51 protein-coding genes and 1 other RNA gene (2 of these 52 cut by a window edge) are annotated in these 57,671 nt (G+C 46.8%); 43 read left to right on the top strand and 9 right to left on the bottom strand.

The window, feature by feature from the left end; genetic code table 11:
- From rnr to GUA98_RS22735, 4 genes are all read left to right on the top strand, one after another.
- Nucleotides 1–2,451 carry the 3' portion of a ribonuclease R gene (gene rnr, locus GUA98_RS22750; RefSeq protein ID WP_193724484.1) on the top strand. The gene continues 288 nt to the left of window position 1, outside the view, so 2,451 of the gene's 2,739 nt are visible here — the last part of the coding sequence; the start codon falls outside the window, past its left edge; the stop codon is at nucleotides 2,449–2,451.
- Between the two features lie 177 nt (nucleotides 2,452–2,628).
- Nucleotides 2,629–3,111 carry an SsrA-binding protein SmpB gene (gene smpB / locus GUA98_RS22745; RefSeq protein WP_095293038.1) on the top strand — a complete coding sequence of 161 codons (483 nt, stop codon included), beginning with the start codon at nucleotides 2,629–2,631 and terminating at the stop codon, nucleotides 3,109–3,111.
- Between the two features lie 580 nt (nucleotides 3,112–3,691).
- Nucleotides 3,692–4,055, top strand: a transfer-messenger RNA (tmRNA) gene (gene ssrA / locus GUA98_RS22740).
- Between the two features lie 285 nt (nucleotides 4,056–4,340).
- Nucleotides 4,341–5,009 (top strand): phage integrase SAM-like domain-containing protein, encoded by a 669-nt coding sequence (locus GUA98_RS22735; RefSeq protein WP_227779995.1) that lies wholly within the window; start codon nucleotides 4,341–4,343, stop codon nucleotides 5,007–5,009.
- Between the two features lie 187 nt (nucleotides 5,010–5,196).
- Here GUA98_RS22735 and GUA98_RS22730 read toward each other — a convergent pair whose 3' ends face one another.
- Complete coding sequence (locus tag GUA98_RS22730; protein ID WP_193724483.1) at nucleotides 5,197–5,763, bottom strand: hypothetical protein; 567 nt, start codon at nucleotides 5,761–5,763, stop codon at nucleotides 5,197–5,199.
- 289 nt (nucleotides 5,764–6,052) lie between these two features.
- Here GUA98_RS22730 and GUA98_RS22725 point away from each other — a divergent pair, with 289 nt between their 5' ends.
- The gene (locus tag GUA98_RS22725) at nucleotides 6,053–6,277 is read left to right on the top strand and encodes a hypothetical protein (protein WP_193724482.1); all 225 of its coding nucleotides are present in this window, start codon (nucleotides 6,053–6,055) and stop codon (nucleotides 6,275–6,277) included.
- Between the two features lie 96 nt (nucleotides 6,278–6,373).
- Complete coding sequence (locus GUA98_RS22720) at nucleotides 6,374–6,703, top strand: hypothetical protein (protein WP_193724481.1); 330 nt, start codon at nucleotides 6,374–6,376, stop codon at nucleotides 6,701–6,703.
- Here GUA98_RS22720 and GUA98_RS22715 read toward each other — a convergent pair.
- A complete protein-coding gene (locus tag GUA98_RS22715) occupies nucleotides 6,669–7,064 on the bottom strand; it encodes a DUF6173 family protein (protein ID WP_175393990.1) in 396 nt (131 codons plus the stop codon). The genes GUA98_RS22720 and GUA98_RS22715 overlap by 35 nt on opposite strands.
- A 147-nt stretch (nucleotides 7,065–7,211) precedes the next feature.
- On the opposite strand from GUA98_RS22715, the gene GUA98_RS22710 reads away from it, so the two are divergent.
- The 8 genes from GUA98_RS22710 (at nucleotide 7,212) to GUA98_RS22675 (ending at nucleotide 12,772) form a co-directional block, all read left to right on the top strand.
- A complete protein-coding gene (locus GUA98_RS22710) occupies nucleotides 7,212–7,388 on the top strand; it encodes a hypothetical protein (protein ID WP_193724480.1) in 177 nt (58 codons plus the stop codon).
- Between the two features lie 58 nt (nucleotides 7,389–7,446).
- Complete coding sequence (locus GUA98_RS22705; RefSeq protein WP_193724479.1) at nucleotides 7,447–7,872, top strand: hypothetical protein; 426 nt, start codon at nucleotides 7,447–7,449, stop codon at nucleotides 7,870–7,872.
- A gap of 118 nt (nucleotides 7,873–7,990) precedes the next feature.
- On the top strand, nucleotides 7,991–8,185 hold the full coding sequence (locus GUA98_RS22700) for a hypothetical protein (RefSeq protein ID WP_193724478.1): 195 nt from the start codon (nucleotides 7,991–7,993) through the stop codon (nucleotides 8,183–8,185).
- A 12-nt stretch (nucleotides 8,186–8,197) separates the two neighbouring features.
- The gene (locus GUA98_RS22695) at nucleotides 8,198–8,488 is read left to right on the top strand and encodes a hypothetical protein (RefSeq protein WP_193724477.1); all 291 of its coding nucleotides are present in this window, start codon (nucleotides 8,198–8,200) and stop codon (nucleotides 8,486–8,488) included.
- A gap of 325 nt (nucleotides 8,489–8,813) precedes the next feature.
- Nucleotides 8,814–9,299: a hypothetical protein gene (locus GUA98_RS22690; RefSeq protein ID WP_193724476.1), complete on the top strand. Its 486-nt coding sequence runs from the start codon at nucleotides 8,814–8,816 to the stop codon at nucleotides 9,297–9,299.
- A gap of 67 nt (nucleotides 9,300–9,366) precedes the next feature.
- Nucleotides 9,367–11,862 carry a hypothetical protein gene (locus GUA98_RS22685; RefSeq protein WP_193724475.1) on the top strand — a complete coding sequence of 832 codons (2,496 nt, stop codon included), beginning with the start codon at nucleotides 9,367–9,369 and terminating at the stop codon, nucleotides 11,860–11,862.
- Nucleotides 11,863–12,005: 143 nt separating this feature from the next.
- On the top strand, nucleotides 12,006–12,203 hold the full coding sequence (locus tag GUA98_RS22680) for a hypothetical protein (protein ID WP_193724474.1): 198 nt from the start codon (nucleotides 12,006–12,008) through the stop codon (nucleotides 12,201–12,203).
- A 68-nt stretch (nucleotides 12,204–12,271) separates the two neighbouring features.
- Nucleotides 12,272–12,772, top strand: a complete 501-nt coding sequence (locus GUA98_RS22675) for a hypothetical protein (RefSeq protein WP_227779992.1) — start codon at nucleotides 12,272–12,274, stop codon at nucleotides 12,770–12,772.
- Between the two features lie 112 nt (nucleotides 12,773–12,884).
- Here the strand turns inward: GUA98_RS22675 and GUA98_RS22670 are convergent, their stop codons facing one another.
- On the bottom strand, nucleotides 12,885–13,313 hold the full coding sequence (locus GUA98_RS22670; protein WP_193724473.1) for a stress protein: 429 nt from the start codon (nucleotides 13,311–13,313) through the stop codon (nucleotides 12,885–12,887).
- Nucleotides 13,314–13,531: 218 nt separating this feature from the next.
- Between GUA98_RS22670 and GUA98_RS22665 the strand changes: the two genes are divergently transcribed.
- Together GUA98_RS22665 and GUA98_RS22660 are read left to right on the top strand one after the other, a co-directional pair.
- The gene (locus GUA98_RS22665; RefSeq protein WP_193724472.1) at nucleotides 13,532–14,785 is read left to right on the top strand and encodes a mechanosensitive ion channel family protein; all 1,254 of its coding nucleotides are present in this window, start codon (nucleotides 13,532–13,534) and stop codon (nucleotides 14,783–14,785) included.
- Between the two features lie 165 nt (nucleotides 14,786–14,950).
- Nucleotides 14,951–15,805: an aldo/keto reductase gene (locus GUA98_RS22660; protein ID WP_193724471.1), complete on the top strand. Its 855-nt coding sequence runs from the start codon at nucleotides 14,951–14,953 to the stop codon at nucleotides 15,803–15,805.
- 175 nt (nucleotides 15,806–15,980) lie between these two features.
- Here the strand turns inward: GUA98_RS22660 and GUA98_RS22655 are convergent, their stop codons facing one another.
- Nucleotides 15,981–17,132 (bottom strand): glycosyltransferase family 2 protein, encoded by a 1,152-nt coding sequence (locus tag GUA98_RS22655; RefSeq protein WP_193724470.1) that lies wholly within the window; start codon nucleotides 17,130–17,132, stop codon nucleotides 15,981–15,983.
- 400 nt (nucleotides 17,133–17,532) lie between these two features.
- Between GUA98_RS22655 and GUA98_RS22650 the strand changes: the two genes are divergently transcribed.
- The 5 genes from GUA98_RS22650 (at nucleotide 17,533) to GUA98_RS22630 (ending at nucleotide 24,564) form a co-directional block, all read left to right on the top strand.
- The gene (locus tag GUA98_RS22650; protein WP_193724469.1) at nucleotides 17,533–19,110 is read left to right on the top strand and encodes an extracellular solute-binding protein; all 1,578 of its coding nucleotides are present in this window, start codon (nucleotides 17,533–17,535) and stop codon (nucleotides 19,108–19,110) included.
- A gap of 72 nt (nucleotides 19,111–19,182) precedes the next feature.
- Nucleotides 19,183–20,109 carry an ABC transporter permease gene (locus GUA98_RS22645; RefSeq protein ID WP_227779990.1) on the top strand — a complete coding sequence of 309 codons (927 nt, stop codon included), beginning with the start codon at nucleotides 19,183–19,185 and terminating at the stop codon, nucleotides 20,107–20,109.
- A 30-nt stretch (nucleotides 20,110–20,139) separates the two neighbouring features.
- Entirely contained in the window at nucleotides 20,140–21,024 is an 885-nt protein-coding gene (locus GUA98_RS22640; protein WP_095362018.1) for a carbohydrate ABC transporter permease, read from the top strand.
- Between the two features lie 44 nt (nucleotides 21,025–21,068).
- Nucleotides 21,069–23,396: a helix-turn-helix domain-containing protein gene (locus tag GUA98_RS22635; protein ID WP_193724468.1), complete on the top strand. Its 2,328-nt coding sequence runs from the start codon at nucleotides 21,069–21,071 to the stop codon at nucleotides 23,394–23,396.
- Between the two features lie 37 nt (nucleotides 23,397–23,433).
- Complete coding sequence (locus GUA98_RS22630) at nucleotides 23,434–24,564, top strand: glycoside hydrolase family 88 protein (RefSeq protein ID WP_193724467.1); 1,131 nt, start codon at nucleotides 23,434–23,436, stop codon at nucleotides 24,562–24,564.
- 137 nt (nucleotides 24,565–24,701) lie between these two features.
- On the opposite strand, the gene pdxA is transcribed toward GUA98_RS22630, so the two are convergent.
- The 4 genes from pdxA to GUA98_RS22610 form a co-directional block, all read right to left on the bottom strand.
- Nucleotides 24,702–25,697 carry a 4-hydroxythreonine-4-phosphate dehydrogenase PdxA gene (gene pdxA / locus GUA98_RS22625; protein ID WP_193724466.1) on the bottom strand — a complete coding sequence of 332 codons (996 nt, stop codon included), beginning with the start codon at nucleotides 25,695–25,697 and terminating at the stop codon, nucleotides 24,702–24,704.
- Nucleotides 25,694–26,989, bottom strand: a complete 1,296-nt coding sequence (locus tag GUA98_RS22620) for a four-carbon acid sugar kinase family protein (protein WP_193724465.1) — start codon at nucleotides 26,987–26,989, stop codon at nucleotides 25,694–25,696. The genes pdxA and GUA98_RS22620 overlap by 4 nt, the downstream gene beginning before the upstream one ends.
- A 62-nt stretch (nucleotides 26,990–27,051) precedes the next feature.
- On the bottom strand, nucleotides 27,052–28,038 hold the full coding sequence (locus GUA98_RS22615) for a 2-keto-3-deoxygluconate permease (RefSeq protein WP_193724464.1): 987 nt from the start codon (nucleotides 28,036–28,038) through the stop codon (nucleotides 27,052–27,054).
- A gap of 167 nt (nucleotides 28,039–28,205) precedes the next feature.
- The gene (locus GUA98_RS22610; RefSeq protein WP_193724463.1) at nucleotides 28,206–29,888 is read right to left on the bottom strand and encodes a sigma-54-dependent Fis family transcriptional regulator; all 1,683 of its coding nucleotides are present in this window, start codon (nucleotides 29,886–29,888) and stop codon (nucleotides 28,206–28,208) included.
- A 237-nt stretch (nucleotides 29,889–30,125) separates the two neighbouring features.
- Between GUA98_RS22610 and GUA98_RS22605 the strand changes: the two genes are divergently transcribed.
- The 11 genes from GUA98_RS22605 (at nucleotide 30,126) to GUA98_RS22555 (ending at nucleotide 41,309) form a co-directional block, all read left to right on the top strand.
- On the top strand, nucleotides 30,126–30,338 hold the full coding sequence (locus GUA98_RS22605) for a hypothetical protein (RefSeq protein ID WP_193724462.1): 213 nt from the start codon (nucleotides 30,126–30,128) through the stop codon (nucleotides 30,336–30,338).
- A 172-nt stretch (nucleotides 30,339–30,510) separates the two neighbouring features.
- Nucleotides 30,511–31,215 (top strand): PspA/IM30 family protein, encoded by a 705-nt coding sequence (locus GUA98_RS22600; RefSeq protein ID WP_193724461.1) that lies wholly within the window; start codon nucleotides 30,511–30,513, stop codon nucleotides 31,213–31,215.
- A 40-nt stretch (nucleotides 31,216–31,255) separates the two neighbouring features.
- Nucleotides 31,256–32,287 (top strand): TFIIB-type zinc ribbon-containing protein, encoded by a 1,032-nt coding sequence (locus tag GUA98_RS22595; protein WP_127540562.1) that lies wholly within the window; start codon nucleotides 31,256–31,258, stop codon nucleotides 32,285–32,287.
- 38 nt (nucleotides 32,288–32,325) lie between these two features.
- The gene (locus tag GUA98_RS22590; RefSeq protein WP_415753053.1) at nucleotides 32,326–33,087 is read left to right on the top strand and encodes a TPM domain-containing protein; all 762 of its coding nucleotides are present in this window, start codon (nucleotides 32,326–32,328) and stop codon (nucleotides 33,085–33,087) included.
- A 39-nt stretch (nucleotides 33,088–33,126) separates the two neighbouring features.
- The gene (locus tag GUA98_RS22585) at nucleotides 33,127–34,149 is read left to right on the top strand and encodes an SPFH domain-containing protein (protein ID WP_193724460.1); all 1,023 of its coding nucleotides are present in this window, start codon (nucleotides 33,127–33,129) and stop codon (nucleotides 34,147–34,149) included.
- Between the two features lie 198 nt (nucleotides 34,150–34,347).
- A complete protein-coding gene (locus tag GUA98_RS22580; RefSeq protein ID WP_095293145.1) occupies nucleotides 34,348–34,575 on the top strand; it encodes a DUF896 domain-containing protein in 228 nt (75 codons plus the stop codon).
- 89 nt (nucleotides 34,576–34,664) lie between these two features.
- Complete coding sequence (locus GUA98_RS22575) at nucleotides 34,665–35,621, top strand: ring-cleaving dioxygenase (protein WP_153976520.1); 957 nt, start codon at nucleotides 34,665–34,667, stop codon at nucleotides 35,619–35,621.
- A 102-nt stretch (nucleotides 35,622–35,723) separates the two neighbouring features.
- Nucleotides 35,724–36,812 (top strand): low temperature requirement protein A, encoded by a 1,089-nt coding sequence (locus tag GUA98_RS22570; protein ID WP_193724459.1) that lies wholly within the window; start codon nucleotides 35,724–35,726, stop codon nucleotides 36,810–36,812.
- A gap of 224 nt (nucleotides 36,813–37,036) precedes the next feature.
- A complete protein-coding gene (locus GUA98_RS22565) occupies nucleotides 37,037–39,820 on the top strand; it encodes a glycoside hydrolase family 3 C-terminal domain-containing protein (protein WP_193724458.1) in 2,784 nt (927 codons plus the stop codon).
- A gap of 116 nt (nucleotides 39,821–39,936) precedes the next feature.
- Entirely contained in the window at nucleotides 39,937–40,128 is a 192-nt protein-coding gene (locus GUA98_RS22560) for a hypothetical protein (protein ID WP_095362005.1), read from the top strand.
- A gap of 170 nt (nucleotides 40,129–40,298) precedes the next feature.
- Complete coding sequence (locus GUA98_RS22555) at nucleotides 40,299–41,309, top strand: sialidase family protein (protein WP_193724457.1); 1,011 nt, start codon at nucleotides 40,299–40,301, stop codon at nucleotides 41,307–41,309.
- 47 nt (nucleotides 41,310–41,356) lie between these two features.
- Here the strand turns inward: GUA98_RS22555 and GUA98_RS22550 are convergent, their stop codons facing one another.
- A complete protein-coding gene (locus GUA98_RS22550) occupies nucleotides 41,357–42,289 on the bottom strand; it encodes a helix-turn-helix domain-containing protein (protein WP_193724456.1) in 933 nt (310 codons plus the stop codon).
- Nucleotides 42,290–42,427: 138 nt separating this feature from the next.
- On the opposite strand from GUA98_RS22550, the gene GUA98_RS22545 reads away from it, so the two are divergent.
- The 11 genes from GUA98_RS22545 to GUA98_RS22495 form a co-directional block, all read left to right on the top strand.
- Nucleotides 42,428–43,162 (top strand): copper homeostasis protein CutC, encoded by a 735-nt coding sequence (locus GUA98_RS22545; RefSeq protein WP_193724455.1) that lies wholly within the window; start codon nucleotides 42,428–42,430, stop codon nucleotides 43,160–43,162.
- Nucleotides 43,159–44,619, top strand: coding sequence for an alpha-L-fucosidase (locus GUA98_RS22540; RefSeq protein WP_193724454.1), 1,461 nt, complete (start codon nucleotides 43,159–43,161; stop codon nucleotides 44,617–44,619). The genes GUA98_RS22545 and GUA98_RS22540 overlap by 4 nt, the downstream gene beginning before the upstream one ends.
- Before the next feature lies 1 nt (nucleotide 44,620).
- The gene (locus tag GUA98_RS22535; RefSeq protein WP_193724453.1) at nucleotides 44,621–46,378 is read left to right on the top strand and encodes a glycoside hydrolase family 35 protein; all 1,758 of its coding nucleotides are present in this window, start codon (nucleotides 44,621–44,623) and stop codon (nucleotides 46,376–46,378) included.
- A 106-nt stretch (nucleotides 46,379–46,484) separates the two neighbouring features.
- Nucleotides 46,485–47,351: a sugar phosphate isomerase/epimerase family protein gene (locus GUA98_RS22530; RefSeq protein ID WP_193724452.1), complete on the top strand. Its 867-nt coding sequence runs from the start codon at nucleotides 46,485–46,487 to the stop codon at nucleotides 47,349–47,351.
- 270 nt (nucleotides 47,352–47,621) lie between these two features.
- The gene (locus tag GUA98_RS22525) at nucleotides 47,622–48,680 is read left to right on the top strand and encodes a Gfo/Idh/MocA family protein (protein ID WP_193724451.1); all 1,059 of its coding nucleotides are present in this window, start codon (nucleotides 47,622–47,624) and stop codon (nucleotides 48,678–48,680) included.
- 376 nt (nucleotides 48,681–49,056) lie between these two features.
- On the top strand, nucleotides 49,057–50,469 hold the full coding sequence (locus GUA98_RS22520) for an alpha-L-fucosidase (protein ID WP_193724450.1): 1,413 nt from the start codon (nucleotides 49,057–49,059) through the stop codon (nucleotides 50,467–50,469).
- 313 nt (nucleotides 50,470–50,782) lie between these two features.
- A complete protein-coding gene (locus GUA98_RS22515; RefSeq protein WP_095361997.1) occupies nucleotides 50,783–51,760 on the top strand; it encodes an ABC transporter permease in 978 nt (325 codons plus the stop codon).
- A 15-nt stretch (nucleotides 51,761–51,775) separates the two neighbouring features.
- Complete coding sequence (locus GUA98_RS22510) at nucleotides 51,776–52,684, top strand: carbohydrate ABC transporter permease (protein ID WP_095293099.1); 909 nt, start codon at nucleotides 51,776–51,778, stop codon at nucleotides 52,682–52,684.
- A gap of 126 nt (nucleotides 52,685–52,810) precedes the next feature.
- Nucleotides 52,811–54,448, top strand: coding sequence for an extracellular solute-binding protein (locus GUA98_RS22505; protein WP_193724449.1), 1,638 nt, complete (start codon nucleotides 52,811–52,813; stop codon nucleotides 54,446–54,448).
- Nucleotides 54,449–54,619: 171 nt separating this feature from the next.
- The gene (locus tag GUA98_RS22500) at nucleotides 54,620–56,833 is read left to right on the top strand and encodes a helix-turn-helix domain-containing protein (RefSeq protein WP_193724448.1); all 2,214 of its coding nucleotides are present in this window, start codon (nucleotides 54,620–54,622) and stop codon (nucleotides 56,831–56,833) included.
- 55 nt (nucleotides 56,834–56,888) lie between these two features.
- Nucleotides 56,889–57,671, top strand: partial view of a glycoside hydrolase family 3 N-terminal domain-containing protein gene (locus GUA98_RS22495; RefSeq protein ID WP_193724447.1) — the beginning only. It continues 1,530 nt past the right edge of the window; only the first 783 of its 2,313 coding nucleotides appear in the window; it begins with the start codon at nucleotides 56,889–56,891; its stop codon lies beyond the right edge, outside the window.

Raw genomic sequence — 57,671 nt, 5'->3', positions numbered from 1 at the left:
GCCAATGATATGAAGAGCGCCATGAACGGGGACACGGTCCTTGTTAAAGTGACGTCTCAGGGTCCATCCAATGGACGTTTGGAAGGCGAGATCGTGCGCATTGTTACCCGTGCAATTACCCAAGTGGTTGGTGTGTTTCAAAGCCATGAGGTATACGGCTTCGTCATTCCGGATGATAAGCGAATTAAGCGTGATATTTTCATTCCGCGCACGAATTCTGCCGGGGCTGTAGATGGACAAAAAGTCGTTGCCAAAATCGTGAACTACCCGGAAGGGCGCGCTGCCGCAGAAGGCGAAATTATTGAGATTCTTGGACATAAGGATGATCCAGGCATTGATATATTGTCTGTCATTCGCAAGCATCAGCTGCCGGAAGCTTTCCCGGATGAAGTCGTGGAAGAAGCAGAACAAGCTCCGGAATCCATTACGGATGAAGAGATCGTACAGCAGGGCCGCCGTGATTTGCGTGGATTAAACATCGTAACCATCGATGGCGAAGACGCCAAGGATCTGGACGATGCCGTCAATGTGGAGAAGCTGCCGAACGGAAACTACCGTCTGGGTGTTCATATTGCGGATGTCGGCTACTATGTACGCGAGAACTCCAAACTGGATCAGGAAGCATACAACCGCGGATGCAGCGTGTACTTGGTAGACCGTGTTATTCCGATGCTGCCGCATCGTCTCTCGAACGGGATCTGCAGCTTGAATCCGCAGGTGGATCGCCTTACGCTGTCCTGTGAAATGGAATTCAACGACCAGATGAAGGTTGTGAAACACGACATCTTCACGAGTGTGATCAAAACCAAAGAGCGTATGACGTATGCCAACGTTCGTAAAATTCTTGAAGGCGAAGAGCCGGAATTGCTGGAGCGTTACAAGGATCTGGTGGATGACTTCCATCTGATGAAAGAAATTGCCCTCAAGCTTCGCGCCATGCGTATGCGCCGGGGTGCGGTTGACTTTGATTTTGAAGAATCCAAAATCATTGTGAACGAAGAAGGCAAACCGGTCGATATCGTCAAACGTGAGCGCTCCATTGCAGAACAAATTATTGAAGAGTTCATGCTGGCGGCCAATGAGACCGTGGCAGAGCACTTCCACTGGTTGAAGGTTCCGTTTATCTATCGTGTGCATGAAGATCCCGATCAGGAGAAATTGCAAAACTTCCTCGCTTTTGCAGCGAACTTCGGACACCATGTAAAAGGACGCGGTAACGCGATCCACCCTCGTGCACTTCAATCCCTGCTTGAGGATATCAATGGAACGAAGGAACAGACGGTAATCAGTACGATGATGCTGCGTTCCATGAAGCAGGCGAAGTATGATGCGGAGATGTCAGGACACTTTGGCCTCGCGGCTGAGTTCTATAGTCACTTCACGTCACCGATTCGTCGTTATCCCGATCTGGTCATTCACCGTGTCATTCGGGAAGTGATTGAGAACAAGGGTGCGCTGCCTGAGAATCGTCAGGAATACCTGGCGTCACGCATGTCCGACATTGCACAGCAATCGTCTGAGCGTGAACGCGTCGCAGTTGAAGCCGAGCGGGATACAGAGAAAATGAAGAAAGCCGAGTACATGCTCGATAAGGTCGGCGAAGAATTCGAAGGCATGATCAGCAGTGTAACCAGCTTCGGCATGTTCATTGAACTCGAGAATACGGTAGAAGGCTTGATCCGACTGAGTGCATTGACGGACGACTATTACCATTTTGACGATCAGCATATGGCTCTCATTGGTGAGCGGACCTCGAAAGTGTTCCGTATCGGAGATGAGGTGAAGATTCGTGTTGCTCGCGTGAGCATGGAAGAGTACACGATTGACTTTGAAATGGTGGATATGAAGCCACGCAGCGAACGGCCAGGCGGTTTTGGTGGCGGTAACCGAGGCGGCAGAGGTGGACGTCCTGCTGGCGGTGGTGGCCGGAGTGGCGCCAAAGGCGGTTCTGGATTCAGTGGCTCACGTGGAGGCAAAGGTGGCGGCAGCCGCGGTGGAAGAGCACCGGAAGAGAGCAGTAAGGGTGGACGTGGCAGCTTCAGTGGAAAAGGTGGCGGTAAACCGAAAGGTGAACGCCGCACGGGAGATGCAAGTGCACCAGCTGCTGCTCGCGGTAAAGGCACAGGAGCAGTTAGCTTTGGTTTTGGATCGGGTAAAGGTGGATACAGCTCTGCGCCGTCTAGTCAGGACAGCAGCACTGGCGGTCAAGGGACTGATCTGAACAGCGGTAAGGGCCGTGGCGAAGGCAGTTTCAAATCCGGCAAGGGCGGCGGCAAAGGCGGTAAAGGTGGCGGCGGACGCAAAAAGACGTCACCTAGCGGGATCTTTATCGGCGAAGCAGCTACACCTGGAGGTACGCAGGAAGGCGGAGCTCCGCGCCGTAAACGGAAAAAGAACAAAGGGGCTTCCGCTAATGGAACAGCTGCTTTTGTACGGAAGAAGAAAAAGTAAATCGTTTCGCACAGCATGAAATGTGTGTAATGAGAAGGGGCGGCATATGCTGCCTCTTTCTTGATTTTAACAGCGGTCCTTGCTACAATTAAGGTCTGGCGTAGGGTACCTGGGCATCATCGGGTGCGCGGCTATAGAGCATGGTACCGGCTTATTTTACGGAGAAGGAGTGAGGACATGGGCAAGAATGATGGACAGAGTAAAGTGCTTGCACAGAATAAAAAGGCTTCCCATGACTACTTCATTGAAGATACGTATGAAGCGGGCATGGTACTTACCGGAACGGAGATCAAATCTCTTCGTAACGGCCGTGCGAATATTGGAGATGCGTTTGCCACGATTCGCAACGGTGAAATTCACATTCATAATATGCATATTAGTCCTTTTGAACAAGGGAACCGACATAATCCGCTTGATCCGACGCGTACACGCAAGCTGCTGCTGCACAAGTCACAGATTAACAAGCTGCTTGGATTGTCGAAGCAGGAAGGGTACAGTATTGTGCCGCTGAAGATTTATGTGCGTAATGGATATGCGAAACTGCTGCTTGGCCTGGGTAAAGGTAAGAAGCAGTATGATAAACGTGAGTCTGCTGCGAAGCGGGATGCACAGCGTGATATTCAACGGGCACTGCGTGAGAAGCAGAAAATCGCTCGCTGATCGAATTGCTTCAGCTTCGCAGGATGCGTCATAAGTTAACTTTAAATGCGAAGTAAATGAGGATCTCAAGTTTGGCCCAGAACTGGGCGGAGCTTGGGATTTTTATTTTTACGTGGGTGCTGCAGTTAGAACGTTTGGGAGAGCAATAAGGATCTATATCTGTAAGCCCAGGATGGTTAAGTTAACGACAGATCGGTTTAGGTCACTGCGATATGACGGAGGGTGGGGTATCTTAAGTAGCTGCCCTCTGCGTAGCCTGTACAAATTGTGGGTAAAATAAAGGAGGTACAGTTGTTCGCAATGTCATGCTGGTAAACTTTACTTCGTCCGAGGGACGCGGTATAATATGTAGACGATTGAGCCTCAGAACGTGCATTGGTTAATCTTGCACAGATGCTCAGCCTGCTGGTATGACTTCCAGTAATCTGTACTATATCTGCATTCGGTCCTGTGATATGATTATTCATGTAGCAGACAGGAATGCCGAGTTTGAAAGAGCATCTTTTTACCTTGGAGGAAAAAGATGTGCAGCACCTTTGCTCCGTATTCACGGATTAATCCTGGAGCCCTTCTTATATGAGGGGGCGTTTATGGATTCGACGGGGATAGTTCGAGCATGGGTAGCGGGTAGTGGGGACGCGTCCGCTTCATCAACGCTAAAGCCTATTAAACGGCAAACAACAAAACAACTACGCTTTCGCAGCTTAATAACCTGTGAGCGTGCTCTCGCTCTGTATCGCCCATGTACCGGGATGAGGGCTCAACTTTAGTGGGATACGCTGTCACATCTCCGCCTGGGGTGTGCTGAAGAAGACAATCAGGCTGACCCAACGTATAGCCGGTTACGGGGCGATACTCGGGTGACATCAAAACTGTGACTACACCCGTAGAAGCTTATGTGTCGTTATCTTCGGACAGGGGTTCGACTCCCCTCGCCTCCATACTGAAAACCCAGTCTTACAAGGACTGGGTTTTTCTATGCCTTTAAAAAGAAGACAAATGTTAGACAATCAGAAAAGATAAGTGATAAATTGCCCTCCGAGTTAGACATTTTGTCTACAGGAGGGCTATTGTCATATTTAACAGCTTTATGTTAACGTACATTCAGGTCAGGTTAAAGACTCCTCTACGGAATAGAACGAGGTTCGACACTTCAGATATTTACGAACATGCTTTCTTATATTAGATTATTGATATCTCATCGGAACAATAAAAAGGGGAAGATCAATATGATGAATGGTGTTAGAAAAACAAAAAGCGGCAAGTATCAGGTTACGTTTGACCAAGGAATGATCAATGGAGTACGGCATAAGTCAACAAAGGTATTTGATACGCTGGGTGAAGCAGAGAAGGCACTTACAGAGTTTAAATACAATAAACAACGTAATTTATTAGTGACCGTGAATAATATGAGCTTGGTTGAGTTGTTAGATTATTGGATGAAAAAGTATGTTAAATATAACTGCGAAGAAACAACCAGGTATGGATATAACAACATCATTTCCAAGCATATTGCTCCATACTTTGCTCATATGGGACTAATCAAGCTCCAACCGATGCATATTCAAGACTATTATGATCACTTAATTCAGGTTAAGGGTTTATCTCCAAATACAGTCCATAAACATCATGCTTGTATTCGAAAAGCTCTTGACTTCGGTATGAAGCAACAATTGGTGCACTGCAATGTTGCAGATGCAGTAGAGCTACCTAAAAAGGAGTTTTTTGAAGGCAAGTCATACACTAAAGAGCAATTAAATGAATATTTTAGCGGCTGCATTAAAATTGGAAGTAGCGGAAGATACTCAGCTAAGCCAAGAATTCGTATGTTAACGTATCGAAAAAAGGAGAGCTGGATAAACAGCTCTCCTTTTTCGATGCTTACTTCTTTCGGGTAGGCATCTTTATTACAAAGAATAGTATCGACAAGAAGAATAGTGCTTGCGAGACGTTGACAAATATTCTGATACCTTCCCCCGATTCTTTTAAGTCGAATAAGATATCAATGACGGACACCAAACCTGTAATTATAAGTATGATCAGTGAAAGTATGTACACGTTTAGTCCCCCTTAAATATTGGTGCTTTACAGCAGGAAAAATACAATGGCTCTTGCTGCTGCATCACTTAACCATGCCGGAAGTCCAACTGATTGTAAAGCATTGGAGAGGCCATCCTCTGCAGTGCCTGTGAAATCTACCATGATATCCAAAGCTTGCATAAGTACTTGGTAGCTTAAGTAATATTTCAAAGTTGTTTTGGCGCCATCTGTTAGCAAAGGAATTTTGTCTACGTACTCTTTTATTTGTGCATCCCAAGCACGAGAGCCGACATTTTTCAATTTTTTAATCAGTTCCTGTGCAACTTCTTTTGCTAGTTTTGTTTTCCAACCCTGTGTAGTAACATCGCCTGCACTTGATGTAATACCAAGTTCAGCGCCAACAGTTCTAAAGAGAGTATCGTAATCTACTTGTCTAAGTTCAAGTTCAATTCTTTTGTCCAGATCGATTGGGCCAGATGGTAATTCGATTTGTGTTCCCGAATTAGTAGAATTTCCATTCGCAACTTGAGCGCTAGCAAAAGCAGGCAGAGTAAATGAGGACAACAAGAGTGCGGATAATGATGCGATTCCCAGTTGCTTAACCTTTTTCATAGAATCATACCTCTTTTCATAGAATTTGGTTGTTACAGGAATATAATAGCATTTCGAATCATAATTGTATATATATGTAAAAAACACACTGTAATTTTTGTAATAGTAACTTTCGATTTGTTGAGCGGTTTTTGAACGAATGTTGATGCTTCATTGGACTTTCTATGTGATAAATTTGTATTGTGGAAATTGAGCGAGAATGATACGCACAGCCGCAAATGCGGCATATGACTGGGGCGTTCCTCTTCTCGCTTTTTCTTATTTCAATAAAAAATCGGAGGTACAGATCATGAAACCAACTATTGGACGTACAGTACATTATCAACGCTATGGTACTCCAGGCGGCGAGTATAAAAGTGAACCGAGCGCAGCGATCATTACTGAGGTTGTTAATGAAGATAAAGGCATTGTGCATATGACAGTTCTTAATCCGACAGGTTTGCACTTTAACAGAGACGTACCGTTCTCCGAGGTTCCGAAACCTGGACACTGGAACTGGCCACCAAGGGTGTAGCCATTCCATTGGTTTTAACGAGATGATCACGTTGAGACAGTACTCGGCATGATGCAGTAGCAAGGAAAGTTTTACTTTGGAGGGAGGAGTAAACTGATGGACCAGTGTTCACGATGTGATAACAACGAAGTTGCCCTAACCGATAACTTTTGCAAAGTCTGTGGTTTGGATTTGAAAGCCGCCGCGGAAACGACGGCTACGGATCAAAAAACACCAATAATGATAAATATCAATATTGCTCCGCATGAGGGAGCTGCAGAGAGCCTTGAGAAGTTTGTCCAAAAACTTCAGGAGCCAGAAACTAAAGAACTTTATTATGAAATATTAAATAACGCCATTTCCACTGCAATCAATTCATACAATGAACAAATGATTAATAAGAAGGTTCCAATTAATCCTCGTGCGGAGTCTCGGATTCAGGAATGAATCCAATTCTTCGTGCTGGACGATTAGGGTCTGATTTTGGGACAACTGTAATCAAGAAACTTAATTGACTGACATGCTGCACCAATTGAGACCATTGACCGTTAACGTGCCCATAGAAGAACATCAAGGATGGATTATGAAATCCGATTTCTGTGACATTCATTAAAACGGATTGACCGAATGATGCGAGTTGTATAGCTATCTCTTCACTCTCATTCAATTCATCTTCAAATGCTTTAATTTGGGCCATCAGGATATCGTATTGATTATCTGCCAGTTTAGGGTCTCTCAGGGATGCAAGAGCAATATCACCAATAAGATCATTTTTCCTCTTAGGCAAAAAATCTTCCGCATTATACATCTAAAACTTCCTCTCTTTTTAAAATGGTGTGCGCAAACTCCATTTTAGCAGAAAGAATAAGGATAGACAGTAAACGGTGATCTGCATGAAGGTAATTTCTCCCTGCTGTCGAATTAAGACATATCACACCAAGGGAGAGATGCCAGAATGAAGTACAAACGCGACATTACGACTGTTGAAGAGATAAGCAGCCTGGAACCGGAAACATTGAACCACGTTCTTTCAGAGATAGGCTATGATCCTAGTGCCGGAGACTTCTTTTTTATAAAGAGTGATCCGAATAAAGTCCATATTGTAATATCCCACAAGGGGCTGCACGAGTGATCGCTTCAGCTATTATGTTCGTAGCATTCTAAACTTAACGTAAAAGGTGGAAACAAAAATGAGTATTGATGAACAACTTGAGCTTCTAAAATATCAGATCAAGCTCATTAAAACGCTTGTAGCATCTGATGAACATCCACACATTATGTTTCTCTTGGATCATGATTTTAATGAAAGACAAACCCGATCTTTGAATGACGTATTGTACATATTCAACCGCCGATTAGGTGAACAGTCCACGATCAATGATGGGCAGCTGGAACTTTTCCATAATGAAAAAATAGAGGACATTAAAGAGCGTAATAAATTCTTTTCTGTTCCTGATGATTTCCTATTAACTGAATCTCCACCGACATACGAAGAATTCGTATTTCTCATGGAATTGATTGGACCGGTAGATGTTAATCCGTCATATCTTTTAAGATCTCTTCAAATGCAGAACATGTATGTGAAACTTTGTGAATATTTACTGAGTCAAAAATAAACAAAGAGGACTCTGTCGATTAACTCGATAGGGTCCTTTTTTCTGTTGAATAACGAACATGTATTCGCATATAATGATAAAAAAGCAAACAAACGTTCTGTTATTTGGAGGGATGAACATGCCAGTAAAATACCTGGGTTGGTTGGTCGAGATCATATATGAGGATCAAAGCGGGAAGATTACAAAACGGCGAATACAAGTCAAAAGTATTCGATCCGGACTGATAAAAGCAGACGACCTCTTGTCTGGCAAGCCAAGGACATTCAAGGAATCAGGGTTACTGGCGTGTTATCAGATTAAGGCTACGGCATAGGAGGAATGACAGATGAATGATTATGAGCGCAAAGTATTGAGGATCCTTTATAACTACAAAGGGATTAGGAGACGGTTCCCGACACTCCATGAATTGACCATCAAGACCGGAAGGAACAAGGCAGATATCATGGCTGCGTTGGATGGTCTAATCGCTGGGAACTACATAACGTGGGAAAACAAATCGGATACGGCTAATATTGTTATCCTGGAGGGCTGGGAGCGGCAATCTGAGAAGCCAAAGCCTCCTAAGGTACCGTCACCGGCGCGAGAAGATCATTTAAGTTATTGGACCGAATATTGAAACTGGTGGAAGGAACAAAATGGTTATTTACATATTAATCCAGTTGAAATATAATTAACTCAACTAAAATTTGAACGGACAAAAGGAGTAAACTTTTTAGGCGTGCTTACTTTACTTTATGTAGTAAAACATCGTATAACGTAATTAACGGTTTTATCCGGTTTGTAGGTACTAAACGGCTTTGTTTTGAATATGTTATGTTTAGAAGATCAGACATATTTAGCTTGTCAAATGATGATTATTTATCATATAATAATTTGATGGTGTTTAAATCAAATGATTAAGGGAATATTGTTAAGTATAACTTTCGACGGAGAGTGTGATTATGGATACTAAAAACCTAATTGCATATTCAAAAGTTCATGAATATATTCTAGGTGACTTGCCTAAAACTGATACTTATGATGATCGTATTATATCTCAAAAAGTAGCATTTTTAGTCCAAGACGTGGGGATATATTTAGGGGAAATGGACTTTTTTTGGCATAAAAGGGGTCCTTATTCACGATCACTAGCTGCTGCCTTGAGATTCTTTAATAAGAATCAAGAAATGTTTGAAGAAAGTTGTGAAAATGTTAGACTTAATGAATATGTGATTCCGAAGTTGGATCATTTGAAAAATATTATTAACAGTCGCCCTTCTTCTTGCCCTAAACTTTACTGGCTAGAGATATGTGCCTCTCTGAAATATATAAGCAAAGAAGAAAAAAATAATGATATTGATTATTTATCATCTTTTCTGATAAAGAAAAAGAGCTTTCTGCTACCGTATAAGAATGAGATATATCTGTCTTGGCAGTTGATGAATTAGCATATGTTACATAAAGGATTTTACAGTTATAATAACTGTAAAATCCTTTTTTTGTAGGTGATGATAATTGATTCCTAAAATTGACCTTGGTTTTAGTGCAACCTCAGAAAGATTTAATGAATGGTTAGAAAATTCAAGGGAGTATCTTGATAATAATCTTAATGAAACTGAAACAAGAAGTAAGATTATAGACCCCTTGTTTAAGGATGTTTTTGGATGGGACGAGATTCAAATAAAACGGGAAGAGCATATTAACAAAATCGGTTACTTTGATTACGAATTTATTTGTGGAGGCAATAAATTTATATTGGAGGCAAAAAAAGAATTTGTGAAATTTGAAATGCCGACTTCTACTGTAGTAAAGTCGAGCAGTTTAGGTAGCAAATTCTCTGGATTGAAAGGAGCTATTACTCAAGGCATAGATTATGCTGTCCCGCGAAAAATAGATGTTGTAGTTGTATTTAATGGTACACATGTGGCTGTAACTTATGTTCCCTATACTCATCTGTCAGGTAATGATACATATTTATTTCAAGGGCACGATAAAATTCACAATGATTTCATCAATTTCTACAATTTATTGTCACCAATCACAAACTTAACAGAAAAATTGATAGGGCTGATCAACTCAACTCAAAATCAACTAATAAGGCCGCGACCTCCTTTTGTAGACCGCATCTCTAGAAAACAAGGTAATCCTGATGATGTTTTACCTAGTAACTCACTGGCAAATCTTTTGGGCTCTATACACGATAAATATTTTACTGAAATTATTAGTGACTGGGACTTATTGAAAAAATGTTACTGTGACTATGACTCAGCTCACCAATATGAAAAAAGCATTGAATTTGTTCTAAGAGATAGAGCGCCAAGGTTAGGGAAGGTTGTAGAAGAAATTGAATTAACTGAAGAAGATAATACTAAACCGATCTCAGAACTAAGAACCACTAAGAGATCTGCTGATGTTTTTGATAGTAGATATTTAGAGTCAAGAAGTAGATCGAAAATGTTTTTATTAATAGGAGGAGCAGGTGTAGGTAAAACAACATTTATCCATAGATTTTTTAATTTCATGCTGTCTCCCGAAGACAGGGAGTCCACAGTATGGATATATATCGATTGCAAGGAATGTGCTCATGACACAAATTTGGATCATTTTATTTATCAGAAAATTGAAGATGAGATCCTTGAGAAATATGATCGTTTGGGGATTTTTGACGACCCGTCTACTCTAAAACAGGTATTCACAAACGAGCTGAAAAAGAGGAAGGCATTATTAGCATTTTTACCTGAAGACCAGTTAAATGCTGAAATATTTAAAGTTATAAATAACATAATGGAGAACACTAAAGACATTTACATCAAAAGAGTTTTTGAATACATTCAAAAAATCGGTATGTCCACCTGTATTGTTTATGATAATGTAGATCAGTTAGATTCAAGGCTCCAACAAAAATTGTTTCTTCATGGAAATGCTATAAAGGAAAGATTAAGAACTACACTAATCCTATCTTTAAGGGAAGAAGTATATTACGAACATGAAAATGATAAGAGTTTTAACTTTTCAGACTGCGATGTATTTCACATACCAGCACCAAAAATTTTTAATGTCCTAGCAAAAAGATTAAAAGCAGCAAAAGAAGATTATTCAGAAAGTGACGTTTTATTTGTTAATAATTCAAGTGGCACATCAATAGGGCTTAAATATCTTGACGTCATAGACGTGCTCACACAAACTTTTTTAGGTAATCAGGAAAACACCTTGCTTCTAGAGACAATTTCAAATCGCGACGTTAGAGAATCGTTAAAGCTCTTCAAAAGGGTTATTTCATCAGCTAATGTAAACTATGATCCCTTATTAATAGCAGCAGGAGTCTCATCAACAGTTAAAGTTCCAAGTGACAGAAGGATAGAACATCACAATCTGTTAAGAGGTCTGGCTTTGGACAATAGAGTACATTACTCAAGCACAAGCTCAAAAATATTAAATATATTTGCAATAAGTAATGATGGCTTCTTCTCACATATGACTAAGCTAAGAATTCTGAAATTTGCTGAAGCCAACCTGGGTTTAGCGGTAGGTAATTTGCCTAAAGGATTCTTCAAATTATCTGATATGTATAACGAATTTTTCAAATATACTGTCAGAGATATATTATCATTTAAAGACATTTGTTTAAATCTTCAAAAGGAAGGTTTGCTAATTAATCTGCATGGTACCATCTCAGTGATTAATGATAATGACTTTATCACTCTGGGTCCTAGTGGTTATTACTACCTTAATCACTTAAAACATGATGTACACTATTTAGCCCTAGTTGCAATTGATGCTACTATTTCAAATGACGACTCAGCTAAGAGGATCGAAGAATTGTACAGAAAATCGCTCAACGCTACAGATTTTCAAAAGAATAAGAGGTATCATGAGATTGCAACAACTTTTGTTGATTACTTGATAGGTTCTGAACAAGAGGAGCTTGAGGCTCTAAGTAAGTTAGGATGTCCCGATTTGGAAAATCCATTCTATAGAATTGCTTCCAGCATTCAAGCGGAGATTAAATAAAGGAAAAATATTAAGTACCAAATGGGGGGCGATGCCCCTCGCCTCCATTAGAGCGAAACAAGAAAGCCATCAGCCAGTTGTTCTGGTTGGTGGTTTTTTTATTTGTGATATAATGTTGATAAATTTAGATTGGGGGACTCAAGATGTTTAATAATCGAGAACAGCTCCAAGAAATTTTAAAAAAAGCGAATCAACATGCACGGAAGCAAGCCAAAGAATCGGGTGCTTCTATTTATTATATAAAAAATAATAAACGTGTTCGTGAAGATGCTGAAGGTAATAAATTTGAAATAACTTTTGATGCGGATGGTAAACGTCAGGAATTCGAGTATCATGAGTGAAACCAAACCAGTTATGACTGTGTTTGCTGGAACCAACGGAGCAGGGAAAAGTAACACTTAGCATGCAAATGAGAGAGTGGCTTGGTGAACTGGTTGATCCAGATCAAATTGCAAGAGAGTTGAAGCCAGAGAATCCGCGTAGTGCTGACCTGTCTGCTGGCAGGGAAGCTGTGAAAAGAATCCGATCACTTATAAAAAGTGGCCAAAACTTTGCTATTGAAACAACATTATCCGGATCATTTGTTTTGAAACATATGCAAATCGCTAAAGAAAGCCGCTATGAAATTGTTGTGTATTACATCGGTCTCCAAGATGTACAAATGCATATAGACCGTGTAGCTTCTCGTGTCGAGCAGGGTGGACATTGGATTGCAGCAGAAGACATCCGTTATCGATATGGTCAGTCATTGAAGAACCTTACACCTGCTCTGGCCATCGCAGACCAGGTCATCATTATTGATAATACATATGAGCCTCTAATTATTGCAGAAATCACTCAGGATAAATTGGTCTATTGCATTGACTCAATACCTGTTTGGTGTAAGCCTGTTCTTGTTAGGTACAAATGAAGGTTAGAGTGAAACAACAAGAAAGCCATCAGCCAGAAATTCTGGTTGGTGGCTTTTCGGTTTATATGAAGCGTAAGCTGATGATCTGATTATTGATGAGCTATCTACTTCCTCATAAATCCTTGATAACCTCTACATATCGATCAAACTCGGTTTGACTCATTTGATCACTCATCTGCAACAGGATTTTATCTTGTGCATAGGCATGCGAATTAGGCATTAGCGTTGATTTTCCGGGTTCCTCATAGTAATCGTTCAGCTTCTCAAGATCCTTTTCATCCTCAAACAAGAATAGATACCCACCTTCACCTTCACCCAGAGCCGGCACCAAAATGTGCTGAACATCTCTAAAACCTAAGTCAGCCAGTACGTGATCCTCGCTAATAGACCCCGTTGGAGCTTCGACCTCAAGTCCAGCATCTCGGAACTCTGTGACAATATCATCAAGAGTAATCGCAGACTCACTCTCCCTCGAAGAACAAGCAGCAGTTATACATAGGATTAGGCCCAATAAGAAAACCAAACCAATATATTTCCTCAAGTCATTCACCCTCCTGTAAAAATATGAAGTAAGTATAGTCCACCATAATTGGATTTTATTATTTAGAAAATGCACTGCATATGTCCATATTTACTCCGGATTCTTAACTCCAACAGACTAGCATACCTTTTATAACGTGCCTCTTATCTTGAATTTTGCTTCGTACCAGAGAGTCATTTATAATGAAAAGCTAAACTAGACTGCGTTAGGAGGAAACAATGGATTTTATCAAAAAACAACTAGACGGAACGGGCATGAGTGAACAAACCATTGGCATTCTTTCAAACATCATCATGGTTATTTTTATAGCGATGGTCTCCATCCTGGCAAATTATATTGCCAAAAGAATCGTGCTGAAGACGGTCCATCATATCGTCAATAACAATCGGTACAAATGGGGCCATATCATTGTGGAGAAAAAGCTGTTCCACAAGCTGTCGCATCTCGTGCCGGCCATTATTATCTATTATTCTGCTTATGTCTTTCCATCCTATCAGGCCTTGATTGAAAAGGCTGCAATGACCTACATGATTGTCATCATGATTACGGTTTTCAATGCCTTACTTAATGTGTTTGATGACATATATCGTTCCTATGAAGTCTCCAAGATCAGGCCGATCAAAGGTTACATCCAGGTCGCCAAGATTATTCTTTTCATCATCGGGGGCATTATCGTCATTTCGAGCCTTATCGGTCAGAATCCGTTAATTATTCTCAGTGGGCTTGGTGCGTTGTCGGCGGTGCTGATGCTGGTCTTCAAGGACTCCATCCTGGGCCTCGTGGCAGGCGTTCAATTGTCATCGAATGACATGGTGCGTGTTGGCGACTGGATTGAAATGCCGAAGTATAATGCAGACGGGGATGTCATTGACATTACACTCAATACGGTTAAGGTAAGAAATTTTGATAAAACAATCACGATGATTCCGAGTTATGCCCTGATATCGGACTCGTTCAGAAACTGGCGAGGCATGCAGGTATCCGGCGGCAGAAGGATTAAGCGAAGCGTATATATCGATACAAGCAGCATCACCTTTTGTACCGAAGACATGATTGAGGAATTCCGGAAGATCCACTATCTTACCGACTATATCGCTACGCGAATCAATGAAATTAACGAGTACAATATGGAGCATCAGATTAATACGGAGAGCAAAGTAAACGGCAGACAGCTCACGAATGTGGGGGTATTCCGGGAATACATCCATCAGTATCTGAAAAATCATCCGAAGATTCACCAGGATATGACGTTGATCGTGAGACAGCTAGCACCGGGAGACAACGGACTGCCACTTGAGATCTATGCATTCAGCAATGATATCACCTGGGGAGTGTATGAGTCGGTGCAGGCCGATATCTTTGACCACATCTTTGCCGTGGCGCCGACGTTTGGTCTTCGTGCTTTTCAAAACCCAACGGGTCACGATATCGTTCAGCTTAAGGAAAGCCCGCAATTTTCACGTGGCTACTAAAGTAGGAATACCAAAGGATACTGAGTTCAGCTCATATGCATTATGAAGACCTGTACCGTCTGGAAGAATTGATTCAATCGTGCATGGAGGGGTAGAATAAACGAGAGGGACTAACTAATTTTCCCATTCGTTTTGTATACCTTTTTAGCAAAGGAGAGTCTTCAGATGAATCATCAAATTCCGGAATATACGTTGAATGATGGCTTGAAAGTACCGGCAATTGGGTTTGGTACCTACAGCTTAAAAGGTGCAGAAGGCGTTAAATCCATCGTATCTGCGCTGGATGTGGGTTACCGATTAATTGATACGGCCTATAACTATGAGAACGAGGCGACAGTCGGGAAGGCTATCAAGCAGAGCTCTGTTGCAAGAGAAGAACTGCTGATCTCTTCCAAACTGCCTGGGCGTTACCACGATTATAATAAGGCAATCGTAGCCATCGAGGAATCCTTATACAGAGCAGATCTGGATTACTATGACCTATATCTGATTCACTGGCCGAATCCGAAGCAGGATAAGTATGTTGAAGCCTGGCAGGCACTCATTGAGGCGAAGAAACGAGGATATATCCGCTCCATCGGAGTTAGCAACTTCCTTCCCGAACATAATGAGCGTCTGATTAAGGAGACTGGGGTAGCCCCAAGTCTGAACCAGATCGAGCTGCATCCGTTTTTTGACCAAGCCGAGCAGCGGAAGAAGGATTCGGAGTATGGCATTGTCAATGAATCCTGGAGTCCTATTGGCCGCGGTAATGATGCCGTGCAGGATGTGGTGAAGGATGAGAAGATCCTCCGCATAGCGGAAGCTCATGGCAAAACGGGAACACAGGTCATTTTGCGCTGGCATACCCAGCTGGGTTCCATTCCAATTCCGAAAGCAGGCTCCCTTCAACACCAGAAGGAAAATATCGATATCTTCGATTTTGAGCTGAGCCAGCAGGAGATGGAAGTGATCTCGTCGTTCAATCGTCAGGATGGACGGTTATGGGGACAGGACCCGAGCGAATACGAAGAGTTTTAAAGTAAGTAATGAAGCTGTACTATTCACCATAAGGGTGAGAAGAACGAGTATGTAGGATACGCTGCCTCCCATCTGCAGAGATGTAGATAGGAGGCTTTTTGTTGTGTTTTTTTCAAAAGAAAAATTGAATTTTCAACCCATCCGTATTTGATCATCTTCTAACGTGAGTCCTAACCTACTCCACCAATGTTTCAGACCTTTGCACCATATCCCGTAAAACACGAGCCACTCTGCTTTTCCTGCCTGCTGCTCTTCTCTTTATTTTGGCTAATGATTTTTTGTATGCCTCTGCATCAGATTGGAGTAAGAACTGCTTGGCTGCAATTCGTAGTGTCCTTTTCAACAATCGTGCGGAAGAACGTGTTGTTCTGGACCGGAACCCTCTGCGCAAGATCCTCAGTGTATTCTTGTAGGTTTCGAGGTCAGCGGATGGAGGCACAACGCAAAATAAATTCAGTGCAGAATCATTGAAGCCATAGGTTTCCAGCATGATTCGCAGATTCTCCGTATTGAGCACATCCCCCCGGAAGTGGGTTGGGTGCTCCTGATGATAACCTACGACCTCTTTGATGCAATAGAAAGGCACTTTCAAACAGTGCAGCCTGTAGCCCAAATCCCAGTCTTCAAGCCCATAAAGTACATATCTTTCGTTGAAACCCCCAACGCGATTCAGCAGACTACGCCGAACGGATACACACCGAGTAACAAATACCATCCAGGGAGCTACATCTGTGCTCGCAAATTGTTTGATGACTCCCGGCGGCATTTTGGATGGAAAAACGACTCGTGACAAAGCATCTGTATAATGAATGATATCCGCGGGTGTTACTAACGGGATAATTTCATTCGCAGCTTCTAGTTCGGGACGCCATGAGTTTGATGCTGTGAGGACGGCATGACAATGTTCTTTCTCTTCTGGGGAAAAGTCCGGATAGTAGTGGGTATATGAACCATCGAAAGAATGTGGAAAGCCAGAAACCACGGCTCTTGGATTTTTGCGATGATACTGCCGCACGGTTCGAATAAACTCGGGTAGTGCCAGAAAGTCAGCATCGCAAAAAATAACATACGACCCTTTGGCATACTGGAGCCCCAGATTACGGATCGCCGATCTGCCGCGCTGTTCGGTTTGAGTTACATAGGTCAACGAATATGAAGCACGATAAGCTTCAACCAGTTCTTTCGTTCCGTCCGTTGAACCATCATCAGCAACGATAACTTCAAAAAGATGTTTTGGGTAGGTCTGCACCTCAAAAGCCGCCAGTGTAAGTGGTAACTGATGGGCCCGGTTATAGGTTGCAATAATGATACTGTAGCGGATCGCCATGCGAATTTCCCCCTTAGGTTTGTTGATGTTTTATATGGATAGCCGAACAGGTCTAAGAAGTGATATTAGTGTATTCCTGGATTTTCGCGGGGACTGGTCAAACACCCTAAGGTTTCGGAAACAGGCTTGGTCGATGGCAAAAATAATCTACATGCTTAAACCTAGACATTTTAAAGGAGATAATCAGCTTTCATTTGAATCGGACAGTTCATTCCTCCAATATGATCTTGATCTTTTGCCTGCATGTGCAAATCCTGCGCCGAATAAGGGAATATCAAATTTTGAATATGTCCGCAAGAATGAAGGATAGCCATAATAGCGGTCAGGCAGTACCTTTATGAAGAGAGCTCCGCATCAAGGGTCAGACACCTTACACGAACACATGGGGGGACGTGAAGCGATGAAACGGTCATGGAGAAAGCGGCTGGCGATTGGAATCTGCCTGATGATGGGATTCACAATTCTGGCAGGATGCACAGGGGACAATGGAAACGCGGGTGGGGCAGAGGGAGATGGCCCTACGCCAATATCGATCTGGATGTCAATGAACACGAATGCTTCCATTACGCTCAAGAGTATGAATGAAATCACGGCGATTAAGGAATGGGAGAAGAAGACCAACACCAAAATCGAATTCCAGCATCCTGCGGTGGGTGCCGAGACCGAACAGTTCAATGTCATGATTGCCTCGAATCAGCTGCCTGATGCCATGTTTGTAAATGGAGATTACGCCAAGCTGTTCAATGATGGTACCATCATCCGTCTTAACGAGCTCATTGATGAATACGCTCCCAATTTGAAAAAGATATTGGATGAGAACCCGGAGGTCGCCAAACAGTTAAAAGCAGACAACGGCGATATCTATGCCATTCCGCATCTACGGCTGGGGGAATACAAAACCTTCGGCGGTACATTCATTCGTCAGGATTGGCTCGATGAGCTAAAGCTGGAGAAACCGGAAACGCTGGAAGAATGGGAAACCGTACTTAAAGCGTTCAAAGAGAAAAAAGGCGTGTCCGCGCCCCTGTTGTTCGGTGCACCGCCTAAAATGACAACGATGGGACCCGCAGCACCGACCTATCTGGAGGCCTACGGGATAACCAACAACATATTTATGCAAGATGGGAAAGTAGTCTACGGACCAATTGAGCCGGAATACAAGGAATTCCTGACGATGTTCCATCGCTGGTATCAGGAAGGGCTGATCGATCCCGATTTTGCTACCAATGACCAAAAAACATATGACGCCAAAATTTTGAGTGGTCAGGCAGGTGCCTTTTTCACCTTCATCGGTGGAGGTGTAGGCCGCTACCTCCCCGCTCTGCAGGAAACCGACCCGAACGCCAATCTGACAGCCGTCCAATATCCGGTGTTGAATAAGGGCGATGAACCGATGTTTACCGGACGTTCCTGGGAGTGGAGCAGCAGCGGCGTCGTGATCACCAATAGCAACAAGCACCCGGAGGAAACGGTCAAAGCGCTGGATTACTTCTTCAGTGAAGAAGGGCATATGCTGAAAAATTTCGGTGTGGAGGGCCTCACGTATACGATGAAGGACGGTTACCCGACCTATACCGATGAGATTTTGAAAAATCCGGATGGATTGTCGGTTGCCCAAGCAATGGCCAAACATTTTATAGCCAACTATCCCTTCGTGGGTGAGGATGACGACCGGTACAATGAACAGTACTATCAGCTTCAGCAGCAGAAGGATGCCGCGATTCTCTTCTCCAAATACAGCGAGAATACACTGAAGGTGGGTCTTCCTCCAACCAGTCTGACAACAGAAGAATCCACGGAATACAGCAAAATTATGAGCGATATTGGAACGTACCGGGATGAAATGTTCGTCAAGTTTGTCATCGGGGTCGAACCGATTGAGAACTTTGACAAGTACGTCGATCAGATCAACAAGTTTAACGTCGAGCGGGCCATTGAAATTCAGCAGGCAGCGCTGGACCGCTATAACGCCAGATAACGAAGAAGTCGTCCGTGGGGAAGCCCGCTTTTTACCTCGCGGATGCTCTCCTTCGAATTGATAAGGAAGGGGATGGAGAAGGTGTCGCACAAGCTCTCCTTGTTATGGCTCAATTACAAAAAGAATAAAGCGATTTATTGGATGGCCCTTCCAGTCGTTTTGTATTTTCTCATCTTCAAATATCTGCCGATGTATGGAGCGATCATTGCATTCAAGGATTATTCGGTGGGCAAGGGCATATGGGGCAGTGATTGGGTGGGACTGCAGCATTTCCGGGACTTCTTTCAGAGTTACTATTTCTGGCGGATTTTGAAAAACACCCTGGTGCTGAGCTTTTATCAACTATTGTTCGGATTCCCAGCACCGATTCTTCTTGCCCTGCTTCTCAATGAGCTTCGCAACGAAATATTCAAGCGCACCGTGCAGACCGTCTCCTACATTCCGCACTTTATTTCCATCGTGGTCATCTGCGGCATGATTGTGGATTTCTCATCCCGGGATGGCCTGTTTAACACCATTATTGAATACTTTGGCGGCCAGAGCAGTGCGCTTCTCAGTGATCCGGCCAATTTCCGTACGATGTATACCGCTTCATCCATCTGGCAGGAGCTCGGCTTCTCCAGCATCATTTATCTGGCAGCGCTAAGTGGAATCAATCCCGAGCTATATGATGCTGCGAATGTGGACGGGGCAAGTCGCCTTCGCCAAGTCTGGCATATTACGTTGCCTGGCATTATTCCAATGATTCTTATTCTGCTCATTCTCCGTATCGGCGGACTGATGGAGATCGGTTTCGAAAAAATCATTCTGCTATACAACCCGAACGTCTATGACACGGCGGATGTCATCTCGACATTTGTGTACCGTAAAGGGATTAGCGAAAGTGCCGAATTCAGCTATACAACCGCGGTAGGCTTATTCCAATCGGTCATTAACTTTACACTGCTCATTGGTGCCAATCGCCTGTCCAAAGCGATATCCAATACCAAGCTATTCTAGTCAGGAATGAGGTGAAGGAGGGGAGTTCAGATGAGAATAAAACGATCACTCGGGGAGCGGCTGTTTGGTGGTGCCAACGCCATCCTGATGACGGGCCTGATTATTGTGACCTTGTATCCGCTGCTGCATGTGCTGAACGCATCGTTCAGTGATTCCGGCCAGCTAATGGCCCATAGAGGTCTGCTGCTCTTTCCGAAAGGACTGACACTGGAGAGCTACAAGCTGGTTCTCAGCAACCCGAACATTCTGTCCGGGTACCGAAACACCATTTTCATCGTCGTGGTGGGTACGGCACTGAATCTGCTGTTCACCATTCTGGGAGCGTATACCTTGTCTCGCAAAAGCTTCATGCTTCGCAATCCGATTATGCTGGCAATCGTGTTTACGATGTTTTTTAACGGCGGAATCATTCCATCGTATCTGTTGATCAACAACACGCTTCATATGGGGAACAGCCTGTGGGCTCTGATTATACCTGGGTTGATCAGCAGTTATAATCTCATTATTATGCGGACTTCGTTTCAGGAAATCTCGGAAAGCCTGCTGGAATCGGCCCGTATGGACGGGGCGGGAGAGATGTTAATCCTCTGGCGGATCGTAGTGCCGTTGTCCATGCCGGTGATCGCAGTGATGATTCTCTTTTATGGAGTGAGCCATTGGAATTCTTGGTTCGGCGCTATCTTGTACATCCGGGATCGAAATCTGTTTCCGCTTCAACTGGTACTGCGCGAAATCCTCATCCAGAACAGCACGGACTCCATGACGACAGGGGCGTCAGCCGTGGACAAAGAGGCGATCGGGGAAAGTGTAAAATATGCAACGGTCATGGTTGCCACGCTTCCGATTTTGTTTATCTATCCTTTTCTGCAGAAATACTTTGTCAAAGGTGTTATGATCGGAGCAATCAAGGAATAAATCAGTCGTAGGCCATGCCAAACCACCATGTGAGGAGGAGACTCATGAAGAGGAAAAGCATCCTGTTGTCCTGGAGCATTTCTTACATGGTCATACTGCTCATCCCGATTGTGATCGGTGCAGCTGTATTTGCCGAGTCCCGCATCTTGCTTGAGGAAGAAGTGAATCGCTCCAACATGGTGCTGCTCTCCCAGGTGCAGGAGACGATCGATAACCAGATCGGGGATATTGGCAGCATCAGCAATCAACTCATGGCCGACTCTCAGTTAACGAGCTTCATTAATCATGCGTCTGAACAGGATGGCCGGTGGCGGTTAATGGGACTGGAGCTCATCAAAAATCTGAAGTCTACACGCGTCGGAAACGGCCTAATTAGCGAATTATATATTTATATTAAGGACGCCGATGTAGCCTTGTCCTCTTCTTCACTTATTCAGAAGACCTATCTGTATGACATGTTCTACAAAGGCACGGATGTATCCGAGGAGGCGTGGACCGGACTTATGCACGATACCGACACCAGCAGGTTCAGGAAAATGGCGGTTCGGAGTGAAGATCGGCGTATTGAAGATACACTTGTCTACCTGCAGCCATTCCCCATCCAGAGTGCGGCGGACAGTCCTGCAACCTTCGTGGTCAATCTGGACCCGAATCGGTTCCAACAGGCGATTGATAATGTTCGTTTGGAAAAAGAGAGCACGGTATTCATCCTGGACGATGAGGGGAACACGTTGTTTTCCACAGGAGGTTTTGAAACCCCTTACAAAATAAGTGGAGATCTGAATTCCGGGCAGGATTCGGGAGTCAGAACCGAGACGATCGATTGGAACGGTGAATCCGTCACCATGTCCCAGATCTCTTCCAAGGTCCAGGATTGGAATTACGTATCGATTATACCTACCCGGATCTATGCCAAGAAACTAACGGTTATTCGCAATATTACGATTGGAGGCGTGGCCGCTGGACTTCTGCTGGGCGGGGTAGCGGCCTGGTGGTTCACCAGGAGGAACTATCGTCCGCTGGGACGGATCATGAACATTATCTCCGATAAGGTCAAATGGAAACTGGAGCAGCCGGACAATGAATATGGCATTCTGCAATCCGTGCTGGTCCGTGCCTGGGAAGAGCAGGATCAATTCGCGAGCAGGCTCAAGGACCAGCAAAACGTAGTCCGGAGCAATGTGCTTGCCAAGCTGATGAAGGGCAGGGTTCAGGCAGGTGATGAGTTTGCATTAACGTTGGAACGGCTTGGTATTCACTTCGAGACGCCATCGTTTGCCGTACTGCTCCTTCACATTGAGAATGTGGATGGGTTGTTCCGGACAAAAATACGCGAGCAGGACCAGGAGGAGAAAGAACAATTTGTGCAGCTCATTCTGACCAATGTGCTGGAGGAAATGATAGGCCCCATTGGCCAGGTGTTTTCGGCAGATATTGATGGACGGATTGCATTTATCATCAACATTCGGGTTGATGAGGAGAATACCGGATACCGGCTGATCAGCGCCATTGAGGAGGCCCAGCGTTTTATCGGATCACGGTTTTGCGTGTACTTTTCGGTGGGGGTAAGCGATGTTCATCACGGCATTGCAGCGATCGGAGACAGCTTTCGGGAATCGGAAGAGGCACTGGAATATCGGCTGATATTGGGGATCGGGCAGATCATTGACCAAAACCGGATTCGCAGGCCGAAGGAAGAATTATATTATCCTCTCGATCTGGAGAGACAGCTCATTAATTATATCGCGACAGGCAATTATGCCCGTTCAACCGAGGTGATGAACGAAATTCTCATGACCAATTTTACGGGAGAGCCCTTATCCGTTGAACTGGCACGCTGCCTGATGTTTGAGTTAATCGGTACCATTCTGAAAGCTACGGAACAGATCAAGTCAGATGACCAGAACGAGATGACGCATCGTAATGATCTGATTCGGCAATTGTTTGCATGCGAGACGTTTGAGGAGATTGAAGCCGAGCTGCTGCGAATCCTGGAGACCGTCTGTCAGATGGTGAATGAACGCAAGCGCTCCCGCAACGAAGAGCTGAAAGACCAGCTGATTGAATTCATTGTAGAGAACTATGCAGACGTTAATCTGGGTTTGACTCATTTGTCGGAACGCTTTCGCTTCCATCCAACCTACGTCTCGAAGTACTTTAAGGAGCAGACGGGAATCAACGTGATTGATTACATCAACCAATATCGCATCGAACAGTCCAAGAAAATTCTGCAGGCAGAGGAAGGGACTATTCAGGACGTATCCGAGCGTGTAGGGTTTCTCAACAGCAATTCGTTCATTCGTGTCTTCAAAAAGTATGAGGGTATCACCCCTGGTCAATATAAGCAAAATAGCAGACTTGTCCAACATTAAAGATGAAAAAATAGATTCATAGAGGAGGACTTATTCCATGTGGAAAAATGCCATTGAAGATGCACTCCAAGTCACGAGAAGCAATATTGACCGATTTGGGGAGCTATTTCCCCATGTAAGTAACGGGGATGAGCATTATGTGCTGAATGATAATACAGAGTGGACGGCAGGTTTCTGGTCAGGCATCCTATGGCTATGCTCGGAATACACGCAGGACCCGCTGTATCGCGAGGCAGCTGTTAGAACCGTCGATAACTTTCGGGGGCGCATGGAACGGAAGAGCATTTTTGACCATCATGACATAGGCTTTCTCTACTCGTTGTCCTCCAAGGCACAATGGATCGTGGAACGTGATCCGGCTGCACGTGACCTTACGCTGGAAGCTGCAGATATGCTGATGAAGCGCTGGCGTGAAGAGTCAGGTCTAATCCAGGCTTGGGGACGCAAGGGAGATGTGAACAACGGAGGTCGTATTATTATCGATTGCCTGCTTAATCTTCCATTATTGCTATGGGCTTATGAACAGACTAATAACGAAGAATATCGGCGAGTCGCCAAACTCCATGCGGAGAAAAGCCGGCGTTTTCTGGTTCGTGGAGATGATTCCAGCTATCATACCTTTTATTTTGATCAGGCCACTGGTGAAGCCATTCGCGGCGGGACCCATCAGGGATATAATGATGGCTCAACATGGACACGCGGTCAGGCATGGGGGATTTATGGTTTTGCGTTATGCAGCCGATATCTGCAAAGTGCAGAGATGTTCGAGACAGCGAGGCGTCTCGCCCGTTACTTCATTGCCCATGTACCGGAGGATCATGTAGCCTATTGGGATTTTGATGCACCACAGACCTCCGAAACCAAGCGCGACAGCTCTGCATCCGCTATTGCCGCGTGCGGGATTCTGGAGATCGCCGAGAGATTGGATCCAGCCGATCCGGAGCGTCAGTTCTTCCTGGATGCGGTGCAGAATTCAATGGCGTCCCTGGTACAGAATTACTCCACTCACGGGTCCGAAACCGAAGATGGCTTACTCAAGCATGGTTCCTACTCCGTAAGAGGTGGAGATTCACCGGATGACTATGTCATCTGGGGCGATTATTTCTATCTCGAAGCATTGATGCGTTTGGAGCGAGGCATTCCTGGATATTGGTATGACCGGAAGTAGAACGATAGGCAAAATGATGAAGCATATGATCAAGCAGGGTACATGAAACATAAAAGCAGCGACTCTTCCCCTCAAGGAAAAGTCGCTGCTTTGTTTTGCTTCTATAGTTGAATAGGTTTGAATGCGCCCTATTACATTTACATTTTTGGAGCAAGCTCAATGGCCGAGCGAATGGCTGCCAGCATGCTTTTATCATCAGCGATGTTTTTACCAGCGATATCGAAGGCCGTACCGTGGTCAACGGAAGTGCGGATGATGCCGCCTTTTAAGCCAACAGTGATGTTCACGCCTTCTTCGATGCCCATAACTTTAATCGGAGCATGTCCCTGATCGTGGTAGCAAGCAACTACGATATCGAAGTCACCGCGGCCTGCACGGAAGAACAATGTATCCGCAGGAAGAGGACCAACCACATTAATGCCTTCCTGCTGCGCACGCTCGATACCTGGCTGAAGTTTTTCTTCTTCTTCACCATTACCGAACAAGCCGTTCTCACCTGCGTGTGGGTTAATACCACATACCGCTACACGCGGATTCTCGAAGCCTGCTTTTTTGAGTGTATCGTGAGCAAGTTTAACCACCGTGTAGGTTCTTTCGGGGTTGATGCTGGCAATCGCATCGATCAAGCCCATGTGTGTTGTCAGGTGAATAACCCGCAGGTTTGGCGTCGTCAGCATCATGGAGAAATCCTGCGTATCGGTTAGATCGGCCAGAATTTCGGTATGTCCCGGATACAGGTGACCACCTTGGTGCAAGGCCTCCTTGTTCAGAGGAGCAGTGCAGATGGAGTTGATTTGCTGATTTTTGGCCAGTTCAATGGACTTGGCCAGGAATTGAAAGGCTGCATCTCCCGCTATAGGAGACACCTTTCCATATTCGAGATCGGCAGGAATGAGATCCAGATCAATGACATCCACCGTACCGAATTCATATTTGGCTTCCGAAGGCTCCTGAATGGCATTGACGTTCAAGCTTGATCCAATAACGGGCAGAACACGTTCCAATATTTTTGCATCACCAATAACGAGTGGGTTGCAGTTGTCGTAGACCTCCTGATGGCCTAGTGCCTTCATAATAATCTCGGGTCCGATACCTGCGGCATCGCCCATTGTAATTCCAACTGTGGGTTTCATACTGGAATCCCTCCTTTTAATTTTTCAATCGCATGGATGAAGACTTCTGGTGTGCCGAAGCCTCCTGCTTTGGTAATGACATGTAAGTCTTCGATTCCGATAAACTTGGAGATTGGAACACCAATCTCAAGTTCGTCCAGCAGCTCGAAGCCGCTAATATTCCACTTCATGCAAATTTGCTTGGCGGTGTCTCCACCGGTCATGGATACACCCTTGAAATTGCCTTCTTCAAGCAATCTGGCACAGATCTCGCCCATCGCCCGCACGATTTCGTTGCTGACCTCGGTATGATCCAGACCGCGAGCTTCACCCGTGGCACGTGCCAGTTCAATATCAACCTGCTCTGCAGTGGAAAACAAGACAACGTCTTGGCCTGCAAGAGACTTGGCTTTTACTTCTTTATACACACGCTCCATTTCCTCTGTCCGATCTGCTGCGGCGGATACGGCTTTGAAGGAGTGGAATGCCACGGAAGAAACGCTGGTTTGTCCCAGCAGTTTCTTCAACTGGGCACGTGAGTTTTTGTTTACACTGCCTACGACAGTTAGAATAGGTCCCGAATTTCCCGGTATTGTCAGTTCCGTTGATTTACCCTCCAGATTGAAGTGACCGGGAAGATAGTTGGCAATTCCCGCAGAGCCTGCCCAGGCAAAGGTATATTCCAGCTCGCTGGTCATTTGCAGGATTTGCTCCAAATGCATTTCCTCTGTCGAATCTACAAGTACATATGGAGTGCCATTTTCTTTGAACTGGGTTAGCTTCTTCTGGATATGCTCCTTGCCTGCTTCCAGATCCGATACGCTGATCTCACCTACTTCATACTTCGTCTGAAGCTTCAGCAGTTCCGGAAGATACGAAACCGTCACAGGTGTTTTGGGATCGTTCGCGATCTCGGTGTCAGCCAGTGGAATTCCGTTCAAGTAATGTACCCCGCTCAGGATCGTACGATTATTCTTCGGATACCCTGGGGCTATCATCATGAAATCCGGTTGGATCACGTCGTACAGTGCATCAATCTCAGTTCCGATGTTACCACGCATGGTAGAATCCATTTTTTTGAAAATGGTATCGAATCCATTTCTCGTCAGAAACTCGGCTGCATTTCGAACGCGCTGGTAAGCTTCATCCGAGGCAATGGAACGGCTGTCCGTGTCGAAAACAACAGCATCGTAATGACGGATATTATTCTCGTCCATGTTAAATAATACACTGGTTTTCAAGCCATGACGGGCAAGTTGAACCCCGCTGTCATTGGCACCCGTCAGATCATCTGCAATAATGGCTAATTTCATGCTGTTCTCGCCTCCTTGAGAAAAAAAGTGAATTCATGTCCGCTCAGGATAAGTTCGTTGCTTTATGTGGTTGGTCTTTGATTATATTTCTCGACGCCGCCTGATTTCTCCAGCCGTTTGGATAGGAAACCAATGAAGATCGGCAATAGAATAGCAGTGGTTACGACGCTCGCCGCAATTTGTACGGTAGCAATTTCAGCAATAGGGGCAAAGGAAGCATTGGCCGCTACGATAGCAGCAGGTGTACCTACAGCGTTACCCGCTGTGGAACCTTCCGAAGCTCCGACGATAGGATTCCAGCCGATGGCTTTGAAGAGCAGGTAGCCAACGCCGCCAGTGATCAATACTGTAATTACACCGAGCATGATGCCGCCTAATCCACCTTGAATGATAGACGAGAAGTTGATTCCCATACCGAGTGAAAAGGCGAAGAACGGAACGAGCTTGTCACTGCCTTTATGCAGCCATTCAGCCAAGTTGCGATCCAGGTTACCAATAATTACACCGACGATCAGTGGAAGCAGTACCGCTACAAAAGCCATCGGGGAGAACATGCCATTGGCGAAGCCCATCGCGCCGAAAATAGAGAGTGCAACCATGGTAAGAAAAGGTCCGTCGCTGAGCGCGAGGAATGGATAAGCTGCCTTGTCATCCTCTTTGCCGTATTGTCCGGCCAGGGCGATGTACAGTCCGCCGTTGGAATTCGTCATCGCAGCGATAATGGCAAGTGGTGCCAGACCAAGGAATAATCCATTGGAATCCGCGAAGAAAATGGCGATCAAACCTAATATTGCACCAACAGCCCATTTGAACACAAGCAGTGTAATACCTTTACCGACAGATGAACCGGCTGTCTTGAACGTAATCTGTGTTCCGGCAATCAGGAGGAACAAAGCGATCAGCGTGCTTGAACTGTTAACGAACAGGGCTTCGGTAAATCCGCCAATCCGCAAGGCATTGGGGAAGAATGTGTTAATCGTTGCACCAAGTAACAGCGGGACAACCATCATACCGCCAGGAATACGATCTAATGTCGCTTTAATGTTCATAGTAGTAGCTCCTTATTTAAGTAATCGTTTTTATGAAGCGCTTGCAGGGACTATCTTAACGCAGATTGTTTATTTTAGCAACAATAATTTGCTGTAAATTTTAAGTAATCATTAAAGTGTTTAATAATGCAACACATCGAGTCGTAAAAAAAGCACAAACTTAAAGATCATTCTTTAAGTTTGCGCCAAAGTGTGGCCCGATTAATCCCCAGGCGATCTGCAGCCTTGGATTGATTATTGTTTTCTTCCTGCAGAACGTGCTGAATAATTTCCTTCTCGATCTCTTTCAGCGTACCATTCAACCGCATCGTGTTCGTTGCAGAATGCTGATTCAGCAGGCGGGACAACGTATCTGTCGAGATCACATAATCCTGCTCATTCAGGGCAGCCTGTTTGATAAGATGCTTCAGCTGGCTGACTGTCATCTGTGGAACCTGCTCCCGGATTAACTGCAGTGCATCCTCCTTGATCTTCACCGCAGCGGTTCCATACTTATGATAATAGTCGGTAAGGAACTGCTGGATCAGTGGAGCCAGATCCTCCAGCCTGTCCGCAAGACTTGGCATGATCATGGTACTCAGCTCGATATCAAGCGTCCAATACGGATTCAAGGGCTCTTCTCCCAGAATGAATACACCAATCTGCCTGTTTAGACAGGTCTGAATGAATGAGGTCACCTCTTCATCATGGAGCCGCTGTTCGATATGATTCAGCTCCACGTTTCGGACTTTGGAGAGCGGTATTTTATGCAAATGACCGGCAGGCACCTGCGACAGGTCTATTTGCAGCAGCAGCCCACCGCCTGAGTACATCTGATGCATGTGTTTTACGAGAAATGATTTACCTGAATCCGCATGTCCGAGCAGATAGATGGGTTCGTGATTTTCATATAAAGCCTGAATGTTCTTCAACATCACCTGCATGGCTGGTGATTCGGCAACAATGGGCTCGATGGTTATATCCGTATAGGTAGTTATGCCGAATTGTGCAAACTGGTAGGGCTGTCCTTTTTCAAGCGTGTAGACTTTATAACTCTTATTATTCAGCGTTGTTTCATGGGCCGTTACTGTCAGCTGATAATCGTCAACCATGAACATATGTTGAACCTGAGATTGCTCAAACTCCAGATTGGTATTTATCAAATGAATAAAATTTTCCGTCAGTGGGTTCTGCTCAAAATCCGTCAGGTTTTCAAATACGATATCATTCCGTTCATCCAAGATCAGCAGATTGGGGTGCTCTTGTGTGACCAGGTTGTTCAAAATGACAGAAATGGCTTGGTTCTTGCTCAGATAGCGAAATACCAGCTGGGCATCTTCAAGCGCGCGCAGAATGGCTTCCTTGCCAGACTGAATCAGTAATCCTTCGAGCCCATAGGTTCTGGCGGTATCTACAGTGATCACATCTCCGACAATCTGACGATATCCGGATGCTTTCAGCTCCAGCAGCAGCCTGGCGACATCTTCGGAACTGCGAATCGTATATACCTTGAGGGGCAGGTCCATCAGATCAATAATGGATTGTGCACCTGAGGTGATATTCGAAAAGCCAACGATGGCCGTTTTGCCGTTAAACTGGCTGGCGAGAGTCAAGGAACGAATCATGTCATATCCCGAGAGCTGTACATCAATGACGGGAATCGTGACGGCTTCCTTGATCAGCTGTGCAGTACCCCCACGGCTAATGATAATTTCAGCCCCGTTTCGTTCGGCTTGTGAAGCCAGTTCGGCCCCCTTCGCCAAGTCGCCTACATCGCATTGAATCGATAATTGAGGAAACTGGGGAATGCATTCTTGTATAATGGTAGTCATGGATTCGTAGGGAGCAATGATATGAACTCGTGTACGCATAATGTTCCTGCCTTTTATAGAAATCTCATTTAATGGTTCCCTTATTATAGCCAACTTACGAGAGATTGGCATCTTTGCTCTAGAAGCTTTAGGTGAAGGATCGCAGAGGAGCGATAAGCCAGGCTGTTTGCTGCAACTGTGACCTTGTGATCATTATCACGGAAGTTCGGAATCCATTTTTTCAAAATGAATACATAAGCATCAACGATGGAAAAGGAAAGAAAGGAGCGTCATGCGATGTCAGCATTTCGTGAAGCGGTAGAGCAGGATCATATCATTCAATGCGTGGTTAATGAGTTTACGTGCAGAGTGCTCTGGAGCGAAGGTCGTCCATGTCTGGAGTATCAGCACGAAGAGGATCTGAAGCATATTACAGCATATGTTGAGGAAAACTTTGGTGTAGAACTGCTGGATGTATTCTTCACCGCGGTAGAGAGTCTTCCCGCCTGATCCGGATAGCCATACCGTTAAAAATGGATAGTGCAGCGTAAAGAGCAACCATCAGCAGGAGCTGATGGTTTTTCATTTGGGAAATGCCAGCCAATCCAGGGAAATGAAACCTCGTTCTTGGAATTCATGTATTATAGGGTATATGTAAACTTTTCGGAGGAGGAACACAGGAATGGGAATCTTATCGAGGTTTAGGGACGTGATGAAGGCCAATGTGAACAGCTTGCTGGCTCGGACGGAAGATCCGGAGAAGACCGTGAATGAATATATGCGGAGTCTGAGCAGTGATCTGGGACAGGTGAAAGCGGAGACGGCGGCCGTTTTGTCGGAGGAGAGCAGGGCGAAGCGAGCTTTGGACGAATGCAGTGCTGAGATGAAAAAATTGCAGCGGTATGCAGAGAAGTCGGCAGAGTCAGGCGATGAAGATAAGGCCCGGAGTTTTCTGGAGAAGAAAGTGAAGCAGACGGAGAAATGGAACGAATTACAGGCAGCATATGAACGTGCCTCCGCAAAAGCCAAAATGATGAAGCATATGAATGATAAATTGGTAGCAGATCTGGAACAATTGGAAGCCAGACATACCGAGCTGAAAGGCAGAATGGCAGAGGCGAAGGCCCAGCAGCAGGCCAATGAACGGAATGCTTCAGCAGGGAAAGCAAACGCGGCTTTTCAGGCGATGGAAGAGAAGGCCAATCAGGCTTTGAATGAAGCAGAGGCACTTGCCGAGCTCCGGGCAGGGAAGCAGGAAGATGATCTGGATGAACTTATTGCGCAGCTGGAGAGAGAAATGAACGCGGAAGCGGGTAATAGTGACAATACAGCTCCGAGTGCGGAGGAAGAACTCGCAGCAATTCAGGAGAAGCTGAAGAATAATTAGGATAGGTACGTTTATATTTCGTTAATATTGAGGTGAGCAGATGCCAGTTATTGAATACAAGTGTCCCAACTGTGGCAGTGGTATGGTTTTTGACAGCGCGACAGGTTCATTATCCTGCCCGAGCTGTGGACGACAGGACAACATTGAGCAAATCCCTGATCCGCTCAAGAAACAGGTGTTCACGGAAAATGAAGTGAAGCAATATCACTGTAACAGCTGCGGCGCGGATATCGTCACGGAACCGGAGACGAGTGCAACCACGTGCAGCTTCTGCGGGGCAGCTGTTGTGCTGAGCGATCGGCTGACGGGTGATCTGGCACCCGTCATGGTTATTCCTTTTTCCATCAGTAAGGAGCAGGCCAAGCAGGCATTCAAAAAGTGGTGCCGGAACGGCCTGCTGACTCCGAGCGGATTCATGAGTGCAGACCGGATTCAGAATATTACCGGGATGTATGTGCCGTTCTGGTTATATGAGTTACATAACAAAATCGAAGTTCATGGCCGCGGAACCAAGGTGAGAACCTACACGCAAGGCGACTACCATTATACGGAGACACAGCATTTTGATATTTACCGGAAAATCCGGCTCAACTATGTGAATCTGCCCATTGATGCTTCGGAGAAAATGAAGGATGAGCTGATGGATAAGCTGGAGCCGTTTCCCTATAATCAGCTGAAAGAGTTCAAGACCCCGTATCTTGCGGGATACATTGCAGAGAAATACAGCTACACCGATGAAGAGTTATATCCGCGGGCCAAGGAGAAGACCCGATCTTATATTGATTCGTATATCGCTTCAACCGTATCCGGATATAACAGTGTAAGTTACACGGACAAACAAATTGATACGACACTTAAAAATGCAGACTATGTGCTGCTTCCCGTATGGATGGTCTATTATGACTTCAATCGTGCCCAATATACCTTTGCCATGAATGGCCAGACGGGAAAAGTGGTCGGCAAACCGCCCATTAGCAAAGCCAAAGTGGCCGGATGGTTCGCCGGCGTTTCCGCAGTGTCCTTATTGTCCTTGAAACTGATCTCCTGGATGATGGGAGGTGGGTTCCTGTGAAACAGGTCAAACAGCTTGCAATGGTGACCACGCTGGTAATGATGGTGTTTGGTCTGGCCTTCTCCTTTTGGACTGTTCAGACTGCCTCGGCAGCCGAGAGTAAAAATCTCATCTATGATGAGGCCAATCTGCTGAGTGAGCAGGAGAAAAGTGAATTGAACGCACTGGCGAATGAGTATGGAGCTGAGAGGCAGACGGATTTTATTATATTTACTTCCAATAATGAAGAGCACAAAAATGAAGAATTGCTAACGGAGGATTTCTACGACGAGCGAGCGCCCGGTTACGATAAGGCCCACGGAAACACGGTCATTTTGACACTTGATATGTACAATCGAAAAATGTATTTGGCTGGCTTTTACAAAGGAGAAGAATATATCGACAACGGGAGGGCTGACAAAATTACAGCCAAAATAGCCCCGGATGTAACGGACGGGAATTATAGACTGGCCTTTGAGAAGTATCTGGACCTGTCCTATGAATACATGGGCATTAAACCAGGTGTGAACCCGGATAACATTCTATTCAAAACCTGGTTTCAGCTCGCTGCTTCTGTGGCCATCGGAGGAATCGTTGTTGGGGTGATGGCCTTTCGTTCAGGAGGAAGAGTCACTGTTAATCGAGCGACATATGAGGATTCCAGTTCCTCCAGTGTCATTGATCGTCAGGATCGGTATATCCGTACCACGGTCACCAAACAAAAAATAGAAAGAAACAATAACAACGGCGGCGGAGGCGGCGGTGGTGGAGGTACCACCCGAGGCGGCCATTCACATAGCGGAAGCAGCAGATCGTTTTAACATTTGTATTAGTACCACATAGAAGGGATGGGAACGAATATGGGATTTTTCAAAAATCAATTTTCGAATGTAGTGGAATGGGAAGAATTCAGAGATGACATGATTTTCTGGAAGTGGAGCAACCGGGAGATCAAGAAGGGCAGTAAGCTGATTATCCGTTCGGGTCAGGATGCGATCTTTTTGAACAACGGCAAGGTTGAGGGAATCTTTGAGGATGAAGGCTCATTTAATATTGATTCCGAGATCATTCCGTTTCTGTCTACATTAAAAGGATTTAAATTCGGGTTCAACAGCGGCATGCGGGTCGAAGTGCTGTTTGTGAATACAAAGGAATTTACCGTTCGTTGGGGAACGCAAAGCCCTGTACTGATTCCGACACCTCAGCTTCCGGGCGGAATGCCGATTCGGGCCAACGGTACGTTCAACTTCAAGGTGAGTGACTACGTCACGCTCATTGATAAAATTGCTGGCATCAAGCAGAGCTATCTGGTCGAGGATGTCAAAATCCGCATGACTTCTGTACTGGATCAGCTGCTTATGAAATGGATTAGCCGTGAGGGCAAGGATATGTTCAACTTGCAGGCGAACGCGTCGGAGATTGCAAAAGGCATTCAAGAAGACCTGGATATGCAAATGATGGACATCGGGATTGGCATTACCGGATTCCAGGTGATGAGTTTCAATTACCCACAAGAAATCCAGGACATGATCACGAAGACCGCTTCGCATGAGATGATCGGTAATCTGCAGAAATACCAGCAGGTTAGCATGACGGATGGCATCGCATCCGGCAAGGTGAAAGGCGGCGGCGCAGCATCGGATATGGCGGGCATGATGATGGGTATGAATATGGCTAACGAAATGATGAAGAACATGAACCAGAATCAAGGCCAGAATCAAAACAATAATAACAACAGTTCAGGCCAAACCACGGATCAACCATCCGTGCCCAAGGAAGGAGCTTCTTCTGAGGGAACCAAGAAGCCGAACTTCTGTCCGAACTGTGGTGCCAAAAATGAAGGAGCCAACTTCTGTCCCAACTGTGGTCAAAAGCTGGTTTAACATAGCGGAATTGAAGAAGGGCTCACATCGGAGTGGAAACTCCGTATGGGGCCTTTTTTTCTTTTACTATTTCATTTTGATAAAAGTGTTGACAATACTCCAAAAATGATTTATCTTTAATTTAAGATATTTAATTCAAAGGAAAACGACACCAAAGAATAATATCTGAATCCAATTACAAGGAGAGAGATCAAGATGATGATTCCAACATTGACCAGAATAAATGAACTTTCCAGAAAAGCTAAAGAGGCAGAACTGACAGAGATGGAGAAAGCGGAACAAATTCGTCTGCGCCAGGAATACCTGCAAATCTTTCGCGGTTCGATCAATGATATTCTGCTGAATGTCACCATCTATGATCCGAACGGCGATGACGTTACTCCCGATAAATTGAAACAGGAACAAGCAAGCCAAAACAACAACTAAATTCAATCGGTCATTTATCTTAAAATAAAGATAATACAAATTACAATAAATAAAAAACTAAAACCACCATATCCAAGGAGGAATTTATTATGACACTTCAAACTGCAGGTATCCATCATATTACGGCTTTTGCGGGCGATCCACAGGCCAATGTCGACTTTTACGCTGGGGTTCTGGGACTTCGTCTCGTGAAAAAAACAATCAATTTCGATGCACCAGATGTGTACCATCTGTACTTCGGGGATGAACAAGGCAGCCCGGGAACCATTATTACCTTCTTCCCATCTGCCGGATCACCTCGAGGCAAAATTGGCGGTGGCCAAGTCGGCATTACCTCTTATGTCATTCCTCCTGGGACTATTGGCTTCTGGCAGGATCGGCTGGAACGTTATAACATTGAGGTAACCAAAACAAGTCGCTTCAATGAAGAGCTTCTTCAATTCGAAGACAGTGAAGGCTTGCGGCTTGAGCTTGTTGAACGGGAAGAAGGTGCTGCCAGCACATGGGAGCATGAAGGCATTCCGGCAAACAAAGCAATTAAAGGCTTCGGCGGTGCTGTATTATTCAGTGTGAATCCGCAGAGAACAATGGATGCGCTAGAGAACATTCTGGGATTCGTCAGAGTCGATGAAAATGAAGAGTATGCCCGTTTCCGTTCCAGCGGAGATATCGGTAACGTCGTGGACGTTCCAGTTACCCGCATACCTCTGGGTGTAGGCGGCTCAGGCACAGTACACCACATTGCGTGGCGTGCCAAAGATTTTGAAGAGCATGAGGCATGGAGAGGGGCCGTATACCAATATGGCTACCAACCAACCCCAGTCCGCGACCGTCAATATTTCAATGCCATCTACTTCAGAGAAGCAGGCGGAATCCTGTTTGAGATTGCAACAGATCCACCGGGATTTGCCAAAGATGAACCTGCTGATGCACTCGGAGAGAAATTGATGCTGCCAGAGTGGTTCGAACAATATCGTGAACAGATCGAAGGCAATCTGCAGCCGATTGTGGTAAGAACGTTGGAACCTGCAACAGCTGCTCAGTAACGGACAATATAAACCATAGCGGCCAGAACGATGTTCCGGCCGCGAATGGATTAACTTTTACATAAGACAAATGAAGACTTGAACCCAAAGGAGCATCGAAGGATGATGGAGAAAAAGGTTACCTGGCTGGAGCTGTTTTACGATCTGCTCTTCGTCGCAGCCGTATCCAAGGCAGGACATGTCCTGCTGCATGCCGAACACGGCGTTATTTCGTTTGAATATCTAATGAAATTTGTATTGATCTTCATCCCCGTCTGGTGGGCATGGGTGGGCCAGACCCTATTCATTAATCGATACGGTCAGGATGTCCTCAGCCATCGTATCTTTCTCATCCTTCAGCTTCTGTCGGTTCTCGTGATGACGGCAAGTCTTTCCACCCATTTTGATCAGTATTACCTGTCATTCTTCGTAGGGTATATCGGTTCAAGGGCGTTTACCGCGATTCAGTATCTTACGGTTCACAAGTCCAAAAGCACACATCAACAACAGGCCGCCCGCTATCTCGGCATCTGCTTTATCATCGGTATCCTAATCTCCTCCGGTTCCCTGTTCTTCGATTCCTGGGTGCGTTACGTTGTGCTGTATGCGGGGATTGCCGTAGATATCGTGCTTCCGCTGATTGGGCGCAAAAATCTGGTGAAGGTACCGATCCAGACGCATCACCTGCTCGAACGCTTTGCACTCTTTACACTTATCCTGCTCGGTGAGTCGGTAATTAGTATTATTGCTGTACTGCAGGCAGATCACTGGGATCTGAGATCCATCCTGTTTGCTGCTTTTACTTCCATATTCGTCATTGCGATGTGGTGGCAGTATTTCGATAACGTGGAGAAAAAGGTCAGCAAGGAAATTCAGACGGCCGGGCAAGCGATCATCTATGGCCATCTGTTCATCTACATTTCAATGAGCATGATCGCCGCTTCCATTCAACTGCTGTACCTGAATGAGCTTAACTATGTATTCATGCTGGGTTTTGGCTTCGGATCTGTACTGCTGTACTTCCTGTCAACCTCGCTCGTGTTCCATCGTTACCGACATGCGCACTTAAGACTTCGTCCGGTTCATCTGGTAACGATGGTTGGCGTGCTGGCTGCATTTGTCATTGTAGATCTGATCTATCAGGTTCCGAACTACGTTATCGTGGGTGAAGATATGTTATTCTTCCTTCTATATGCGAAGCTGACGACTTGAGTAGCAGTTTGAAACGAATTAATAAGTCACGGACGGATTGCGTTCGTGGCTTTTTGGTTTAATTTTTCTAAAATGTCATGTCGACAATGTGAAAAAGCGGTTTCTTGAGTTATTTTCTTCTATAGAATCTGTTAATATGGGACTATGCACAAGTGAATCTACCAAATCACTGAATAGGGATAGCGATTCATGGATTATGGGGAGAACAATCAGGAGGGAAATCATTGAGTACACATCAAATCGGGGTTCCATTGGAAGGGTTTGCAGAATTTAGCCGCACGGTTGCCGCAGAAGGCGCGGTACTATTGAGAAACGAAGGTCAGGTACTTCCTCTTCGTGACAACGAAAACGTTTCAGTTTTTGGCCGGATTCAAGTTAACTACTATCGCAGCGGCACGGGTTCAGGCGGAAGCGTGCATGTAGCATATACAACGAACCTGCTGGATGGGCTTCGCAGCAAGAAGAATATCACCGTTAATGAAGAGCTGGCAGCCGTTTATGAAAAGTGGATTGAGGAAAATCCATTTGATGATGGCGGTAAAGTATGGGCCGCTGAGCCTTGGAACCAGAAGGAAATGCCACTGACCGATGAATTGGTTGCACAGGCAAGAAGCAAGTCCGGCAAAGCCATCGTGGTCATTGGACGTACTGCTGGGGAAGATCAGGATAACGCCGATGCACCAGGCAGTTACCAGCTGACCGAAGATGAGAAAGCCATGCTGAAGCAGGTTACAGCGCATTTTGAACATACCATTGTGGTGCTGAATGTCTCCAACATTATCGATATGAGCTGGTTGAACGAAACGTATGTACATCCGGTTCAGGGCGTCATCTACTCCTGGCATGGTGGTATGGAGGGTGGTAACGCAATTGCTGATGTACTGGCGGGTGACGTTACACCGAGCGGTAAACTGACGGATACGATTGCGTATTCCATCGAGGATTACCCTTCAACAATTAACTATGGCAACGAGTTCAAGAACCTGTATCAGGAAGATATTTATGTGGGTTATCGTTATTTCGAAACGTTTCGACCTGAAAAGGTGCAATTTGAATTCGGTTACGGCCTGTCTTATACGACGTTTGCCATTCAACCGCAAGATGCTCGCACGATTTCCAGAGAAGGCCAAACCTTCATTGAAGTTCGTGTAAACGTGACCAACTCGGGCACAACATATGCGGGCAAAGAGGTTGTACAAGTGTACTACGAAGCACCACAGGGCAAGTTGGGACAACCTGTGAAGGCTTTGGCTGCCTTCGGCAAAACAGGACTGCTCCAGCCTGGAGAATCAGAATTGCTGACGGTAAGCTTCCCGGTACATACCATGGCATCCTATGATGATGCAGGCGTCACAGGATATGCATCTGCTTACGTTCTCGAAGAAGGCACGTATCGATTGCATGTCGGTACCAGTGTAAAACAAGCCGACCACATCGAAATTGACGGTCAGGATGGGTACATCGTAGAAACGATTCAATTGGTAGAGCAGCTGCAAGAGGCGATGGCCCCAACCGAAGATTTCACTCGGATGAAGCCTGGTGCTCGCAAGGCGGATGGGTCGTACGAGCTCATTTATGTAGACGTGCCGAAGCGTCAGGTTTCGATGGCAGACCGGATTGGGCAAAATCTGCCTCAAACGCTGGAGCAAACGGGTAACCAAGGTTACAAATTGAGCGATGTCAAAAACGGAAAAGTCAGTCTGGAAGCCTTCATCGCCCAATTGAGCGATCAGGATCTGGCTGCGATCGTACGAGGCGAAGGTATGAGCAGTCCGCTTGTTACCTCTGGTACAGCGTCCGCATTCGGTGGTGTCAGCGACAGCCTGTTTAACTACGGCATTCCTGTAGCCTGCACAGCGGATGGCCCGTCCGGCATTCGTATGGATAGTGGGGAGAAAGCGACACAAGTCTCGATCGGTACGCTGCTGGCAGCAACATGGAATACCGATCTGGTTGAAGAGCTGTACGTCATGGAAGGCCAGGAGCTGCTAAGAAATCAGGTGGATACCCTGCTCGGACCTGGACTCAATATTCGCCGCAGCCCGCTCAACGGTCGTAACTTCGAGTACTTCTCCGAAGACCCGCTGATCTCGGGTGTATTTGCGGCAGCATGCACGAAAGGTATTATGAAGGGCGGATCCAACGCAACCCTGAAGCACTTTGCCTGCAACAATCAGGAGAAACACCGCAGCAAGGTCGATGCGGTAGTCTCGGAGCGTGCCCTGCGTGAGATTTACCTGAAAGGGTTCGAAATTGCCGTGAAACAAGGCGGCGCCAATTCCATCATGACCTCCTACAACCCGATTAACGGACACTGGGCTGCATCCAACTACGATCTGAACACGACCATTCTTCGTGGAGAGTGGAATTTCGACGGGATTGTTATGACAGACTGGTGGGCCATTATGAACGATGTGGTCGAAGGCGGAGAGGCTGACCGCAAATATACAAACTGGATGATTCGTGCCCAGAACGATCTGTACATGGTTGTGCCGAACTATGGCGCAGAGATTAACGGCTGGGATGATAACACGATTGAATCCCTGGCAAATGGAACCCTGACACGCGGAGAGCTCCAGCGCTCGGCGATCAATATTTGCAAGTTCATCATGAATGCACCGGTTTCCTCGAGAAAACACGAAATCGTGGAGAACGTGGCTTCCTTCCAGGCCAATGCATCCCTTGCTGCCGACCGGGCCCAGGCTCTGGCTGAGAATGCACAGGTGAAGCCTGCTGTAAGCGAGCCAGTCTACATGAAAGTGGACGAGGCAGGCCAATATCGGATTATCGTACAGATCATGTCCCCTGAGCCGGAACTGGCGCAAAGCGCATGTAATGTGCTTTTGAATGACCAGTTGATGACGACCATTCAGACCAATGGTACAGAAGGCAAATGGATCAGACAGAAGCTTGTAAAAGTAGAACTGGAAGCAGGGCTGTATGAGTTGAAGCTGGACTTCACCAAACCGGGTCTGCAGATCGACTGGATTGAATTCAAACAGGTCTAGCACAGGCATATAGTCATCCCGTGATGGGCATGTTGTCACTGGACAGGCTGACTGTTATGATGTTGTTAGGAGATCCTGGAATTCTGAACAATCTGGTCAGGAGTGTTGCGAAGGATATGAGAAGGTATAATTTTTGGAGTCCAATCCTGCTGATTGCAGTGGCGTTGATTGTAAGAAGCCTGGTAACCAACCTGGGTATGCTGTTCGGCATGTCGCAAGAATCAGCTAGTAGTATCGCCATGATTGCCATGGTGATTGCCGCACTTATTATGTTTAATCGAATGACGAAGGCTCGTCGCAAAAAATAAAAAAAGCCTGGATGACCAATTAGGAAATCAAGGCAAGATAGACACCCTCCGGGGTGTCTTTTTTTGTATTGACGTGCTGAACCTAACGTTTTAGACTAAACCTAAATTATAATAACGATATTAAAATAACAAAAATAACAAATTGTGATCATCCAAAGGAGAATCCATTGATGAAGATCATTGCCGACAAGCAGTATGTCTTTCATGAAGGTCAGCCTTTTCAGAGCAGTCATGCTTCCACCGTTGCTGTTTCACCGGATGGAGTGGTACTCGCTGCTTGGTTTGCGGGCAGTCATGAGAAGGCAAGTGATGTCGCAATCTGGGTGGCAAGGCAGGAAGATGGATCATGGTCCGCTCCGCGCAAAGTTGCAGATGAAGAAGGCATTGCTCACTGGAACCCTGTGCTGTTCGTACTGGGTGATTCGCTGATGTTGTTTTACAAGGTAGGGCACGAGATTACGGATTGGCATACCCGCATCATTCGCTCGGAGGACGGTGGGCATGCGTGGAGCGCGCCCCAAGAACTGGTGCCTGGAGATCGGGGTGGACGCGGTCCGGTCCGCAACAAGCCTCTTCAACTGGAGGATGGGACGATTTTGGCTCCAGCTTCCATTGAACGACCTGACTCTGAGGTTCCAGGCCACCAGATCTGGGAGTCGTTTGTCGATATCTCGACAGATCATGGGAGCACATGGACGAAGAGTGCTGATGTACCGATGGATCTGTCCACCTATGTTGGGACAGAGCACTGGTTTGCCAAAGGGTTGATCCAGCCCACATTGTGGTCTTCCGGCGAGAAGCGTGTGCATATGCTGCTGCGCAGCACCGAGGGGTTTATTTATCGCAGTGATTCGGATGATGGTGGATGGACCTGGTGTGAGGCTTACCAGACAGAGCTGCCAAACAACAATAGCGGAATTGATGCCACGTTGATGGAGGACGGTTTGCTTGCGCTTGTCTACAATCCGGTCAGTGGGTATGCGACGGATAGCCCGCGAACTCCTTTGGTTTTTGCTTTTTCAGTCGATAATGGCCGAACTTGGGGTGATGAATTCATACTGGAAAACGAACCGGGGGAATATTCCTATCCGGCCATCATATCCAAGGGGAAGGAACTGTATGTTACCTATACATGGAACAGGGATCGGATTGCGTTTTGGAAACTGACCGTTAATCAATAGCGAGGAATAAGGACCGCCAATGCACAAGTGATGCGCTTTGACGGTCCTTATGTCATAGGGCGTGGACGGAACTGGTTCGGTGAGAGTCCGGTACCCCGTCTGAATTGCCTGGAGAAGTGGCTCACGGAGTGATAGCCAAGTTCATCTGCGATATCCTCAATGGTCTTGTTGGTACTGACGAGCAGTTGTTTTGCATGGTTAAGCTTCTTCTCCGTGACATATTGCCGAGGGGAGATACCGTATATTTCTTTGAATATTTTGGTGCACTGGCTGCGGCTGAGATTCAGCTCCTCGGCCATCTGTGAGATGGAACCTTCACTCGAAATCATGTTCAGCAGCTGCTCTTCGATGCGATGTGCAGTATCCGCCTTATGCATGGTGACCTCAGGTATGGCGTCCGGGATAGAATCAGCTTCTTCGGATTGCAGCAGGATGATCTCCTGAATGATCAGGAGGATGTAGGCTTGCAGCGCCATTTTCTGAACAGAGGTCAGGGTGATTCTGGTTTCTGAGCCATTTGCAGCTGACAGGGAAGTCGAGGACAGACTGTGCTGCATCTCCCGTTCAATCTTGGCTACATAGGCAGGCAGTTCAGTGGCAGCTGCCTTGCTGTGGGGAATCAGGCGATATTCCTGCATGCTCAGCGTTCTTCGCAGTTCAGAATCATCTATGTCGAAGTGAATATTAAAAAAGTCAAAGCGTGAATGATGGATCGGCTCCATGTCGCCTGTGGACTCATTGGTATGGGCGTTCTCCATCTGGTGTCTGGCACCTGCACGGATGAAGAACCAGTCTCCTGGACCAAGCAGAATTTCATCCGCACCGATCAGCATTCTGCCTTCTCCAGATTGGCAATACAGAACTTCATATAAATGATGATGGTGCTTTGGATAGACCCAACCGGGTGATTTCCTGCCAAAATGACAACCCGTAACTTGCAGTGTGCTCGTCATATTGGGAAAGATCACATCCGTATCCATGGAATCACCGCCTTGAACTTGTTGTCACAGATTATACCACTCGGCCAGTAGGCACAAAAGGTCAAAAAACCGGACGCTTTGTGAATGGTGAGAAGCCTCAAGGACTTATATATTGGAAGGAACGAAGGGAGTTATCCAATGAAGAGACAGCCCATATTGGAAGTGATTGCAGTAGATGCAGCAGACGCCAGGGCAGCCGAGCAGGGTGGAGCAGATCGAATTGAATTGGTCTCTGCCATGTCTGAAGGAGGCCTTACCCCCAGCGTTGGCATTACCCAGCAAGTGGTGTCCCAAGTTTCCATTCCGGTATATGTCATGATTCGTCCGCATAGCCGCTCGTTCTGCTATAGCGCCGAGGACATCCGTGTTATGACCCAGGAGGTGCGTACAGCTAGAGAACTTGGAGCATCTGGCATTGTAGTCGGTGCCTTGTCGGAAGGCGGAGAGGTTGATCTTGCAGCCATGGAGTCATGTCTAGCCGAAGCACAGGGACTTGGTGTTACATTTCATCGAGCCATAGATGTGAGCGCAAGTCTGACAGGAACACTCCATTCCATCAGCACGCTGGGACCAGTAGAACGTGTACTGACATCTGGAGGAAAACGGACAGCACCTGAAGCCATTTCTGAATTGAAACAGCTCCATGAACTGAGTCAGGCGTTGGATATAACGGTAATGGCTGGCTCAGGAGTAACCTTGGATAGGATTAGGGATTTGGTGAGGCAAACGGGAATCACGGAAATACATATGGGTTCAGGTGTCCGATATGAAGGCAGTTTTCATAAGCCCATTCATCCGCAGATGGTTGAAGAAGCCAAACAGCATCTGTTAAGTGCATTCCAATCCACGAATGACGGGAGTGATACACGATGAGTCATGGCCTACAAGCAGCCGATTGGGTCAAAGCTGCAGCACAAGTCAGTCCTTCCAAGCGCCAGCTGGAATGGCAGGAGATGGAGTTCTACGCCTTTATTCATTTTACGGTAAATACATTCACGGATCGCGAATGGGGGACTGGCGAAGAAAGCCCAGCAATCTTCAATCCTTCGGAACTCAGCGCAGAGCAATGGGTGGAGACGTGTAAGGCGGCAGGTATGAAGGGATTGATCCTGACATGCAAGCATCATGATGGGTTTTGTCTGTGGCCAAGTCAGTTTACCGAGCATACAGTCGCAGCCAGTCCGTGGAGAAGCGGCACAGGTGATCTGGTAAAAGAAGTGGCCGATGCCTGCCGTGAGGGCGGCTTGAAATTTGGCATTTATTTGTCCCCCTGGGATCGTCATGAGGCATCATACGGGGATTCAGAGAGGTATAACGAGTTTTTCCTCCATCAGCTGCGCGAGCTGCTCACCAATTATGGCGATATCTTCTGTGTGTGGTTTGACGGAGCATGCGGCGAAGGTCCGAATGGCAAAAGGCAGGTCTACGACTGGGACGCTTACTATGCGCTTATCCGGGAACTCCAGCCGGAAGCTGTGATCTCGGTATGCGGCCCGGATGTCCGCTGGTGCGGCAACGAGGCTGGTCATACACGAGAATCGGAATGGAGTGTTGTGCCGGCGCATATGCAGGATAATGAGAAAATTCAGGAGCAGTCCCAGCAGGTGGATGATGGGGAGTTTGCTAGAAGGGTCAATACGCAGGACAGTGATTTGGGAAGCAGAGAGGTCATCCGTGATCTAGGTGCCCAACTGATCTGGTACCCTGCCGAGGTGAATACATCCATTCGTCCAGGGTGGTTCTATCATGCAAGCGAGGATACTCAGGTCAAAACGCTAGAAGAGCTGCTCACCGTTTACTACGGCGCAGTAGGGGGCAATGCCAGTTTTCTGCTCAACCTGCCGCCGGATACACGTGGCCTTATTCATGAACGGGATGTGGAACGGCTTCAGGAGTTGGGAGACGTCCTGCGTACCACGTTTCAGGAAGACCTGGCATGGCATGCACAGGCTGAAGCATCGGAGACGATGGATGAACAACATGAAGTCTTGCAAGTGCTGAGTGAACAGCGGGATACGTATTGGTGTCCGCGCGAAGGAACAGAGCAGGCCTGGATTGAGGTGGATTTGCTGACGGAGACAGCATTTGACCGGGTTGTGCTGATGGAACAGATCCAGATAGGTCAACGGATTGAGCGTTTTACACTGGAGGTTAGCAGGCCAGACGGTACCTGGGATGAGATATATACCGGAACGATTGTAGGGTACAAACGAATTTGTCGCTTTCCGAGAGTCACATCGAGAAGGGTTCGACTAACCATTCATCAATCCAGGTGGTACCCTACGTTGACCAGGCTGGGTGTGTATCTGAGCGAGCGGGGAGAGGTGTAGCATGGCGGTTCTGACCTATCAAGGTTCACAATTCATGTATGATAACAAGCCTGTTCAAATTTTGTCAGGAGCCATCCATTATTTCAGGGTAGTCCCTGAATATTGGGAAGACCGGCTATTGAAGCTGAAGGCTTGCGGATTTAATACCGTGGAGACATACGTGCCGTGGAATTTTCATGAACCACAGCCGGGACAGTATCGTTTTGAAGGCATGGCGGATCTGGAGCGTTTTATTCAAATTGCAGCAGATGTGGGTCTGTATGTGATTGTCCGTCCGAGTCCTTATATATGTGCCGAATGGGAATTCGGGGGATTGCCTTCCTGGCTGCTGGCTGATGATGCCATACGTCTTCGATGTAATGATGAGCAGTTTCTGGCGAATGTGGACCGTTATTATGATGTGCTTTTGCCCAAATTGCAACCGTTCCTCAGCACCCGAGGCGGACCAATCATCGCGATGCAGATCGAAAACGAATACGGCAGCTTCGGAAATGATGCGAGTTACCTGAAATATTTGCGCGACGGCATGGTGCGGCGTGGTATCGATGTACTGCTCTTTACCTCGGATGGTCCGACAGACCACATGCTGCAGGCCGGATCAGTGCCAGGGCACCTGGCTACGGTCAATTTTGGCTCAGGGACGCAAGGGGCTTTTGCCAAGCTGCGTACATATCAAGCCGAAGAACCATTGATGTGTATGGAGTACTGGAACGGTTGGTTTGATCACTGGGGAGAATCACATCACACTCGTGGTGCAGAGGACGTAGCTGGTGTATTCGAAGAGATGCTGCAAGAAAGAGCTTCAGTTAACTTTTATATGTTCCATGGCGGAACAAACTTCGGATTCTACAACGGGGCAAACTGTCAGCAAAAGAATCAATACGAGCCAACCATTACAAGTTATGATTACGACTCTCTGCTTAGCGAATCAGGGGAGCCGACAGCAAAATTCCATGCAGTACGTGAGCTTATTGCCCGGTATAGCGGCCGCGATATGGGAGAGCTTGTGCTGCCTGAATCAAAGGGCACCTTTGCCTACGGGCGAGTGGAGTTGACGGAACAGGCAGAACTGTTGAGACAGGTGGACAATATCTCGGTCCCAGTTCAGCGAACCAATCCGGAACCGATGGAAAAGCTCGGTCAGGATTATGGATTTATTTTGTACCAAACCCGAATTTCCGGGCCAAGAGAGCGACAGGAGCTGGTGGTTCAAGAGGTGCATGACCGTGCGCTGGTATTTGTGGATGGACAATTCCAGGGCGTGCTGGAACGCGGCAACGATGCTTTGTCAGTATTCTTTGAAGTGCCAGAAGAGGGTGCGGACATTACGATCCTTGTTGAAAACATGGGGCGAATCAACTATGGACCTTACCTGAGAGATCCGAAGGGCATTACAGAGGGAGTACGTCATGGTTTTCAATTCCTATTTGATTGGACCATTCATTGTCTGCCGCTGACAGAGCTATCCGGATTGCAATTCGGCGAACGATCTACAGATATGGAGGGTCCGGCATTTTACCGGGGGAACTTTCAAGTCAACGAAGCGCAGGATACCTTTCTGCGACTGGACCATTGGACCAAGGGTGTGGTTTATGTAAACGGCTTCAATCTGGGGCGATATTGGGATAAAGGGCCGCAAAAAACCTTGTACGTCCCTGCGCCGCTGCTGCGCCAAGGTGTAAATGAAATCATCGTGTTTGAACTGCATAAGACGACCGATCAGGCAGTAACTTTTGTAAATAAGGCAGATTTGGGCTAGGAAAAGGAAAAAAGCATAGCAAACGATTATTGGGAATTGTCGAGCCATCCGGAAAAAGGTATACGTTGGGTATGGTCATCGACTACAAGAGAGGATGAGGTGAAGTATGAAAGTTGGACTTAGTACCTACAGTCTGCAGCAGGCGCTTGATCGCAAGGAATTGACCGTGCCGGATGCTATCCGATTTATTGCCGAGCAGGGCGGCGAGCATGTGGAGATTGTACCGATGGGATTCAGTCTGATCGACAATCCAGAGTTGATTGATGAAATTAAACACACGGCAGAAGAAGTCGGAATCGACATTTCCAATTATGCGATTGGCGCAAACTTCGTTGTACAGGAGGACGCGGCTGCGCTGGAGCAAGAGATACAGAATGTGATGCGGCATGTGGATGCGGCGGCTGCGCTGGGTGTTAAGCTCATGCGTCATGATGTAGCTTTTCGTCCGGCTGAAGAAGGGACTGTAGCGCAGTTTGAAACGGACCTGCCGGTACTGGTGCAGGCCTGTCAGCAAATTGCAGATTATGCGGCAGGTTTCGGAATTACAACGAGTGTGGAGAATCACGGGTATTATGTGCAATCCAGCGAGCGGATTCAGCGTTTGCTGCATGAAACGGCACGGGAGAATTTCAAAACTACGCTGGATGTCGGTAATTTTCTCTGTGTAGATGAAGATCCGGTGAGTGCTGTGAAAAATAACATTCCATACGCGTCGATTGTGCACGCCAAGGACTTCTACTGGAGATCTTCTTACCGCAATCCCGGTGAAGGCTGGTTCCAAACCTCGCACGGCAATTACCTGCGCGGTGCCATTGTGGGCCATGGCGACATCGACATGCCTGAGGTGTTCCGTGTACTGAAGCAATCCGGGTATGACGGATATATTTCGGTTGAATTCGAGGGTATGGAAAATTGCAAAACGGCTTCACGCATTGCGATGGATAACGTTCGCCGCCTATGGGAAGAGGCATAGGGCTGAGTACTTGTTTTAAATAAATTGATATTAAGCATGGCCTAATTGTTAAAATTTGTGGAAGTAGTGTAGGGGCGAATTCGATTCTGGAGAAGCGGAGCGTGCACCTAAAAGCTTTCTGCAAGAAAGCTGCTCCGGAAGCATACGCTATCCCCGGATTTCCACCTTTATAAAGTCATTGAATAATCTGGGGATAACAGCGATCGGAAGGTGGTTCTGCCAGCGTAGTGTTAATGTGTGACTAATTTTATTTATGGAGGGATCAGCACAATGTCCAAATTGAAAGTCGCCGTCATCGGTGCCGGATCAATATCCGATTGCCACCTGCAAGCCTATGCCAGTAATCCAGACGTTGAAATATACGCCATATGTGACCTGAATGAAGCACGTGCCGCAGACATGGCGAAAAAATATGATGCAACTCATGTATTCACCGACTACAAGGAACTGCTGGCTTTGCCGGAGATTCACTCCGTCAGCATCTGTACATGGAATGATTCACACGCAGAGATCAGCATTGCCGCACTGGACGCGGGCAAAAACGTGCTGTGTGAGAAGCCGCTATGCCAAACCGTAGAAGATGCCCTCGAAGTAGAGAAAGCCGTTCATCGCAGCGGCAAGCTGCTGCAGGTCGGTTTTGTACGCCGCTATAGCGACAATGCGCAGATTCTGAAGAAGTTCATTGATGCGGGTGAGCTGGGCGAGATCTATTATGCCAAAGCATCCAGCCTGCGTCGCCTCGGTAACCCGGGCGGCTGGTTCTCGGATATTAATCGATCCGGCGGCGGTCCGCTGATTGATATTGGCGTGCATGTCATCGATATTTGCTGGTACCTGATGGGCAGACCAAAGGTGAAATCCGTTTCTGCCAACGTGTCCAATCGACTCGGCAATCGTGCCCATATCAAGAATCTGTCCTTTTACAAAGCCGCAGACTATGACGCTGACCAGAACACGGTTGAGGACATGGCGAATGCCCTAATTCGTTTCGAAAATGGGGCAAGCCTGCTTGTGGATGTCAGCTTCACACTTCATGCGAAAGCGGATGAAACCTCAGTCAAACTGTACGGCGACAAGGGCGGTGCCGAATTGGAGCCGGAAATCTCGATCATTAGCGAGAAATTCAACACCATTTTGAACATGACCCCACAAGTCGATTTCAAATCCTTCGATTTTATGGGCTCGTTCCGCAATGAGATCAACCATTTTATCGACAGCACACAGGGCCGCAAGGAAACGCTTAGTCCCGTAGAGGACGGCGTGGAAGTGATGAAAATGCTCTGTGCCATCTACGAGTCAGCACGCGAGGGACGCGAAATTTCACTGTAACTGAAACGAGAAATCGAGAGGTCCTAGATAACGATGAGCCGAAGATGGCAAATTGCTCGATCATGTTCTGGTTAAAAGCGACTTCTTTAAAATAACGTTTATGCAAATAGAGAGTGCAAAACCGATCTTAAGGAACAAAGCGACAGGGTTTATATGCCTTTCTCAGTTGAACTAAACCGTTACACGATAACGGAGAGTGCAGAACCAATCTGAAGAAGCGAAGCGGTCGCGTTTATCCCTGGATTTTCCCTGCAGGAAAAGGGAATCCAAAAAATCCGGGGATAACAGCGATCGGAGGATGGTTCTGACCGCGCAGTGGCCCAGGGTAAAGCTATTTATTCAGCTTATGACATCTAATCCAAAGGAGATGAACGGGATGAGCGAAACCAAAGACGTGGTGCTGGAACAGGAAGAACAGGTCGTTGAAGCCGGGGTGCACAATTTTAGCAAAGAGGAAGAATGGGTCAAACCGGATGATCCGCTGCTCCTTGAGCGGCTGGAGTGGTTCAAGGACCAGAAGCTGGGGCTGATGATGCACTGGGGTCCCTATTCCCAGCTTGGACTCGTGGAGTCCTGGGCACTGAGCGATGAGGATGGCGATTGGTCGCGTGATGACATCGACTGGACGGACGACATGGAGCATTTCAAGCGGGAATATTTCGATCTGAACAAAACCTTTAACCCGATCCGTTTCCAACCCGAAGAATGGGCACAGATGGCAGCAGACAATGGCTTCAAATACTTCCTGTTCACGACGAAGCACCACGACGGTTTCTGCATGTGGGACACCCATACAACCGATTATCGGATCACGGGCAAGGATACCCCGTTTCATACCCATAAATATGCGGACATCTGCAGAGTACTCTTTGACGCATTCCGGGCCAAGGGACTGGGGATCTCGGCGTATTTCTCCAAAGCGGACTGGCATACCCCATATTATTGGGCACCTGGAATGGAGCGCGGAAGCCACATGTGGCGCGGACCATCCTACGATCCCCACAAGTATCCGTGGCTGTGGGAGAAATTCGTGGAGTTCACACATGAGCAGATTATGGAGCTGCTGACGAATTATGGCCGGATCGAATGTCTATGGCTGGATGCCGGTTGGGTACGTGAGGGTCGCCACGGCCAGGATATCAGACTTGGAGAAGTTGTGGAGCGGGCACGTCAGACAACGCAGCCATGGCTTCTGTCAGCAGACCGCACGGTAGGTGGGCCATATGAGAATATTGTTACCCCAGAGCAGACCATCCCGGAACACCCGATGAATATCCCTTGGGAGAGCTGCATTACAGTAGGGAATTCCTTCGCCTTCGGATTTGATGACCAGTATAAATCGGGAAGACAGCTGGCACACATTTTGCTGGAAGTGGTGTCCAAGGGCGGCAACCTGGCGCTGAATGTTGGACCGCAGCCGGATGGTCGCCTTCCCAAAGGGGCAGTGAGGGGCATCAAGGCACTTGGTGAATGGCTCAACATCCACGGTGAAGGGATCTATGGAACCCGGATCTGCGGACCTTATTTTACGAAGGATTGGGCCTTTACACAGAAGGAAGAGATCAACACCGTGTACGCCTTCCGTTTATACAGAAACGAGAACGAAGCAGTAGAAGCACAAGTCATCATCCCTTATTTGGAGAAAGTAGAGCGAGTCGAACTTATTGGTACCAATGACGTAATTTCGTATCAGCAGACGGAAAATGGACTTGTTGTTGATCTGCCACCATCGGCTATTTCGGGGACAGCGCCGATCACGCATACGTTCAGATTGTTAACACGTGGGTAGATGGCATGTGAATTCCGGGGGAGAAATCAGGGCCTCCGGGATTTTTGTATTTCAGTATATGGAGGTGGAATTCCACATAATAAAGGCGCAAAAATGCTTGTGCCACAAGGATTTATGGAATATGGAGAGGTGGGAGAAAATTACGAATTGATCAAAAAACTAGATTCCATGTACTATCGAATCAGGAAAGCGCTACCTGATACTATTACTAACACGGTTAGCGCTAAAATATCAATTTGATCGAAAAACAGGATGTTTAAGAGAAGTAAATGTAATGTATTATTACACTTGAGGTGTAGAAGGAGTGACGCAAATGAGTCGAGCTACGGAAAGCATACCCGCCAGCCTGGAGCTCCAGCAAAGGAATCAGGTGGAGCCCAAAAGGCAGCATCCATTCATCAAAAGCCTCAAGAAACATTGGGAGCTCTATCTGCTCGTTCTGCCTCCCGTGTTGTATCTGTTGATCTTCAAGTACATTCCCATGGTTGGGGTCCAGATCGCCTTTAAGGATTTTAGTGTAGTCAAAGGGATCTGGGGAAGTCCTTGGGTCGGATTCAAACACTTCGAAGCATTCTTCGAATCCCCCAACTTCTGGCTCCTGATCAAAAATACGATCGGCATCAGCTTCTACTCCCTGATCGCCGGATTCCCCATTCCGATCCTGCTTGCGCTGGCGCTGAATGAGATCCGAACGGGTTACTTTAAGAAGACCGTGCAGATGGTCACTTACGCTCCGCATTTTATCTCCACGGTCGTGATGGTATCCATTATTATTCTAATGCTGTCCCCGCATGTGGGCGTGGTAGACAAGCTGTTCACGCTGCTCGGCTTCCCGATGACCAACTTCATGGGCATTCCGGAATACTTCAAATCCATCTATGTCTGGTCCGGTGTATGGCAGGGCATGGGATATTCATCCATCATATACATCGCCGCCCTTGCTGGTGTGGATCCATCACTGTATGAGGCAGCGAAGATGGACGGGGCTTCAAGGCTTCGGAAAATATGGCATATCGACCTTCCAACGCTCGTTCCAGTCACCGTTATCATGCTGATTCTGAGTTTGGGCAGCATTATGGGTGTCGGCTTTGAAAAAATATATCTGATGCAGAATCCGCTCAACACAAGCGCATCGGAGGTCATCTCCACGTACGTGTACAAGGTTGGTCTGATCGGTGCCAATTTCAGCTTCTCCTCGGCAGTAGGGTTGTTCAACTCCATTATCAATCTGATCCTGCTGATCATCGTCAACGGCATTTCCCGCAAAGTATCCCAGAACAGCTTGTGGTAAAGGAGGAGCTCATCCATGTTCAACCTGTTTAATCGTAACCGGATCAAGGATCCGCTAGGTGACCGCATCTTCATGACACTCAACTATATCTTTCTGTTCGCCATACTGTTAACGGTATTTTACCCCCTCTTGTATATCATCAGTTCTTCATTTAGCTCTTCACGAGCCGTTACATCCGGTCAGGTGTGGCTGTTCCCGGTGGACTTTAACATCAAGGCATACATCTCCATTTTCAAAAGCCAGCAGCTCATGCTCGGTTTCTACAACACGATCATCTACACCGTGGTCGGCACATTCATTAACGTGGCACTGACCGTCATGCTGGCTTATCCCTTGTCACGCAAGTCGTTCTATGGACGAGGGGCCATTATCATTTTCATGATGATTACGATGTTCTTTGATGGCGGTTTGATTCCAACCTACCTCCTGATGAAGGACCTGCACCTGCTCGATACACGCTGGGCGATGTGGCTGCCAGGGGCGCTCGCGGTGTTCCAGGTCATCGTCGCGAGAACCTTCTTCCAGTCTTCCATCCCGGAAGAGCTCGGAGAAGCGGCGGAAATGGACGGCTGCCGGGATATCCGGTATTTGATCAGTGTCGTTCTTCCGTTGTCGAAGCCCATCCTGGCTGTTATGACACTCATGTATGCCGTAGGTCACTGGAATGCGTATTTTGACGCTCTGATCTATCTGCGTTCCGAAAAGTTGTTCCCGCTGCAATACGTGCTGCGCAATCTGCTCATCCTGAATGCGGCTGATCCGGCGATGCTCGCCAATACCAGTCAGCAGATGCGAGATCAGGGCTTCGAGCAGGTATTGAAATATGCACTTATCGTTGTCGCAAGTATTCCAATTTTGATCATGTATCCGTTTGTACAGAAGCATTTTGTCAAAGGGGTCATGGTGGGTTCCCTCAAGGGATAATTCACAGCAATGATGCCCGGCTGGCCTCTTGAAAGGAGGTGGAAGGAACACGCCGGCTTCCGGGATCGGTTTTATACGTGCAGTAAACGAGTTGTATGCCGTTTTGAACAAAAAGGAGGAGTCAGATTGAGAAAATCTTGGATTTCGATGTTGTTTCTGGTCTTTGCTTCAATGGCTTTGTTGTCCGCATGCGGTTCATCCGAAGAATCGGGTGCAGCTAGCGACGGTAGCGGCGAGAGCGGTGGCCCTGTAACGATGACTTTCTTTGCCCCGCAAGGCAAAGCGTCCATGGAAGAGAATGAGTTCACCCAATTTATCGAAGACAAGTTCGACGTTACCCTGAAATGGGATCTGGCCCCGACAGACGCATTGCAGGACCGCAGACAATTGCTGCTCGCCAGTGGTGATTATCCCGAAGTGTTCCTTCACGGCAAGTTCACCACCTCAGATCTTCAGAACTATGGAAAACAAGGCGTGTTCCTTCCGCTGCAGGATCTGATTAAGGAATATGGCCCGAATCTGACCAAGATCATGGAAGAGAAACCGTATTTCAAAGAAGCCATCACAGCTCCGGACGGCAACATCTATGCCCTGCCGATTTTCAACGAATGTTACCACTGTACGTACGCACAGAAATATTGGATCAACACGGAATGGCTCGATAACCTGGGCCTGAAAATGCCAACAACGACGGATGAACTGTACACGGTGCTGAAGGCGTTCAAAGAGCAGGACCCCAACGGTAACGGCAAGGCAGATGAGATTCCTCTCACTGGCGCACCGAACAAGTATGTATGGAACGGCAACATTGATGCCTACCTGATGAACAGCTTTATTTACAATGATAACGATAAATACCTGATCGTGAACGATGGCAAGGTTGATTTTGCAGCAAACAAGGATGAGTGGAGAAAAGGGCTGGAGTACATGAACAAGCTGTATGCAGAAGGCCTGATTGACCCGGCATCCTTCACGCAAAACGATCAGGCGATCGGACAGCTGGGGAATAAGGAAGGCGACGAAGTGGTCGGCTCCATTACGACAGCACTGGTCAGCTATCTTGTGAACACCTATGACAAAGATATTACACGTCACCAGCATTGGGAGATCGTTCCTCCATTGAAAGGACCGGATGGCGTACAGACCACAGGTGCTACACAGAGTGTAGGCGAGTTTGAGTTTGCCATCACGAACAAAGCAACAGAAGCACAACAAATTGCGGCGATCAAAATTGTGGATTACATGTTCAGTGAAGAAGGTGCCCTGTACGCGGAATATGGTCCAACCGAAGGCAAGGGATGGAAGAAGGCGGATGCAGATGAGAAAAACATCAATGGCGAGCCTGCCAAGTACAGCTACTACAACCTGCCTGAACGTGACCCGAACGTAGTTGTTAACGAAAGCTGGTCGCAGATCGGAGCACATGACTTGTCCAATACGTTCCGTAACCTGTTTGCCGAAGGTCAAAATCCATTAGAGGCAGAAGGCTACGGTACAAGGCTGGCTCAAGCGACCAATGTGTATGAACCATATGCACCAAAAGAAGTATATCCGGCAAATGTATTTATTCGTCCGGAGGATACCGAATCGGCAGCACAACTTACCACGGCCATCAAGGATTATGTGCAGACCAATATGGCACAGTTCATTATCGGCAGCAAAAGCATCGATAAGGAATGGGATTCATATGTCAAAGGCTTCGATGGACTGGGACTCAGCAATTACCTTGAGATCTACCAGCGTGCAATTGAGAAGAATCAATAATAGTTGAGGAATTCAAGATCGAGACTGTCCCGAAGTCACCCATGACCGGGACAGTTTTATCCTTTGACAACCCCACTTCCTCCGATATAATACGGATTATTTATAGGTAGTTAACGACCAGAGCGAGTGGTTGTCGTCACATGTATAAACAGTGGTGGGGGGACCTTGGGGATGAACAACAATTGGTTTAGACGTTTGCTGCTTTCGTATCTGCCTGTGTTCTTTATTGTGACTACGATTCTATTTATTATCTTTTTCCAGATTTTCAATGAACAGAACCGCAAGGAAGCGCTCAAGGCCAATGAATTTCTGGCTTCACAAGTGACGCAGTATTTGGATAATTCCCTGCGCTCGATCGATTTCAAGGTGCTGCGCGAGATTTTGACCAATCCGAATCTGAAAAATTATTACGCGATAACCGGAAGTGATGATGTCTATGCCGGCATTCAGGCAGTTCAGGTTATCGACGAATTGAAAATAGAATATCCGCTGATCGACTCCATTTATATGGTCCGGTACAGGGATGACAAGGTATTCAGCAATGGCAAGCCCGTGCCCATTGAGGAGTTCCCGGATGCAGCATTTATAGAAGACAGCCGGGCGGCAGAAACGCAGAAATGGGTCGGCGGAAGAACCTTCAGGGCCTTTCCCACAGAGGAAGGGAAACAAGTCATTACACTGATCCGCGGCGTTGGCAATGGGAGCGGCCTGATTGTGGTGAATGTCGACCTTCAGACACTGCAGAAATCCATTATGCAGATGTATGATCCGGAGTTCACCTTCGTCAACATCTACAATCGGTCGGGCGGCAATCTATGGGACAGCAGTGTGACAGAAGAGCACGAAGCCAAAGCCTCTTCCGGCGAAGTCTTCTCCGAGTTTACTTCAAGCTACAGCGGTTGGAAGGTACAAACAGGGCTGAACAACGGCAAAGTCGTCAAATTTGCTCTGAAATTCTACAATATCTGGTTTGTGTTTGCCGTGGCTGTTGTCCTGATTGGTGTGGTGTGGGTGATCTATGTAACTCGCAGGAATTACAAGCCGATTCAGCAGATCGTCACGTTAATTGAGACGGTTGCTTCACAGAAACAGCCAGGCATCGGCCATTCCAAGGAGAACGAATTCCGATTTATCCAAGCCACGCTGGAACAAATGATTGACCAGACGAAGCAGTATCAGGAGGAGTACGAAGAGAATCTGATTTTGAAGAAAAAATACTTCTTTCAGGAACTGCTGGAGGGAACGAGGGAATTTACTGCCGATGAACTCTCGGCCGAGATGAACAGGTTCAGTCTGCCGCAATTGGACGACAGATGGACCGTAATGGTCGTTGAAATTGACCGCTATTCCCGCTTCATTGAAGAATATCATGTGCAGGACCAGTCCCTACTGAAATTTGTATTGTCCAGCATTCTGCAGGAGAGCGCCCGCAAGGAAGATACGGAAGTATGGGCGGAGTGGATCTCGGACCATCGCCTATATGCCATCTTGTGGTTGCCAGACACACCGCAGCCGGAAGAGAGTGAACGCAGGCTGCTGGAAGGCTATCTGGATCAGGTCGAGCAGTATCTGAACTTCACGGTAACCATTGGAATTGGGCGGGTGGCTGTTGATCTGCGTGGTCTCAGAGCATCCTTCAAGGAAGCGGTCCATGCACTCGATTACAAAGCGGTGCTGGGTGTGAACCGAATTATTCCATATGGTGATGTACCAGGCTCAACCAATGATGTGTATGAGTTCTTGAAGACCATATCGCTGTTGGTGCAGGCCATGCGGCTGTCTGATGACGATTGGAGTAAGCATTTTGACAAACTGTTTGAGCAGATTCATGTCTCGATGCTATCCCGTCAGGAAATCATGAACACGATCCAGCTGCTGTTCCAGCATGTGAACCGGGAATTCGCAGAGCTGCCTCGTGAGTACCACGAGCTGTGGGCGGAGGTCATGGGTCATCTGCTTCGGAATGTGGAGGATTGGGAAACGGCCGAGGATCTGCAGGAATTGTGTAAGGATGGGTTCCAGACACTTGCCGGACAGATGCAGGCGCTTCGTTGTTCCAAGAAACACCGGACGCATATTCTGGAGATTCGCAAGTATATCGAAGAGAACTATAACAATCCGGATCTGTCTTTGAATTATTTGAGTGACCTGTTCGATATTAACCCGAAATATTTAAGCAAGCTTTTCAAGGATGAGATTGGTGAGAAATTTGTGGATTTGCTGATCAGTCAGCGGATTGAAAAGGCCAAACAGTTAATGCAGGAGACAGATAAGGCCATTCAGGAGATCAGCGAGGAAGTCGGATACACGAATTACAACTCCTTCAACCGGGCCTTCAAAAATGTGGTAGGAGTCGCACCGAGCGATTACCGAAAAGCCATTTGATCTCAAGTGGAACACAAGCAGCAAGCCAAGCCAAATGCATAAGGAGAATGTGCACATGGATTATAGAGATGCTTCGTTACCGATACCCGAGCGGGTACAGAATTTGCTTGAACAGATGACTACGGAAGAGAAAATTGGTCAGCTGATCCAGCCAATGGGCTGGAAGACATACCAGAAAGAGTCGGATGGCACCGTACAAGTGACGGAGGAATTCAAAGAAAATATCGCGCAGGGTGGCGTTGGTTCTCTATACGGCGTGCTTCGTGCCGACCCGTGGACCGAGGTAACACTGGAAACCGGGCTGACCCCGGGCCAGGGAGCGGCTGCCACCAATGAAATTCAGCGGTATGCGATTGAAAAATCGCGTCTGGGCATTCCCATTTTGTTCGGGGAGGAATGCTCGCATGGCCATATGGCGATCGGGGCAACGGTATTTCCGGTGCCGCTGACCGTAGGAAGCACGTGGAACACGGAATTGTATCGCAAGATGTGTGAGGCCATTGCGGTCGAGACTCGCAGCCAGGGCGGAGCTGCAACCTATTCGCCTGTGCTAGATGTGGTGCGGGACCCAAGATGGGGACGAACCGAGGAGTGTTTTGCCGAAGACCCGTATCTGATTGGTGAGTTGGCTGTGGAAGCGATCAGGGGATTACAGGGGGAACGTCTCGATTCGGACCGGACCATTATGGCCACGCTGAAGCATTTTGCGGGCTATGGAAGCTCAGAAGGAGGGCGTAATGCCGCTCCTGTGCATATGGGTCAGCGCGAGCTGCACGAGGTAGACCTGCTGCCTTTCAAAAAGGCGGTGGAGGCCGGCGCATGCTCTGTGATGGCTGCG

The sequence above is a fragment of the Paenibacillus sp. P13VS genome, from assembly GCF_015143645.1.
GTDB classification, from domain to species: domain Bacteria; phylum Bacillota; class Bacilli; order Paenibacillales; family Paenibacillaceae; genus Paenibacillus; species Paenibacillus xylanilyticus_A.
The sequence above is the reverse complement of the archived record's forward strand: the minus strand, read 5'-3'. Positions and strand labels throughout refer to the sequence as shown.

Bases quoted from the DNA above. Each gene is read 5' to 3' on its own strand.
- smpB (WP_095293038.1), top strand. From the start codon at position 2,629: ATGGGCAAGAATGATGGACAGAGTAAAGTGCTTGCACAGAATAAAAAG.
- GUA98_RS22735 (WP_227779995.1), top strand. From the start codon at position 4,341: ATGATGAATGGTGTTAGAAAAACAAAAAGCGGCAAGTATCAGGTTACG.
- GUA98_RS22730 (WP_193724483.1), bottom strand. From the start codon at position 5,763: ATGAAAAAGGTTAAGCAACTGGGAATCGCATCATTATCCGCACTCTTG.
- GUA98_RS22725 (WP_193724482.1), top strand. From the start codon at position 6,053: ATGAAACCAACTATTGGACGTACAGTACATTATCAACGCTATGGTACT.
- GUA98_RS22720 (WP_193724481.1), top strand. From the start codon at position 6,374: ATGGACCAGTGTTCACGATGTGATAACAACGAAGTTGCCCTAACCGAT.
- GUA98_RS22715 (WP_175393990.1), bottom strand. From the start codon at position 7,064: ATGTATAATGCGGAAGATTTTTTGCCTAAGAGGAAAAATGATCTTATT.
- GUA98_RS22710 (WP_193724480.1), top strand. From the start codon at position 7,212: ATGAAGTACAAACGCGACATTACGACTGTTGAAGAGATAAGCAGCCTG.
- GUA98_RS22705 (WP_193724479.1), top strand. From the start codon at position 7,447: ATGAGTATTGATGAACAACTTGAGCTTCTAAAATATCAGATCAAGCTC.
- GUA98_RS22700 (WP_193724478.1), top strand. From the start codon at position 7,991: ATGCCAGTAAAATACCTGGGTTGGTTGGTCGAGATCATATATGAGGAT.
- GUA98_RS22695 (WP_193724477.1), top strand. From the start codon at position 8,198: ATGAATGATTATGAGCGCAAAGTATTGAGGATCCTTTATAACTACAAA.
- GUA98_RS22690 (WP_193724476.1), top strand. From the start codon at position 8,814: ATGGATACTAAAAACCTAATTGCATATTCAAAAGTTCATGAATATATT.
- GUA98_RS22680 (WP_193724474.1), top strand. From the start codon at position 12,006: ATGTTTAATAATCGAGAACAGCTCCAAGAAATTTTAAAAAAAGCGAAT.
- GUA98_RS22675 (WP_227779992.1), top strand. From the start codon at position 12,272: ATGAGAGAGTGGCTTGGTGAACTGGTTGATCCAGATCAAATTGCAAGA.
- GUA98_RS22665 (WP_193724472.1), top strand. From the start codon at position 13,532: ATGGATTTTATCAAAAAACAACTAGACGGAACGGGCATGAGTGAACAA.
- GUA98_RS22660 (WP_193724471.1), top strand. From the start codon at position 14,951: ATGAATCATCAAATTCCGGAATATACGTTGAATGATGGCTTGAAAGTA.
- GUA98_RS22655 (WP_193724470.1), bottom strand. From the start codon at position 17,132: ATGGCGATCCGCTACAGTATCATTATTGCAACCTATAACCGGGCCCAT.
- GUA98_RS22650 (WP_193724469.1), top strand. From the start codon at position 17,533: ATGAAACGGTCATGGAGAAAGCGGCTGGCGATTGGAATCTGCCTGATG.
- GUA98_RS22645 (WP_227779990.1), top strand. From the start codon at position 19,183: ATGGAGAAGGTGTCGCACAAGCTCTCCTTGTTATGGCTCAATTACAAA.
- GUA98_RS22640 (WP_095362018.1), top strand. From the start codon at position 20,140: ATGAGAATAAAACGATCACTCGGGGAGCGGCTGTTTGGTGGTGCCAAC.
- GUA98_RS22635 (WP_193724468.1), top strand. From the start codon at position 21,069: ATGAAGAGGAAAAGCATCCTGTTGTCCTGGAGCATTTCTTACATGGTC.
- GUA98_RS22630 (WP_193724467.1), top strand. From the start codon at position 23,434: ATGTGGAAAAATGCCATTGAAGATGCACTCCAAGTCACGAGAAGCAAT.
- pdxA (WP_193724466.1), bottom strand. From the start codon at position 25,697: ATGAAACCCACAGTTGGAATTACAATGGGCGATGCCGCAGGTATCGGA.
- GUA98_RS22620 (WP_193724465.1), bottom strand. From the start codon at position 26,989: ATGAAATTAGCCATTATTGCAGATGATCTGACGGGTGCCAATGACAGC.
- GUA98_RS22615 (WP_193724464.1), bottom strand. From the start codon at position 28,038: ATGAACATTAAAGCGACATTAGATCGTATTCCTGGCGGTATGATGGTT.
- GUA98_RS22610 (WP_193724463.1), bottom strand. From the start codon at position 29,888: ATGCGTACACGAGTTCATATCATTGCTCCCTACGAATCCATGACTACC.
- GUA98_RS22605 (WP_193724462.1), top strand. From the start codon at position 30,126: ATGTCAGCATTTCGTGAAGCGGTAGAGCAGGATCATATCATTCAATGC.
- GUA98_RS22600 (WP_193724461.1), top strand. From the start codon at position 30,511: ATGGGAATCTTATCGAGGTTTAGGGACGTGATGAAGGCCAATGTGAAC.
- GUA98_RS22595 (WP_127540562.1), top strand. From the start codon at position 31,256: ATGCCAGTTATTGAATACAAGTGTCCCAACTGTGGCAGTGGTATGGTT.
- GUA98_RS22590 (WP_415753053.1), top strand. From the start codon at position 32,326: ATGATGGTGTTTGGTCTGGCCTTCTCCTTTTGGACTGTTCAGACTGCC.
- GUA98_RS22585 (WP_193724460.1), top strand. From the start codon at position 33,127: ATGGGATTTTTCAAAAATCAATTTTCGAATGTAGTGGAATGGGAAGAA.
- GUA98_RS22580 (WP_095293145.1), top strand. From the start codon at position 34,348: ATGATTCCAACATTGACCAGAATAAATGAACTTTCCAGAAAAGCTAAA.
- GUA98_RS22575 (WP_153976520.1), top strand. From the start codon at position 34,665: ATGACACTTCAAACTGCAGGTATCCATCATATTACGGCTTTTGCGGGC.
- GUA98_RS22570 (WP_193724459.1), top strand. From the start codon at position 35,724: ATGATGGAGAAAAAGGTTACCTGGCTGGAGCTGTTTTACGATCTGCTC.
- GUA98_RS22560 (WP_095362005.1), top strand. From the start codon at position 39,937: ATGAGAAGGTATAATTTTTGGAGTCCAATCCTGCTGATTGCAGTGGCG.
- GUA98_RS22555 (WP_193724457.1), top strand. From the start codon at position 40,299: ATGAAGATCATTGCCGACAAGCAGTATGTCTTTCATGAAGGTCAGCCT.
- GUA98_RS22550 (WP_193724456.1), bottom strand. From the start codon at position 42,289: ATGGATACGGATGTGATCTTTCCCAATATGACGAGCACACTGCAAGTT.
- GUA98_RS22545 (WP_193724455.1), top strand. From the start codon at position 42,428: ATGAAGAGACAGCCCATATTGGAAGTGATTGCAGTAGATGCAGCAGAC.
- GUA98_RS22540 (WP_193724454.1), top strand. From the start codon at position 43,159: ATGAGTCATGGCCTACAAGCAGCCGATTGGGTCAAAGCTGCAGCACAA.
- GUA98_RS22535 (WP_193724453.1), top strand. From the start codon at position 44,621: ATGGCGGTTCTGACCTATCAAGGTTCACAATTCATGTATGATAACAAG.
- GUA98_RS22530 (WP_193724452.1), top strand. From the start codon at position 46,485: ATGAAAGTTGGACTTAGTACCTACAGTCTGCAGCAGGCGCTTGATCGC.
- GUA98_RS22525 (WP_193724451.1), top strand. From the start codon at position 47,622: ATGTCCAAATTGAAAGTCGCCGTCATCGGTGCCGGATCAATATCCGAT.
- GUA98_RS22520 (WP_193724450.1), top strand. From the start codon at position 49,057: ATGAGCGAAACCAAAGACGTGGTGCTGGAACAGGAAGAACAGGTCGTT.
- GUA98_RS22515 (WP_095361997.1), top strand. From the start codon at position 50,783: ATGAGTCGAGCTACGGAAAGCATACCCGCCAGCCTGGAGCTCCAGCAA.
- GUA98_RS22510 (WP_095293099.1), top strand. From the start codon at position 51,776: ATGTTCAACCTGTTTAATCGTAACCGGATCAAGGATCCGCTAGGTGAC.
- GUA98_RS22500 (WP_193724448.1), top strand. From the start codon at position 54,620: ATGAACAACAATTGGTTTAGACGTTTGCTGCTTTCGTATCTGCCTGTG.